General features: G+C 73.2%; 35 protein-coding genes (2 of these 35 running past the window's edge). 13 read left to right on the top strand and 22 right to left on the bottom strand.

Annotation, left to right across the window (positions count from 1 at the left end):
• The 17 genes from BLA60_RS12440 to BLA60_RS12360 form a co-directional block, all read right to left on the bottom strand.
• Positions 1-725: the 5' portion of a GNAT family N-acetyltransferase gene (locus BLA60_RS12440; RefSeq protein WP_075132954.1), read on the bottom strand. Its footprint begins 331 nt before the window's first position; 725 of the gene's 1,056 nt are visible here — the first part of the coding sequence; its start codon is at positions 723-725; its stop codon lies beyond the left edge, outside the window.
• A complete protein-coding gene (locus BLA60_RS12435) occupies positions 722-1,483 on the bottom strand; it encodes a hypothetical protein (protein ID WP_154814296.1) in 762 nt (253 codons plus the stop codon). Before BLA60_RS12435 ends, BLA60_RS12440 begins: the two co-directional genes overlap by 4 nt.
• A 320-nt stretch (positions 1,484-1,803) precedes the next feature.
• On the bottom strand, positions 1,804-2,235 hold the full coding sequence (gene panD, locus BLA60_RS12430; protein ID WP_425427051.1) for an aspartate 1-decarboxylase: 432 nt from the start codon (positions 2,233-2,235) through the stop codon (positions 1,804-1,806).
• Positions 2,232-3,470, bottom strand: a complete 1,239-nt coding sequence (locus tag BLA60_RS12425) for an ATP-grasp domain-containing protein (RefSeq protein ID WP_075132953.1) — start codon at positions 3,468-3,470, stop codon at positions 2,232-2,234. The genes panD and BLA60_RS12425 overlap by 4 nt, the downstream gene beginning before the upstream one ends.
• 16 nt (positions 3,471-3,486) lie before the next feature.
• The gene (locus tag BLA60_RS12420; protein ID WP_154814295.1) at positions 3,487-4,269 is read right to left on the bottom strand and encodes an ABC transporter permease; all 783 of its coding nucleotides are present in this window, start codon (positions 4,267-4,269) and stop codon (positions 3,487-3,489) included.
• On the bottom strand, positions 4,256-5,029 hold the full coding sequence (locus tag BLA60_RS12415) for an ABC transporter permease (RefSeq protein WP_075132952.1): 774 nt from the start codon (positions 5,027-5,029) through the stop codon (positions 4,256-4,258). The genes BLA60_RS12420 and BLA60_RS12415 overlap by 14 nt, the downstream gene beginning before the upstream one ends.
• Positions 5,026-5,976, bottom strand: a complete 951-nt coding sequence (locus BLA60_RS12410; protein ID WP_084734867.1) for an ABC transporter ATP-binding protein — start codon at positions 5,974-5,976, stop codon at positions 5,026-5,028. Before BLA60_RS12410 ends, BLA60_RS12415 begins: the two co-directional genes overlap by 4 nt.
• Positions 5,969-6,187, bottom strand: coding sequence for an MbtH family protein (locus BLA60_RS12405; protein WP_075132951.1), 219 nt, complete (start codon positions 6,185-6,187; stop codon positions 5,969-5,971). Before BLA60_RS12405 ends, BLA60_RS12410 begins: the two co-directional genes overlap by 8 nt.
• Positions 6,184-12,717: an amino acid adenylation domain-containing protein gene (locus tag BLA60_RS12400; RefSeq protein WP_075132950.1), complete on the bottom strand. Its 6,534-nt coding sequence runs from the start codon at positions 12,715-12,717 to the stop codon at positions 6,184-6,186. The genes BLA60_RS12405 and BLA60_RS12400 overlap by 4 nt, the downstream gene beginning before the upstream one ends.
• Positions 12,714-13,736, bottom strand: a complete 1,023-nt coding sequence (locus tag BLA60_RS12395; RefSeq protein WP_075132949.1) for a TauD/TfdA family dioxygenase — start codon at positions 13,734-13,736, stop codon at positions 12,714-12,716. Before BLA60_RS12395 ends, BLA60_RS12400 begins: the two co-directional genes overlap by 4 nt.
• The gene (locus BLA60_RS12390) at positions 13,733-21,214 is read right to left on the bottom strand and encodes an amino acid adenylation domain-containing protein (protein WP_154814294.1); all 7,482 of its coding nucleotides are present in this window, start codon (positions 21,212-21,214) and stop codon (positions 13,733-13,735) included. Before BLA60_RS12390 ends, BLA60_RS12395 begins: the two co-directional genes overlap by 4 nt.
• 17 nt (positions 21,215-21,231) lie before the next feature.
• Positions 21,232-31,611: a hybrid non-ribosomal peptide synthetase/type I polyketide synthase gene (locus BLA60_RS12385; protein ID WP_075132947.1), complete on the bottom strand. Its 10,380-nt coding sequence runs from the start codon at positions 31,609-31,611 to the stop codon at positions 21,232-21,234.
• A complete protein-coding gene (locus BLA60_RS12380) occupies positions 31,608-36,596 on the bottom strand; it encodes a non-ribosomal peptide synthetase (RefSeq protein WP_075132946.1) in 4,989 nt (1,662 codons plus the stop codon). Before BLA60_RS12380 ends, BLA60_RS12385 begins: the two co-directional genes overlap by 4 nt.
• Positions 36,593-37,702, bottom strand: a complete 1,110-nt coding sequence (locus BLA60_RS12375) for a threonine synthase (protein ID WP_075132945.1) — start codon at positions 37,700-37,702, stop codon at positions 36,593-36,595. The genes BLA60_RS12380 and BLA60_RS12375 overlap by 4 nt, the downstream gene beginning before the upstream one ends.
• Positions 37,699-38,742 carry an ornithine cyclodeaminase family protein gene (locus BLA60_RS12370; protein WP_075132944.1) on the bottom strand — a complete coding sequence of 348 codons (1,044 nt, stop codon included), beginning with the start codon at positions 38,740-38,742 and terminating at the stop codon, positions 37,699-37,701. The genes BLA60_RS12375 and BLA60_RS12370 overlap by 4 nt, the downstream gene beginning before the upstream one ends.
• Complete coding sequence (locus BLA60_RS12365) at positions 38,735-39,763, bottom strand: cysteine synthase family protein (protein ID WP_075133022.1); 1,029 nt, start codon at positions 39,761-39,763, stop codon at positions 38,735-38,737. The genes BLA60_RS12370 and BLA60_RS12365 overlap by 8 nt, the downstream gene beginning before the upstream one ends.
• The gene (locus tag BLA60_RS12360) at positions 39,760-40,734 is read right to left on the bottom strand and encodes an ornithine carbamoyltransferase (RefSeq protein WP_075132943.1); all 975 of its coding nucleotides are present in this window, start codon (positions 40,732-40,734) and stop codon (positions 39,760-39,762) included. Before BLA60_RS12360 ends, BLA60_RS12365 begins: the two co-directional genes overlap by 4 nt.
• Before the next feature lie 180 nt (positions 40,735-40,914).
• On the opposite strand from BLA60_RS12360, the gene BLA60_RS12355 reads away from it, so the two are divergent.
• The 6 genes from BLA60_RS12355 (at position 40,915) to BLA60_RS12330 (ending at position 46,786) form a co-directional block, all read left to right on the top strand.
• Positions 40,915-43,125 (top strand): M20/M25/M40 family metallo-hydrolase, encoded by a 2,211-nt coding sequence (locus tag BLA60_RS12355; protein ID WP_084734865.1) that lies wholly within the window; start codon positions 40,915-40,917, stop codon positions 43,123-43,125.
• A gap of 391 nt (positions 43,126-43,516) precedes the next feature.
• Positions 43,517-44,551 carry a DUF389 domain-containing protein gene (locus BLA60_RS12350; protein ID WP_084734864.1) on the top strand — a complete coding sequence of 345 codons (1,035 nt, stop codon included), beginning with the start codon at positions 43,517-43,519 and terminating at the stop codon, positions 44,549-44,551.
• A 10-nt stretch (positions 44,552-44,561) separates the two neighbouring features.
• Positions 44,562-44,798 carry a hypothetical protein gene (locus BLA60_RS12345; protein ID WP_075132941.1) on the top strand — a complete coding sequence of 79 codons (237 nt, stop codon included), beginning with the start codon at positions 44,562-44,564 and terminating at the stop codon, positions 44,796-44,798.
• Between the two features lie 206 nt (positions 44,799-45,004).
• Entirely contained in the window at positions 45,005-45,598 is a 594-nt protein-coding gene (locus tag BLA60_RS12340) for a hypothetical protein (protein WP_154814293.1), read from the top strand.
• Between the two features lie 28 nt (positions 45,599-45,626).
• Positions 45,627-46,052: a PLL family lectin gene (locus BLA60_RS12335; RefSeq protein ID WP_075132939.1), complete on the top strand. Its 426-nt coding sequence runs from the start codon at positions 45,627-45,629 to the stop codon at positions 46,050-46,052.
• A gap of 122 nt (positions 46,053-46,174) precedes the next feature.
• Positions 46,175-46,786: a hypothetical protein gene (locus tag BLA60_RS12330; RefSeq protein WP_211288697.1), complete on the top strand. Its 612-nt coding sequence runs from the start codon at positions 46,175-46,177 to the stop codon at positions 46,784-46,786.
• Between the two features lie 15 nt (positions 46,787-46,801).
• Here the strand turns inward: BLA60_RS12330 and BLA60_RS12325 are convergent, their stop codons facing one another.
• Positions 46,802-47,506, bottom strand: a complete 705-nt coding sequence (locus BLA60_RS12325) for a TetR/AcrR family transcriptional regulator C-terminal domain-containing protein (protein WP_245811948.1) — start codon at positions 47,504-47,506, stop codon at positions 46,802-46,804.
• 56 nt (positions 47,507-47,562) lie between these two features.
• On the opposite strand from BLA60_RS12325, the gene BLA60_RS12320 reads away from it, so the two are divergent.
• Together BLA60_RS12320 and BLA60_RS12315 are read left to right on the top strand one after the other, a co-directional pair.
• Entirely contained in the window at positions 47,563-49,149 is a 1,587-nt protein-coding gene (locus tag BLA60_RS12320; RefSeq protein ID WP_075132937.1) for an FAD-dependent monooxygenase, read from the top strand.
• 25 nt (positions 49,150-49,174) lie between these two features.
• Positions 49,175-49,813 carry a TVP38/TMEM64 family protein gene (locus BLA60_RS12315; protein ID WP_075132936.1) on the top strand — a complete coding sequence of 213 codons (639 nt, stop codon included), beginning with the start codon at positions 49,175-49,177 and terminating at the stop codon, positions 49,811-49,813.
• Positions 49,814-49,859: 46 nt separating this feature from the next.
• Here the strand turns inward: BLA60_RS12315 and BLA60_RS12310 are convergent, their stop codons facing one another.
• Complete coding sequence (locus BLA60_RS12310; RefSeq protein ID WP_075132935.1) at positions 49,860-50,765, bottom strand: RNA polymerase sigma-70 factor; 906 nt, start codon at positions 50,763-50,765, stop codon at positions 49,860-49,862.
• A 149-nt stretch (positions 50,766-50,914) separates the two neighbouring features.
• On the opposite strand from BLA60_RS12310, the gene BLA60_RS12305 reads away from it, so the two are divergent.
• From BLA60_RS12305 to rox, 4 genes are all read left to right on the top strand, one after another.
• Positions 50,915-51,400, top strand: a complete 486-nt coding sequence (locus BLA60_RS12305; protein WP_075133019.1) for a carboxymuconolactone decarboxylase family protein — start codon at positions 50,915-50,917, stop codon at positions 51,398-51,400.
• A gap of 65 nt (positions 51,401-51,465) precedes the next feature.
• Complete coding sequence (locus tag BLA60_RS12300) at positions 51,466-52,110, top strand: CatB-related O-acetyltransferase (RefSeq protein WP_075132934.1); 645 nt, start codon at positions 51,466-51,468, stop codon at positions 52,108-52,110.
• 5 nt (positions 52,111-52,115) lie between these two features.
• Positions 52,116-53,294 (top strand): macrolide family glycosyltransferase, encoded by a 1,179-nt coding sequence (locus BLA60_RS12295; RefSeq protein WP_245811947.1) that lies wholly within the window; start codon positions 52,116-52,118, stop codon positions 53,292-53,294.
• Between the two features lie 82 nt (positions 53,295-53,376).
• Positions 53,377-54,828: a rifampin monooxygenase gene (gene rox, locus BLA60_RS12290; protein ID WP_075132933.1), complete on the top strand. Its 1,452-nt coding sequence runs from the start codon at positions 53,377-53,379 to the stop codon at positions 54,826-54,828.
• Here rox and BLA60_RS12285 read toward each other — a convergent pair.
• Positions 54,777-56,003, bottom strand: coding sequence for an RNA polymerase sigma factor (locus BLA60_RS12285; RefSeq protein WP_075132932.1), 1,227 nt, complete (start codon positions 56,001-56,003; stop codon positions 54,777-54,779). The genes rox and BLA60_RS12285 overlap by 52 nt on opposite strands.
• Positions 56,000-56,338 carry a YciI family protein gene (locus tag BLA60_RS12280; protein ID WP_075133017.1) on the bottom strand — a complete coding sequence of 113 codons (339 nt, stop codon included), beginning with the start codon at positions 56,336-56,338 and terminating at the stop codon, positions 56,000-56,002. Before BLA60_RS12280 ends, BLA60_RS12285 begins: the two co-directional genes overlap by 4 nt.
• A gap of 102 nt (positions 56,339-56,440) precedes the next feature.
• On the opposite strand from BLA60_RS12280, the gene BLA60_RS12275 reads away from it, so the two are divergent.
• Entirely contained in the window at positions 56,441-57,250 is an 810-nt protein-coding gene (locus BLA60_RS12275) for an alpha/beta fold hydrolase (RefSeq protein ID WP_075133016.1), read from the top strand.
• On the opposite strand, the gene BLA60_RS12270 is transcribed toward BLA60_RS12275, so the two are convergent.
• Positions 57,154-57,671: the final stretch of an ABC transporter ATP-binding protein gene (locus BLA60_RS12270; protein ID WP_075132931.1), read on the bottom strand. 1,228 nt of this gene lie beyond the right edge of the window; the window shows 518 of its 1,746 coding nt (coding positions 1,229-1,746); the start codon falls outside the window, past its right edge; the stop codon is at positions 57,154-57,156. The two genes, BLA60_RS12275 and BLA60_RS12270, sit on opposite strands and share 97 nt — an antisense overlap.

Raw genomic sequence — 57,671 nt, 5'->3', positions numbered from 1 at the left:
GCCACCGCAGTCCTCGGGTCTCGGGGCAGGCCGCCGAGACGGGCGCGGTGCCGGTTGATCAGCGTGGCCAGCTCGTGCGGGTCGGTGTCGGTACGCCCCCAGCCCTCCCGCACCTCCAGGGTGGGGTCGCGGTCGATCTTGCGGGCGTACCGCCGGATGCTGGTCCGCCGCGCCTTGCTCAGCGTGGCCAGCCAGTCGTCCTCCGTCGACCACTCGTTCGGCAGGACTGTGGTCGGGTCGTTGCGCCACGTGCGGCACAGCGGACGGTTCAGCACGGACACCGTGTCGGCGTACACCGGGCTGTAGGTGATGCCCATCAGCCCCGGCCCGACGTGCCGCAGCACCGCCCGCTCGAACGCGCGCACCGCCGCCCGCCTGCCGTCGTCGGTGAGGTCGGGGTCGAACACCACGGCCGGGTAGCCGGACAGCCACGGCGTGTACACCTCAGCCCACCGCGGCCACCCGCAGGCCGTCCGCGTGGTGGGCGTCGAGGCGTACCGGGGCTTCCTCCACCACGGACGGCAGATCAACACGGTGGCCGCCGCGGCGATGCGGTCGCCGTCCCGGACCACGCCGAGCACCGCCGGGTTGCGCGACATCCACGCCTCCAGCCGCATCAGCCCGTAGTCCCAGACCGCGTGCAGCCCGCACCGGGCCCCGAACTCCGCCCAGCCGCTCGGCTCGTCGTCCGCCCGGGGGTCGTGGACGCGGGCGGTGAGCGTCATGGCTCGACCACCGGCGTCCCGTGCCTCGGGCACAGTCCCGGGCGCCCGCTCCCGGCGATGACGTCCACCAGACGCGGAGAGCGCTGGCGCAGCAGCGTGTACGCCGCGCCCGCCGAGGTGGCGCGCAGGTACACTCGGCAGTGGTCCAGGTGCCACCGCCCGCACCCGCCGAGAGCGCCGAGCACCCCGAGCAGCGGATGCGCGATCAAGGCGACCGGCCCGACCGGGGACGGCAGGTCATCGGGAGCCCGGACCGGCGCGCGGGTCAAGCGGTGTGCCAGCAGCTCGGGCAGGGCGGCGGCGAGCTGGTCGAGGTCCTTGTCCCCGCCCACGGCGACAACCCGCTCGCCGCGCCGCAGGTGGTTCGCCACCTCGTCGAACACCCCGGCGTACGCCCCGCCCAGCCCGGCCGGGTCGAGTACGCAGGACCGGACGCCCTCGGGGAGGTCGACCGGCGGCCGCGGCGTCGTCGGGTCGACCACGGCGACCAGCGCGCCCGCGGTGACTGCCAGGTGCTCAGCGAGCACCGGACCCAGCCCCCGCCACGGATCGATGTCGGCGGGACCGCCCGCGAGCGGCACCAGATCCCCCACTCGCCCGGTGAGCGCGGACGGGACCACCGCGCCGCCGTCCACCGCGGCCTTCCCGGGAAGCAGGACGGGATCGGTGTGGCCGCCGAGGGCCCACAGCTCGCGGTAGAACGGAACCGTGGCGAAGGACGAGCGCACCACCCGCAGGTAGCCGCGCCGCCACCGCATCGTCCGCACCTGGTTCCACACGCGGCGGAGCGTGCCATCCGGGGGTCCGGGGGTCGGGCCAGGATGTCCGCTCCTTGTCCGGGTCCGCCGTCCACGTGTCCACTTTTGTGTCTGTTCCGGGCACATCCCCGCTCCCTGGCATCTGCCGCTTGTCCGGCCAAAAGTTCGATGTGTTCCATCAGCTACGCCCAGCCGCGCGGAACCGTGCGGAAATGGCTGCTGAACCACTTCCACCACAAACTCGCGTTCATGGTGTGTCCGACTTGAGCGAGTATCGGTCCCCTGTCCGACCGGGTGGACGAGTCAACCCGCCCGGTGTGTCAGACGGCGCGGGTCACGGTGTCGCCGCGGTGGAGGCCGGAGCGGTCTGGGGCGTCGGCTGGGTCGTGGCCGTTGGAGGTGGCGCGGTTGTGTTCGTCCACAAAGACCACGCGGGGGGTGAAGGCTCGGGCCTGGTCGACCGGGATCTGGGCGTAGGCGATGATGATCACCAGGTCGCCAGGGCTGATCAGGCGGGCGGCGGCGCCGTTGATGCCGATGACGCCGGTGTCGGGTGGGCCTTCGATGACGTAGGTGGACAGGCGGGCGCCGTTGTCGATGTCGACGATGTCCACCTTCTCGCCCGGGTAGAGGCCCGCCGCGTCCAGGAGGGTGCCGCAGATGGTCAGCGAGCCGACGTAGTGCAGGTCCGCCTGGGTCACCCTGGCCCGGTGGATCTTCGACTTCATCAGGGTCAGGTCCACGGTGGTCACCCCTCCCGCACGCTGATCGTCACGGCGGCCACGAGGTCATCCGCCAGTTTGTTCACCGCGGGCGCGGACGACTCGCGGAGGATCACGTGGCCCACCCTGGTGAACGTCTCGTAGTAGTTGCCGACGTCGTCGCCGGGGGCCAGGTAGCGGACTGTCTCCACCACGCCGGGCGGCTCCGGGACGTCCATGACACCGTCCAAGACGCCGCGCTCGCCGGTGGACAGGAAACGGATCGCCGCGGCGCCGTCGTGGGTTTCGGACAGGTCCGGTTCCCGGCCGATGGCGACCTGGAGGTAGGCACGGACCTCATTGACGCCGCGCGCGTACCGCAGCACTCGGACGATGTGGTCGCCGGGTGGCCGCGCCCCGATCTCGATGATCTTGGCGATACCGTTGTGGAGCTTCAACTCGGTGTGCGCGACGCCGTCGCGGAAGCCGAGGGCGGTCAGGCTGCGGCCGACCGCGTCGAGGACCGTAGCGCGCTCCGAGTCCGTCAGCGTGGCGGGCACCGTGTGCCCGGCTTCCTCCCGGGTGACGCCGCTGGTGGTGAACTTCTGCACGATGCCCAGGTGGTGCTGCGCTCCGCCCCTGATCACCGTCTCGACGCTGTACTCCTGTCCGTCGACGTACTCCTGGATCAGGATGCTGACGTCCAGAGGCAGGCCGTGCGGCAGCTCGGTCATCCACCGCTGCGCGTTGAGCACCGCGTCCGGCAGCGCGTCCGGCGAGTCCACCACCGAGACGCCGATCGAGTAGGCGTTCTCGGCGGGCTTGACGACGAGCGGGAAGTCCAGTCCCAGCTCGGTGATCCGCGCCCGCACGGACTCCAGGCCCGAGGCCAGCCACGTGCGCGGAGCGGGGACACCGTTCGCGCTGAGCACCTTGGCCATCAACGCCTTGTTGCGGCACGCGTCGGCCAGGTCGGGGTCGTGGCCGGGCAGGCCGAGCCGGGCGGCGACGCGGGTCGCGACGGGCGAGAGGAACTCCCACGCGCACAGCACGCCGCCGATGTCGTTGTCCCTGCCGTAGGCGACCAGCTCGTCCATCGCGGCTTGCCCGGCGAGGAAATTCGGGAAGATCGCGCCGGCGAACCGGTCGCGGAACTCCTTGCTGTAGTTGGCGAACACGTTGCGGTGGGTCGCCACGTGGACGGCCACGCCCAGTTCGTCGGCCGCGTTGAGGATCTCCTTGGCCGACGAGCTGTGCGCGCCGACCAGGAGGACGTTCCCGATCATGGTTTCCCCTTGTCTGTCAGTAGAAGTCGGTGTCGCCGCGCCTGCGGGCGCGGCGGGTCTGGCGGGCGACGGTGACCAGCGCGAGCAGCGCCCAGCCGAGTCCCACGCCGAGTTCGGCGGCCAGGTGGGCGAGCCACGGTTCGCCCGCGAGGGCGGCGCGGATCGCCTGGAGGCCGTGCCGGATCGGGAGCACGCTGCCCAGCGCGTCCGCCCAGCCGAGGACGCCGGGTGGGATCAGCACCCCGCCGACGGCGATGATCAGGTAGGACAGCCCGTTGCCGATGAGTTCGTCGACGCCCGCGCGGACGGCGAGCGCCGCGCACGCCAGCCCGGCCGCGGCGCTGGTGAGCACCACGACCGCGTACAGCGGCAACAGCGGGGCCAGCGCGAGGGAGGTGGCCGCGTTGCCGGTCACCGGTCCCACCACCAGCAGGCACAGCACGACCGCCACCAGAGCGTCGACCAGGTACGGCACGGTCCTGGTCGCCAGCACGACGATGGGCGACAGATGTCCGGTGTGGACACGCGGCAGCGTCCCGTACAGCTTGTCCCGCATCGGCATGTCCGACAGGCCCGTCGTGGTGCGGAGCGTCACGATCAGCGCCGCGGCGCCCACGAACGCGAACCTGGCGCCCTCCGCACCGCCGACGACCCGCCCCAGCAGGGTCAGGAACAGGCATTGCAGGACCGCGCGCGGCCACACCGTGGTGGCCAGGATGCGCGGCGGGTACTCGGCCAGGTAAAGCCGCACGCCCATCCGTACGGACTCCCCCGCCCGCCACAGGTCAGCTGTGGTCAACGGTCCCCCTCTCTCTCACCAGCCTGCCGATCCGCCCGAACAGCGCGATCCCGGCGCCCAGGTACCCAACGGTGAGCAGGACGACCGCCCCCAGCGCTGGCCAGTCCGGGGCGCCCTGCGCGGAGCCGGTCAGGAACCGCTGCGCCCAGTGCAGGCTCACCACCCACGCGGCGGGCCGCAGCCAAGCGGGGATCATGTCGACCGGGATCAGCAGCCCGGCCAGCAGGAACACCGGGTACATCAGCGCGCTGGACAGCTCGGGGCCGTGCCGGGTCATCAAGAAAAGGCAGGACAGCAACGTGCCCAGCGCCGTGCCGGAGGCCAGGACCGCCAGCAGTCCCACGGCGTACCAGCCCGGCTCGGCGACCGCGACCGGGCGACCGAGCAGCGCCAGGACGAGCGCGATGGTGGTCATGATGGTCGCCACGCTGCCCAGGCTCGCGCCGAACGCCTTGCCCACCAGCACGAGCCGCGGGTCGCGCACGCCGGTGAGGAGTGCGCCGATGGTGCCCTCCGCGCGCTCCCGCCGCAAGATCGCCGCCCCTCCCCACACCGTCGCGCCCCAGAACGCGGTGAGCAGCACACCGGTCGCGGACCTGGTCGTCGCTGCCGCCGAGCCGTCGGGCCACGCCCCCAGCGTGATCAGCAGGAACACCACGGGCTGGATCGCGGCGACGATCACCGCGACGCGCCAGCCCACCCGCATGGTCTGGAGCTGATGCCGCGCCCCAGTCCACAGCACCTCGGCGACGGCGCTCATCCGACCGCGCCCGCCAACCGGGCGAAGGCGTCGTCCACCCGGGACTCCCGGACCGCGCAGTCCAGCACGTCCGCGTCCGCCATGAACCCGCCGAGGTAGTCGAACGTCTGCCGGTCCCAGCCGCGCAGGTAGAAGGTGGCCTCCCACCCGCCGTCGACGTCGGCCACCTCCGACACCGTCACGCCGTCGGGCAGCGCGCCCGGTGCGGGCGGTCGGCCACGGCCGCGCACGGTGACCGTAGCGGTGTGGCCGACCTGCCGGACGAACTCCGGCAGCGGCAGGTCGTGGGTGATCCGGCCGCCGCGCAGCATCAGCACGCGGTCGGCCAGGCGTTCGACGTCCAGCAGGTTGTGGCTGGTCAACATGATCGCCGCGCCATCGGCGCGCAGGTCGGCGACCGCTGCGCGCAGCCGCTGCGCCTCCACTGGGTCGAGGCCGACGGTCGGCTCGTCCAGCAGCAGCACCCTGGGCCTGCCGATCAGCCCGATCGCGATGTGCAGCCGCTGCCGCATGCCCTTCGAGTACGTCTCGACGGCGCGGTCGGCCGCACCCGCCAGCCCGACCTGCTCAAGGGCGCCGGGCAGCCGCTGCCGCAGATCGCGTCGGCCGACCCCGGAGAGCATGCCGAAGAACCGCAGGTTGTCGCGCCCGGAGAGCCGGGTGTAGAGGCCGCGGTCGCCGCCGAAGATCACGCCGGTCGCCGCCCGCGCCCCGCGCGGGTCGGCGGCCACGTCGTGGCCGTTCACCAGCACGGTCCCCCGGGACGGCAGCAGCAGCGTCGAGAGGATCTTCGTCAGGGTGGTCTTTCCCGCCCCGTTGGTGCCGAGCACCGTCACCACCTCCCCCGCGCGGATCTCGAACGACACCGACTCCAGGGCGGTGACGCGGGCCCGCTTCACGTCGAACCACCGCGCCACCCCCTCGGCGGCGACCACCGGCTCAGCCATCGACCCGGGACATCCGGCGCACCAGGCTGGCCGGGCGCATGTCGGTCCAGTGCTTCTCGACGTAGTCCAGGCACTCGTCGCGGCCAGCGGGGCCGTGCGCGGTCCGCCACCCGGCGGGCACCTCGGCGAACGAGGGCCACAACGCGTGCTGGTTCTCGTCGTTCACCACGACCAGGAAGACGCCGTCGGGGTTGTCGAAGGGGTTGGTCATCGTGGTTCCTTCCTCAGGTGGGCCGCGAGCACGGACCCGATGGACACCAGCGACTCCGGCCGTGCCAGGTCGGCGTGCGCGCAGTCGACGGAGTGGTTGTCGAGGACGCCCGTGACGTGGGGCAGCCACGCCTGGTGCGCCTCGGGAGAACTGCTGTGGGCCGCGGTGAAGAACAGGATGTCGCCGTCGTGGACGCCGGGCCGGTGCGCGGCGAGCGCGAAGTTGTTCACCGCGACGTCCACGATGGCGGCCACCCGGGACTCGGCCATCCCGGACAGCGGGCCCCGCTCGGCCAGGAGCCGGGCGGCGGACACGCGGTCGCTCGGGGTGTGCTCCTGGGAGACACCCAGGTCGTCGAACAGCTCCGCCAGCGGGGACTGCCCGCCGGAGGTGACCGGGTAGGCATCCAGCAGGGCGAGCAATGAGACTTTCTGGCCCGCTTGGCGGAGCAGGTCGGCCATCGCGTGCGCCACCAGCCCGCCGAACGACCATCCGAGCAGGTGGTACGGCCCTTCCGGCTGGACAGCGCGGATCTCGGCCACGTAGTCGGCGGCCATGTCCCACAGGTCCGCGGGCAGCTCGGCCGGACCGTCCACGCCTCGCGCCTGGAGCCCGTACAGCGGCCGGTCCCCCACGTGGTCGCGGAGTCCCGCGTAGACCCAGCCGAGCCCGACGCCCGGGTGCACGCAAAACAGCGAAGGGAGGGCGCCGGTGGTCTTCAGCGCTACCAGCACGCCGCCGTCGTCGGGGGACGCGGATCGGTCGAGCACGGCGGCCATCGCCGCGGGGGAGTCCGCGTCGAACAGCGTCCGCAGGGGCAGGTCGACACCGAGTTCGGCGCGGACCAGCCCGACCAGCCGGATCGCCAGCAGCGAGTCTCCCCCGGACTCGAAGAACCCGCTGTCCACCGCGACCCGGTCGACTCCGAGAACCCGTGCGAACAGGGCGCACAGCCGCTCCTCGCGGCGCGACCTCGGGTCACGGCCCGCGGCCGGGGCGGGCGCGGGCAGGGCGCGCACGTCGAGCTTTCCGTTGCCGGTCAACGGAAGTTCGTCCAGCACGACGAACGCGGAGGGCACCATGTAGCCGGGCAGCACGGCAGCAACGTGGTCGCGCAGCTCGCCTGGCTCGACGTCGCCGACGACGTACCCGACGAGTTTGCCGTCCCGCACCACGACCGCCGCCTCCCGCACGCAGCGCTGTTCAGCCAGCCGGGCGCGGACCTCGCCCGTTTCCACCCGAAAGCCGCGGAGCTGCACCTGGTCGTCGGTCCGGCCGAGGTACTCCAGCGCGCCGTCCGCCCGGTAGCGCACCAGGTCGCCGGTGCGGTACATCCGCCCGCCGTCCGCGTGCGGGTCGGGCACGAACCGGGCGGCGGTCAGCCCGGAGCGCCGGTGGTAGCCGCGCGCGCATCCCGCGCCAGCCAGGTACAGCTCGCCCGCCACGCCGACGGGGACCGGCCGCAGCCGCGAGTCGAGGACGGCGGCCGCGGTGTTACGGATCGGCGCGCCGATGGACGGGTCGTCGCCGGCCACCTCGCGGCCGTGGCTGTCCACTGTGAACTCGGTAGGGCCGTAGTAGTTGTGGCCGGTCGTGTGCGGCGCGGACGCCACCGCCCGCCACAGCGGGGCCGGGACGTCCTCGCCGCCCAGCATCAGCACCCGAGGCGGGCGCGGACCGTCCAGCAGACCGGCCTCCAACAGCAGCCGCGCGTACGACGGCGTCACGTCGAGCAGGTCGATCCGGTGTTCCCGGACGTGGGCGACCAGCGCGCCCGCGTCCCGCCGCACGTCGTCGCCGATCAGGTGCAGCTCGTGGCCCGAGACCATCGCCAGCAGGCCCTCCCAAGCCGTGTCGAACGCGAGCGACGCGGTCAGCGCGACCCGCATGCGCTCCGGACCGGGGAACAGCACGGCCGCGTGGTCGTCGAACAGGTTGGCCAGGCCGCGGTGCCGCACGACCACGGCTTTGGGTCGTCCCGTCGAGCCGGAGGTGTAGAGCAGGTAGGCGGCGTTGGCCGGGTCCGGCCGCACGTCCGGGTCGTCGTCGCGGCTGCTCGCCTGCCGGTCCAGCGCGGACAGGGTCAGCGCGGGCTGGGCGTCGTCCAGGAGGGCCGCGATCCGGGGCGCGGGTTGGTCCGGGTCGATGGGCAGCGCGGCGGCGCCCGACTTCAGGACGCCGAACAGCGCGACCACAGCGTCGGCCGAGCGCGGCAGCGTCAGCGCCACCACGTCCTCCGGACCGATCCCCTGGGCGGCCACGGCGTGCGCGACGCGGTTCGCCCGCGTGTTCAACTCGCGGTAGGACAGCGACACATCGCCGCACACCAGGGCGACCTCGTCCGGGGTGCGCAGCACCCGCGCGGCGAACCGGTCGGTGAGCAGGCCGTCGATCTCGCCATCGGCGCCCACGGCACGCGCCACCGCGGCGGGCTCGGGCAGCTCGCTGCCGGCCGCGGCGGCGGCCAGCATGGAGGCGTACCGGGCGGCGATCGCCTCGGCCCTGGTGGCGTCGACGCCGTTGCAGTTCATCGTCAGGCCGATCGCCGGGTCGGCGCTGTCGTCCAGGCCGCCAACCGAGAAGTCCGCGGCGAGGGCGACGTCCATGCGTTCGGTGAACTGGCGGTCGAGCACGTCCACGTCCCGCAGGCCCCGATAGACATGGAAGCGGGTGAAGTTGAACAGCGTGTCGAACAGCCGTCCGCCCAGGTCCTGTTCGACCCGGGCCACCGGGTACCTGCGGTGCGGCAGCAGGCGGCGCTCCGCGTCGAACGCGGCCAGCGCCAGGTCCGGCCACGACGCACGCCGGGTGTCCAGCCGCAGCGGCTGGGTGTTGAGGAACTGGCCCAGCACCCGGTCCCCGTCCGCGGTCTCCAGCCGCCCATTGGCCACCAGTCCGGTCACCACGTCCGGCGTCCCGAGCAACTCGCCCACGACGTGGAGGTGCACCGCCAGCAGCACGCTCTTGAGCGGCACCGACGCGGCCCGCGCGACCCGCCACAGCCCGGCCGAGGTCTCGGTGTCGACCGGCACGCGGATCATCCGGTGCCCGCCGTCCCCGGCCGGGAGCCGAGCCGTGGGCATCCCGCTCAGCTCCGCCTGCCAGAACTCGGCGCTGTCGGCGTCGGCCAGGCCGCGCCGCTCGGCGGCCACGTAGTCGCGGAAGGTGGCGGCCAGCGGGTCGGCGGGCGTCGCGTCTCCGGCGAGCACGGCCCGGTAGCGCTCGAACAGCTCGGTGAGCAGGGCGGCGACGCTCCACCCGTCGACGACGCTCTCGTGCAGCGTGAGGGTGAACTGGAACGTGTCGTCGGACCGGCGGTGCACGGCCATCCGCAGCAGCGGGGCCTGGGTCCGGTCGAACCGGTCGCGCAGTTCGGCGGCGGTGAACTCGGCGAGCCGTTCGCGCTGCTGGCCCTCGGTCAGCCCGCGCAGGTCCTCGACGCGCAGCGGAACCTTCGCCAGCCGGTGCACCAATTGGAGCGGCTCGCTGTAGGTGGTCAGATCGAACGACGTGCGCAGCATCGGGTGCCGCTCCGCGAGTCCCGCCAGCGCCGTCCGCAGCGCGGGCACGTCCAGCGGGGCGCGCAGGTGAGCGCCGTGGAGGTTGTGGAACATCGGCAGTTCGGGGTTCAGCTCGCTGTGGAACAGCACCCCTAGCTGCATCATCGTGGGCGGGTAGGCGTCGACCACGTCATCGGGCAGCCACTCCCGGTCGCGTGGGCTGACCAGGTCGAACGGCGCGGTGGGCGCGTCCTCGTCCGCGACCGGACCGACCGCGGCGGCCAGGGCCCTGACCGTTTGGTGGTCGAACATCTGCTGGACAGACACTCGGACGCCCCGGCGCTGCGCCTCGACCCGGACCCGGATGCTGCGGATCGAGTCGCCGCCCGCCGAGAAGAAGTTGTCCTCGACGCCGACCTCAACCCCGAGGACCTCCCGCCACACCTCGGCGAGCACGCGTTCGGTCGCCGAGGCGGGCGGCACGTACTCCGTTCCCGGGGGTCGGACGCCGGGCGCGGGCAGCGCGGCGCGGTCGAGCTTTCCGTTGGAGGTGCGGGGGAACTCGGTCATGGCCACAAACCCGCTCGGTACCAGGTACGAGGGCAGGCGCTCGGCCAGGAACTCACGCAGGCCCTCCGGCGGCCCGACGACGTAGGCCAGCAGCCGCCGGTCTGCCTGCTCGTCCTCCCGGACGACCACGGCCGCGTCGCGCACCTCCGGGTGCTCGCGGAGAACGGCTTCGACCTCCCCGGTCTCGACCCGGTGGCCCCGGATCTTCACCTGGTGGTCGGCGCGGCCCAGGAACTCGAGTGTCCCGTCGGGGTTCCACCGCGCCCGGTCGCCGGTCACGTAGAGGCGCTCACCGGACCCGAACGGGTGTGGCACGAACCGCGTCGACGTCAGCGCCGCCCGCCGCAGGTAACCGCGGGCCAGTGCCGGGCCGCCCAGGTACAGCTCGCCGGGCGCGCCGACGGGCGCGGGCCGCAGGCGCTCGTCCATCACGAAGACCTGGTAGCCGGGCAGCGGGCCGCCGATCGACGGCTTCCCCTCACCCGCCCGGACCGCGGTGGCGTTGACCGTGCACTCGGTGGGGCCGTAGATGTTGTAGGCGGCGGTCGCGGTCGTGTCGCCGAGCCGGGTCCACTGGTCGGGTGTCATCTCCTCGCCCGCGACGAGGAGCAGCGCGGGGGCCGCGTCGAGCAGTCCGCCGTCCAGCAGCGGCCTGAGCTGGGACGGCGTGCAGTTGAGCACGTCGATCCGGTGGTCGCGCACGTAGTCGACGAGCAGCAAGTCGTCCTGCCGGGTCCGGTCCGGCAGCACGTGCAGGGTGTGCCCGGTGAGCAGGAACGCGAGTTGCTGCACGGAGGCGTCGAAGAACAGCGCGCAGTTGACCGCGACATCGGCGGGCCCGGTGATGTGGTGGCGGTGGATCGCCTGCCGCATCGCGGTTTCCAAGTGCGCCACCGCGCGGTGTTCGACCTGGACGCCTTTGGGCCGTCCCGTCGAGCCCGAGGTGTAGATCACGTACGCGAGGTTCGCCGGGGTGGCCGCCGCGGTGGGGTTCGCGCGGTCGGGCAGATCGTCCACGGTGACGACGTCGTGGTCGGGGAACTTGGGCGCGAGCGCGGTGTCGGTCAGCACCTGGGTGACTCCGGCGTCGGCCAGCATGAACGCGATCCGCTCGGCGGGTAGCGCGGGGTCGAGCGGCAGGTACGCGCCGCCCGCCTTGAGCACGCCCAGCAGCCCGGCGACCAGGTCGGCCGACGGCGCCAGGCACAGCCCGACCGCCTCGTCCGGCTGGGCCCGCAGGCATCCGGCGATCCGGTCGGAGCGGGCATCGAGTTCGGCGTAGGTGAGTCGGTCCTGCCCTGCGACCAGCGCGGTCCGGTCCGGGGTGCGGCGGGCTTGGGCGGCGAACAGCCCGTGGAAGGTGTCGGTGCGCTCGTCCCCGGCCACGCCGGAGAACGACAGCAGGGTGCGGTGTTCCCGCTCGCCGACGACCTCCAGGTCGCCCAGCCCGGCCAGGCGCCCGGCCAGCACGGTCTGGAGCCGTTCCAGCCATAGCTCGGCGTACGCGGGCTCGTGGTGCACGGTCAGCACGATGTCGTCGGCACGACGGAGGCAGGAGAGCCGGACCGCGCCGTCCTCGTCCGCCGCCACACCCGTCACGGTTACCGCGCCCGCGCCGGACACGTCGGCGAAGTCGAACAGCGCGGGGAAGCAGGTGGTGTCCGGCCCGACGGCGCTGGCGAACTCGTCCCAGTCGAAGTGCTCCTGCCAGCGCGTCGCCACCTCGAGCGCCACGCTCAGGTCGGGCTGGGGGACGCACCGCACCGGCACGTGCCGGGTGAGCGGTCCGATCGCCCGCACCAGTTCGGCGTGCCGCCGCCCGTCCTGGGCGACGCCCACCACGAGATCCGGCCGTCCGGTCGAGGCGCGCAGCACTTCCTGCCAGCAGCCGAGGAGCACGGTCTCCGCGTCCGCGCCGAGCCGGGCCGAGACGGCCGCGCCGAGGACGGCCCGCGCCCGCACCGGCTCTACGAGAGGACCGGCGAACCCGGCGCGGTCGCACCGCGCGGCCACCGCGGCCCAGTGCGCCCGTCCCAGGGCGGCGTCGTCGTCGCCGGACTCCAGCGTCTCGTGCAGCCATTCGGCCAGGTCGGCGTACTGCGGCGGCTGGACGGGGGCGATCCCGGCCAGTTCGTCGCCCAGTTCCCGCGCCAGCACGCCCAGCGACGCGGCGTCGGCGGCCAGCGGCGACAGGGTGATCTCCCAGCCGGACCGGGTGCGCTCGACCCGGTACGCGGGCTCGTCGCCGATCACCTGCACAGCCATGTCCATCGCCGCGGGCACGGGGAACGTGGTGCGCAGGATCTCGTGCCGGTCGGCGATCCGGCGCAGCGCAGCGAGCACGGCCGAGTCCGGCACGTCATCCACGCGCAGGGTGAGCCGCACGTCCGGGCCGCCCAAGGTCCACAGCCGCTGCTGCACAGGGGAGAGCCGGTAGCCCTCCACTCCGGTCGTCGTCATGCCCCGCCCTCCTCCCTGGCCATCGACACGACCACCCGGCGTGTCCCGGTGAAGGGCGCGCGGGCGTGCGCGGCGAGCATGTTGTCCAGCAGCAGGACGTCGCCCTCTTCCCAGGGGAACGACACCGTCGCCGCCCGGTAGGCCGCCCGCAGCCCGGCCATCACGTCGGGTTCGACCTCCGTGCCGTCGCCGTAGAAGGTGTGCGTCGGCAGGTCTTCCGGGGCGAGTTCGGCGGTCAAGGCGTCCCGCAGCGCCGGTTCCAGCGTGTCGACGTGGAAGAACGTGGCGTGGTTGAACCACACCTGCTCGCCGGTGACGGGGTGGCGGGCGACCGGCGATGCGACCCGGCGGGTGCGCAGCCGGTCGGGGCCGAGCCACTCGGCGACCATGCCCGCGCTCGCGCAGTAGGCGTCTACCTCAGTGCTGTCGGTGGTCTGGAACGACGTCTGCCAGGGCAGCCCGAACCCGCCGCCGTAGTTGCGGACGTACTGCACCTTCCTGTGCACCAGCGTTTCCCGGATGTCGGGGTCGATCAGCCGCAGCACCTCGCGGGTGTCGGCGATCGGGGTGGCGCCCCCGGTCTCGGCGGCGGTGAGGCAGCAGAACGCGATCCGCATCGGCCACCGGTGCGAATAGGACATCTCGTTGTGCGGGAAGATCGCCTGGTCGGCCGGGTGGTCGGTAGAGGTGAACACGCTCCCCGAAACCCGGCTGCGCGGCGAGGACCGCTCGTGCTCGGCGACCAGCTCGGTGTACATCGCGGTCATGAAGCCCTGGAAAGCCTCGGCGGACGGCACCCCGAACCCGCGGAACAGCACGCCGCCGTCGCTGTGCAGGGCGGCTTCCACGGTGTCGCGGTGGGCCACTGCCCACGCGGTCAGGTTCACCCCCCGCACCGTGGGCCGCGCCACCAGAGGCAGCCGCCGGTCGGCGCGGAGCGGAGTGAACCGCACCAGTTCGTCGGGCACGGCGCGCCTGCGGACTCGCCCCGGCGCGGCTGACTTCGGTGTCGTGCTCACTGCTCCCCCTTGTCCCGTCCGGTCGCCGCGCGGCGGCGGGCCCGGCTCAGTCGGGCCGCGCCCGCCCGGTCGTCGTGGTGTCCGGCCTGTCTCAGCGCCGAGAGGCGGGTGTCCGGCGCGGACGCCCCCCGGTCGAGCACGGCGGTCAGCGCGGCCAGCAAGCCGGAGACCGTGACGGCCTCGAACAGGTCCGCGTCGTACTCGGCGGACAGGCGCAGCCCATCCGGTGCCTCCGCGGCACGCACGTTCAGGTCGACCTGGGCGGTGCCGCGGTGCTGTTCGATCGGCTCCAGGGCCAGTCCGGGCAGCCGCAGGTCCTCGTCCGGCACGTTCTGCAGGACCAGCTTCGTCTGGAATGCCGGGGCACGGTTCGGGCGCAGCGCGTCCACCATCCGGGCGTACGGCAGCTCCTGGTGCGCGTAGGCGTCCAGGGTCACCTCGCGGACCCGGTCGAGCAGCTCGCCGAAGGTAGGATCGCCGGTCAGGTCGATCCGCAGCGGGAGCTGGTTGACGAAGAAGCCGATCAGCGCCTCCCAGTCCGCCCGGTCCCGGCCTGCGACGTCGGTGCCCACCACGATGTCGTCCTCGGCGGTCCGGTCGCGGAGGACGATCGCGAACCCGGTCAGCAGTGCCATGAATAGGCTCGCCCGGTGGTTCGCCGCCAGGTTCTTCACCGCGTGGCACACCTCGGGCGGCAGGGTCGCCGCGGCCACGGCCGCCGGTCGCCTCCCGCGTTCCCTGCCGGGGGCAAGGTCGAGCACCGTGGCACTCGCCATGCGCGTGCGCCAGTGGTCGACCAGCGTCTCCAGGCGGCCACCGAGCCGAGCGGCCTGCACACGCGCGTAGTCCGCATACTGGGTGTCCAGTTCCGGCAGCGGCGACGGCTCGCCCCGGGTGAACGCGGCATACAGGGCGGTCAGCTCGCGCATGAGGACGCGGATCGACCAGGCGTCGCACGCGATGTGGTGCATCACCAGCACGGCCATCCACTCGTTGGGGCCGGTCCGCGCCACCGCGGCCCGCAGCAGCTGCCCGGCCGTGAGGTCGAACGGTCGGGCGACCGAGTCGACAGACGGTTCCAGCACGCTGTCGGGCACGGCGACGACCCGGGGCACGGGCTCGCCGTCGACCACGTCGATCGCCGTGCGCAACACCTCGTGCCGGCGCACGACCTCCCGCAGCGCGCGGTCCAGCGCGGCCACGTCCAGGTCACCCGTGAGCCGCAGCGCGTAGCGCTCGTTGTAGGCGACGCCACCGGGGGCGAGCTGGTCGAGGAACCACAGGCCGCGCTGCCCGTAGGACAACACGTTCCGGCCGTCCGTCGCCCGGTCGGCCACGGTCCGCCCCGCCTCGACCAGCGCCGCGAGCCCGGCGACCGTCGGCGCGTCGAACAGGTCGCGGACGGTCAGCTCGACGTCGAGCACCCGCCGGACGCGCGCCATGATCCGGGTCGCGGACAGCGAGTCGCCGCCCACGGCGAAGAAGTCGTCGTGCACGCCGATCCCGTTGTGCCGCAGCACCTCCGCCCAGATCTCGACGAGCGTCCGCTCGGTGTCGGACCCGGCGGGGACCACGGCCTGCCGATCGGGCACGAGCCGGGCCAGCGCGCGCCGGTCGACCTTGCCGTTGGCGGTCGACGGCAGCACGTCCAACGCGACGAACGCCGAGGGCGTCACAGCGGCCGCCAGCCTCCGCCTGGCGTGCCCACGCAGGTCGTCCGGGTCGGCGTCGCCCACGTAGAAGGCGACCAGCCCGCTGTCCCCGGCCACCACGACGGCCTCGCGCACCGCGTCGTGGCGGCGGAGCACGGCTTCGATCTCGGCGGGCTCCACCCGCACGCCGCGGACCTTGAGTTGCTGGTCGGCCCGGCCGAGCAGCTCCATGCGGCCGTCCGGCAGCAGTCGGGCCAGGTCGCCGGTGCGGTACAGGCGTCCTCCGGTGCGGAACGGGTCGGGGACGAACCGCGCCGCGGTAGTGGCGGGGTCGTTCGCGTAGCCGCGGGCCACGCCTTCGCCGCCGACGTACAGCTCGCCGGGCCAGCCCACCGGGGCCCGCCGGAGCGCGGGGCCCAGGATGTGGACGCGCGTCCCGTCCAGGGGTTGTCCGATCGGGACGATGCCTGCGCCGTGGGTGACATCGGCGGAGGTCGCGTCCCAGGCTTCTGTTGCGCCGTAGACGTTGACGAGGCGGGCGGACGGCAGGCGGGCGGCGAACGCGCGGCGCAGGTCGTCGGGCAGCGGCTCGCCGCTGGTCTGCCAGAGCACCAGGCGCGGCAGCCGTTCGGCGAGGTTCGGGTGTGCGTCGAGCATCATCCGCAGCAGGGAGGGCACCAGCAGCACCCGGCTCACCCAGTGTTCGGCGAGAAGCGCGGTCAGACGGTACGGGTCGCGGGCGTCATCCTCCGCGACGACGACCGACGGCACCCCGGCGAGCAGTGTCCCGAAGACCTCCCACAAGGAGTCGACGAACCCCGAGGGGGTCTTCAGGCAGCCCACCTCGTCCGGCTCGAACGGGTGCGCCCGCCACGACCAGGCCAGCCGGTTGACGATCTGTCGATGCGGCAGGCCGACCGCCTTGGGCCGCCCGGTCGTGCCAGAGGTGAACACCAGGCAGGCGAGTTGGTCCGGGTCGGACGGGCAGGCCGTGGCCTCGGCGCGGGCGGACAGGTCGACGCGGACCACCGGGCCGTCCATGGCCACGTCGCCGGTGGTCACCACCACGTCCGCCCGCGCCGCCGTCAGCAGCTCCGCGCGGCGGGCAGCGGGCTCCGGGTCGACCACGGCGTACACGCCGCCCGCCTTCAGCACCCCGAGCATCCCGACCACGGTCTCGACGGAGCGCCGCAGCACCAGGCCGACCACGGTCTCCGGCCGCACCCCCGCCGCGCGCAGCCTCGACGCGAGCGCGTTGGAGCACTCGTCCAGCTCGCGGTAGGTCATCCGGAGGTCGCCGGACACCAGGGCCACCGCGTCGGGGCGGCTGGCGGCGCGCGCGGCGAACAACTCGGGGATGGTACGCCCGGAGAACGTCGGCTCCACGACGGCGGGGGTTTTCGGAACGGGGAGGGGCAGCCGGTCGTGGCGGGAGGTCGGTTCGTCGACCATGACCGCCAGCACGGTCGCGTAGTGGCGGGCGATGTCGGCGATCTGCTCCGCGCCCAGCCTGCCCGGCTTGTGCTGAAGCCGCAGCCGCACCGCGCCGCTCACCGGGTGGATGCTGAACTCGGTGAACAGCGGGAAGTTCGTGCCGTCGAACCCGGCCGAGTCGACCAGGTCCACACCATCGAGCTGCCCGTAGACGTGGAAGTGCACGAAGTTGAACACCGTCTCGAACCGCGTGCCCGCGCGGACGGTCGGGTGATGGCGCGCGGCCAGACCTGTGCGCTCCGCGGCGAAGGCGTCGCGCGCCAGCGACTCCCACGAGCCGTGGGCCATCCGCGCAGCCACCGGCAGCACGGTCAGGAACTGGCCGAGCACCCGGTCCCCGTCGGTCTCCTCAAGCCTGCCGTTCGTGACCAGCCCGGTGGCGACGTCGGCCCGCCCGGTCACCAGGCTCAGCACCCGCAGGTGCGCGGCCAGCAGGACGCTCTTGAGCGGCACCCCGGCCTGCTCGGCGAGCCGCCGCAGCTCAGCGGAGATACCCTCCCGCAGGGGCACGTCCACCAGCCCGGGGCCGGGCTCGCCCCACGGCGGCGGCAGCGGGGTCGAGGTCACCTCGGCCGGTTCCCCGGCGGCGTCGGCGAGTTCGCACGCCACGAAGTCCCGGTAGGTGCTCGCCGGGGCGGGCGCGTCCGGCCACGGTTCGCCGTCCCGCCTGCTCGCGTAGGCCTCGAACAGCTCGGTCAGCAGTGACGCCACGCTCCAGCCGTCCAGCACCAGCGCCAGGCTGCTCAGGGTGAACTGGAAGGCGTCCGGGCCGCGCAGGTGGACGTGCGCCCGCACGAGCGGCGGCTCGGCGAGGTCGAACGGCCGTCCGCGCTCCCGCTCGACCCACTCGGCGATCCGCCCGTCCTGGTCCGCCGCGCCGGTCAAGTCGTCGACGGTGAACGGCACGGTGGCCGTCCGGTGCACGAGCTGCACCGGACGCGAGTAGTCCGCCAGGCTGAACGACGTCCGCAGCGCGGGGTGCCTGCCCGCCGCCCAGACGAGCGCGTCGACCAGCGCGTCGCGGTCGAAGCGGCCGCGCAGGTGGAAGCTCAGCACCAGGTGGTGGGTGGCGGGGTCGCCCTCCAGCTCGCGGTCGAACACCATGCCCGCCTGGGTGGCCGACAGCGGGTAGGCGTCCTCGATCCCGGGGGGCGTCTCCTCGTGGACCAGGTCGAAGGGGGCGGTCCGGGTGCTCGGGGCCGCTGCGGTGTCGCCCGCCGCGGCGAGCCCGCGCACCGTCTGGTGCTCGAACAGGTCGCGCACCGACAGGCCGATGCCCTCGTCCCTGGCCATCGACACCACCCGGATCGTCCGGATCGAGTCGCCGCCCAGGGCGAAGAAGTTGTCCTCCGCACCGACCCGCTCCAGGCCGAGCACGTCCCGCCAGATCGCGGCGAGCGCCGTCTCCCTCGGCCCGGTGGGTGGCACGAAGTCGCCGACCTCGGGCCGGGTGTCGTCCGGGACGGGCAGAGCGCGCCGGTCGAGCTTGCCGTTCGGAGTGAGCGGCAGGGCGGGCACGAACACAAAGACCGCGGGCACCAGGTGGTCGGGCACCCGGTCCCGCAGCTCGGCGCGGACGCGGGTGATGGTGGTTCCGCCGACCAGGTAGGCGACCAGCCTGGGCATCCCGTCGCGGTCGGGGACAGTCGCCACCGCCGCGTCGTCGACGCCCGCACACCGGGTCAGCGCCGCCTCCACCTCGCCGGGCTCGACGCGGTGGCCGCGCACCTGGACCTGGCGGTCCACCCGGTCCAGGTACTCGATCCGGCCGTCGGGCAGGTGGCGGGCGCGGTCGCCGGTCCGGTAGAGGCGCCGCCCCTCGGCGAACGGGTCCGGCACGAACCGCTCGGCCGTCAGACCTGGCTTGCCCAAGTAGCCACGCCCCACGCAGACACCGCCGATGTACAGCTCGCCGGGCACGCCGACCGGCACCGGGCGGAGGTGGCCGTCGAGCAGGTGGACGCGGGCGTTGGCCATCGGCGTCCCGATCGGCACCATCGCCAGGTCGTCGTCGGCACGGCACTGCCACGCGGTGACGTCGATCGACGCCTCGGTCGGCCCGTACACGTTGTGCAGGATCGGGCCGAGCACGTCGAGCGCGCGGCGTTCCAGTACCCGGGGCAGGCGCTCGCCGCCGGAGAACACCTGCCGCAGGCTCCCGCACTCCCGCACCCCCGGCTCGGCCAGGAACGGTCCGAGCAGCGACGGCACGAACCGCAGCCGGGTCGCGCCGTGCCGGATCACCGCGTCCACCAGGTACGCCGGGTCGCGGTGGGCGTCCGGCCTGGCCACCACCACGCAGCCGCCGACCAGCAGCGGCGCGAAGATCTCCTCGATGGAGGTGTCGACGCTGAACGGGGTCTTGAACAACGGCCGGTCGGCGGCGTCGAACCCGTAGGTGTCGCACAGCCAGGTCAGCCGGTTCAGCATCCCCTCGTGCGTGCCGACCACACCCTTCGGGGCGCCCGTCGACCCGGACGTGTAGATCACGTACGCGAGGCTCGGGCCGGTAACGTCCGCGGCGGGCGCGGTGTCCGCCGGGTCGGCCTTCGGGTCCACCCGGACCACGGAGGCGACGTGCCGTTCGGACACCAGCACCCGTGCGCCCGTGTCTCGCAGCAGGTACGCCACCCGTTCCGCTGGGTACTCCGGTTCCAGAGGCAGGTATCCGCCGCCTGCCTTGAGCACCGCCAGCAGGGCGACGATCTGATCGGCGGAGCGGTCCAGCAGCACGCCGACCGGTGATTCCGGGCCGACTCCGGCCGCGCGCAGCCGGTGCGCCAGCCCGTTCGCCCGTCGCACCAGGTCGCCGTACGTCACGGAGCCGTCGTCGGTCTCGACCGCCACCGCGTCCGGGGTCCGCGCTGCCTGCGCGTCGATCCTGTGGTGCACGAGGAGCGAGGTGTCCAGCGGGGCGTCGGTGTCGTTCCAGGAGGCGATGAGCGCCCGCTCGTCCGCGCCGGTCTGCTCGAAGGTCCACACGGGACGGTCGAGGTCGGCGGTGAGCGCGGTCATGGTGTTGCGGAGGTGGCCGAAGAACCGGGTGATGGTGGTGTCGTCGAACAGGTCGGTGGCGTACTCGACGGTCACGGTCAGCTCGCCGTCCTGGTCGTAGACCATCAGGGTGAGGTCGAACTTGGCCGTGCCGTTGTGCATCTCCACGTCCGAGACGACCACGTCGGGGGTGGCCGGGGTGGGCATCGGCGCGTTCTGGAGCACCAGCAGCACCTGGAACAGCGGGGTTCGGCTCGGGTCGCGGTCCGGGGCGAGGTCGTCCACCAGCCGCTCGAACGGGACGTCCTGGTGGTCGTATGCGCCCACCGTGGCCTCGCGGACGCGCCCGAGCAGGTCGCGGAAGGTCGGGTCGCCGGACAGGTCCGTGCGCAGCACCAGGGTGTTGGCGAAGTACCCGATCAGGTTCTCGAGTTCGGGCCTGGTCCGGTTGGCGATCGGCGTGCCGACACACACGTCCGCCTGCCCGGAATAGCGGGCCAACACCACGTTCAGGGCCGCGAGCAGCGTCATGAACAGGGTCACCCGTTCCGAGCGCGCCACCGACTCCAGCGCGGCCACCAGGTCGCGGCCGACGATGAACCGCTGCCTGCGCCCGATGCCCGAGCGCCGCACCGGGCGCGGCCGGTCGGTGGGAAGGACGAGCAGGGCGGGGGCGCCCACCAGGCGTTCCCGCCAGTAGGCGAGCTGTCGGTCGGCCGTGGGGCCGTCCGCCTGGGCCCGGTGCCAGTGCGCGTAGTCGGCGTACTGGACCCGCAGGGGCGGCAGCGGATTCGGCTGATCGGAGGTGAACGCCCGATACAGGGCGGTGATCTCGGTGACGAGGACGCCGAGCGACCAGCCGTCCGCGGCGATGTGGTGCAAGGTCAGGACGAGCACGTGGTCGTGCTCGGCCTTGCGCAGCAGCAAGGTCCGCAGCAGCGGCCCTGTCGCCAGGTCGAACGGGAGCCGCGCCTGCTCTCCCGCCGCCGCCACCTCATCGACCACGTCCACGACCGGCAGCGGCCGGGGGCTCGGGGGCTGGACGACCGGCGTCACCGCCCCGTCGGAGAGGGCGTAGGTGGTGCGCAGGATCTCGTGCCGCTCCACCACCGTGTCGATCGCGCGACTCAGGGCGTCGACGTCGAGTGCGCCGACCAGCCGCACCGCGACATACACGTTGTAGACGGGTTGGGCAGGCTCGTACTGGTCCAGGAACCACATCCGCTGCTGCGCGGCCGACAGCGGGTCCGCCCCGGCGGGACGCCGCGGGATCGCCCCCGACCGTTCCCGCACCAACTCCGCCATCAGCGCACGTCGGGCGAGGGACAGAGTGGCCATGCGCGCGTTCCGTTCGGTCACGACAGACCCCGCTCTCGCAGTAAGCGGTCGACGTCCTCGTCGCTGAGGAGTTCGACCTCGGTGATCAGGTCGGTGAGGTCGGCGGCGCGCCGCTCCACCTCGGCGGCCAGTTCCGCGACCGAGTCGGCGGCGAAGACGAACCGCATCGGGACCTCGACGTCGAAGGACTGCCGCAGGCGCGCCAGCACCCTGGTCGCCAGCAGCGAGTGCCCGCCGAGGTCGAAGAACCGGTCGTGCGCCCCGACCCGGTCCACGCCCAGCACCTCGCCGAAGATCTCCGCGACGGCGGTCTCCACCCGAGTGCGCGGCGCCACGTGCTCCGCCGTGCGGGCCGTCATTTCGGGAACGGGCAGCCGCGCGCGGTCGACCTTTCCGTTGCCGTTCAGCGGGAAGGCGTCCAGCGCGGTGATCGACGCGGGCACCATGTACTCCGGAAGCCGCTGCCGCAGGAACGCGCGCAGGTCGTCGTGCGGCGGGTCGGCCACCACATAGGCGGCCAGCCGCTTCTGTCCGTCGCCGTCGGCGCGGGCCACCACCGCCGCATCCCGCACGGTCGGGTGGTCGAGCAACGCGGACTCGATCTCGCCCAGCTCGATCCGGAAACCGCGCACCTTCACCAGGCTGTCGGTGCGGCCGAGGAACTCCAGGGTGCCGTCGGCCAGCAGGCGCACTTGGTCCCTGGTCCGGTAGAGGCGTGCCCCCGGCGTGGCGGAGAACGGGTCGGGCAGGAACACCTGGGCGGTGCGGCGCGGGTCGCCGAGGTAGCCGCGGCCGACCCCGACGCCGCCGATGAACAGCTCGCCCGGCAGGCCCACCGGCAGCGGACGCAGCCTGCCGTCCAGCACGTGCGCCGACGTGCCCGGGATCGGCCTGCCGATCGACACCACCGGCGGCGATCCAACCAGCGCGTCCTGGCCATCGAACGCGATGTGGCACTGGTCGTCGGAGCACTCCGTCGAGCCGTAGGTGTTGAGCAGCGGCACGTGCGGGTGATGAGCGAACCACGCGCGGGCCAGGGTCACCATGAGGGCGTCGCCGGTGGGCACCAGCCAGCGCAGGCGCGGCAGGTCCGGCCGGTCGGGCACGTCCACGAGGCCGCGGAGCACCGCGGGCACCACCTGCAGGACGGTCACCCCGCGCTCGGCCACCTCGGCGATCAGCCGGGACGGGTCGGTAGCCACCTCGTCGGTGAAGATCTCCACCCGGCCGCCGACGACCAGCGGGGCGAGGAACTGCCACACGGACACGTCGAACGACTGCGGCCCGTTCTGCGCCACCACATCCGCCTCGGTGATGCCGAGGTCGCCGAGCTTGGCCAGGACGTGGTTGGTCATGCCGCGGTGTTCGACCATCACTCCCTTCGGCATGCCGGTCGACCCGGAGGTGTAGAGCACGTACGCGAGATCGCCCAGGCCGGGTCCGTCGGCGAGGTCCGTGTCATCGCCCGCCACGGCGACCAGCTCGCCCAGGTCGGTGAGGGTGAGCGCGCATCCGCTGTCCCGCACGACGCGCTCGGCGCGGGCCGCGGGCAGACCCGGGTCGACCGGCAGGTACACCGCGCCCGCCTTGAGGATGGCCAGCAGCACGGTCAGGTAGTCGATGCCGCGCTCGGCGCGCACGCCCACCAGGTCCCCCAGCTCGGCGCCCCGCTCCCGCAGGTGGCGGGCGACGCGGTTGGCACGGCTGTTCAGCTCGCCGTAGGTCAGCTCCCGGTCGTCGTGCCTGGCCGCCACCCGGGTGGGGTGGCGCGCCGCGCGTTCCTCGACCAGCCGGTGCACGAGGGCTTCCGGCGACACGGTGTCATTGCGGCGCCAGGCTTCGAGCTGGTCCCGCTCGCCGGGGGTGAGCACGTCCACGTCCGTGACAGGCCGGTCCGGGTCGGCCAGCACCCCGTCCAGCAGCACGGCCAGGTGGCCGGTGAGCCTGTCGACGCGGTCGGCGTCGAACAGGTCGCTGGAGTACTCGACGCGGCCCGCGCACCCGCCCTCGGGCGTCGGGGTCAGCTCGACGGTGAGGTCGTGCTTGGCGGTGCCGTTGTGCAGCGGTACGTCGGTGACGGTGAGGCCCGACGCCGCCAGCTCGGCGGCGGGCGCGTTCTGGAGGATGAACATCACCTGGAACAGCGGGGTGCGGCCGGTGTCGCGTTCCGGCCGCAGGTGCTCGACCACCTGCTCGAACGGCAGCGCCTGGTGCTCGTAGGCGCGCAGGGTGGTCGCGCGGACCCGGCCAAGCAGGTCGCGGAACGTGGGGTCGCCCGCCAGGTCGGCCCGCAGCACCACCGTGTTGGCGACGTAGCCGATCAGCCCTTCCAGCTCGGGGCGGGTGCGGTTGGCGATGGGACTGCCGATGCCGAAGTCCGCCTGGCCCGAGTACCGGGACAGCAGAGTCTGGAGCGCGGCGAGGAGCACCATGTACGGGGTGCAGCCGGTCTGCCTGGTCAGCGCGGACACCGCAGCCATCGTCTCCGGCGGCAGCGAGAACTCCCGGACCCCGCCGGACACCGAGCGCTCCGCCGGGCGCGGGCGGTCGGCTGGCAGGTTCAGCGCACCGGGCATCCCGGTGAGGTGGTCCGCCCAGTACTCCAGGTCACGGGCCACAGCCTGGCCGCCCGCGCGCTGCCACGCGGCGAAGTCGAGGTACCGCACAGCGGGTTGGGGTGGTGTCCTACCGCGGTAGCGCTCGACCACCTCGCGGGCCAGCACCCCCAGCGACCACCCGTCGACCACGATGTGGTGGGCGACCAGGACGAACAGGTGCTCGCGCTCCCCCGTCCGGTACAGAGTGGACCGCAGCAGCGGGCCGGTCTCCAGAGTGAACGGCCTGCCCACCTCCTGCCGGGCCAGCAGCAGCGCCGCCGCCTCGTCGGCCTTCACCAGCGGGATCGCCGCCGGGGCCTGCGCGTCGACCACCTGCCACGGCTGCCCGTCCTCGGTGACGAACCGGGTCCGCAGGACGTCGTGCGCGGCGCGGGCCGCGTCCAGGGCGGCGGACAGGGCGTCGCGGTCCAGCGCGCCCGTCAGCCGCAGCAGGACGTGCTCGTTCAGCACGGGGGTGTCCGGCGCGTACTGGTGCGTGAACCAGATCCGCTGCTGGCCGAAGGACAGCGGTCCGCTGTTGTCGGGGTGCCGCGGGATCGCCGCACCCGCCGCCGACGCCGGTCCTGCCTCGATCGCCACGGCCATCCCGGCGATGGTCGGATCGGCGAACAGCTCCGCCACGCCCAGCTCGGCGGCGAACTCGCGGTGGATGCGCGGGACCAGCCGCATCATCGACAGGGAGTCGCCGCCGAGGTCGAAGAAGCTCGTGTGGACGTCGGGCGCCCGCCGGTCGAGGACCTCGCTCCAGACCGTCCGCAGCACCCGTTCTGTCACGGTGCGCGGTTGGGCTCTGTCCGTCGCGACCTGGTGGGATTCGAGGGTCCGCCGGTCGATCTTGCCGCTCGACGTGAGCGGGAGCCGCTCGTGCTCGACCACCTCGGACGGCACCAAGTGCGCGGGGAGCTGGCCGGTCAGCGCTGCCCGCACGTCCACGTCGTCGGACACGACGTGGGCGACCAGCCGTGTGTATCCGCCGGGACCGGGCTTCGCGACGACCGCGGCGGCGTGCACTCCGGCGAGTCCGCGCAGCGCTGTCTCGACCTCGCCGGGCTCGACCCGGATTCCGCGCACCTTCACCTGCCGGTCGGTGCGTCCGAGGTGTTCCAGTGTGCCGTCCTGGCGGCGGCGGGCCAGGTCCCCCGTGCGGTACATGCGGGTCCCGGGCTCGCCGGACGGGTCCGGCACGAACCGTTCCGCGGTTCGTCCTGGCGCGCCGAGGTAGCCGCGCGCCAGGCCGTCCCCGGCGATGTAGACCTCGGCGGGCACCCCGACGGGCGTCGGCGTGAGGTGGCGGCCCAGGACGTGCGCGCGGGTGTTGGTGAGCGGCAGACCGATGGGCACAGTGGTGCCGCCGTCCGCGCGGTCGTGCCAAGTGGCGTCGGCCATGACCTCGGTGCAGCCGTAGATGTTGACCAGCGTCGCCGCTGGCAGCAGCGTCTGGAACCGGCGGGCGAGGTCGGCGGGCAGCGGTTCGCCGCTCACCGTCCACAACCGCAGGGCGGGCAGGCGGCGGCCGGTGCTCTCCATGGTGTCCAGCAGGACGCTCAACAGCGACGGCACCACCACGATGCGGGTCACCCCGTGGTCGGCGAGCGTCCTCAGGAACAGCACCGGGTCATGGACGTCGTCGGTGGCGATGACGACCGGAACGCCGCGCAGGAGCGGGCCGAACAGCTCGGCGACCGAGTCCACGAACGTGGCGGCGGTCTTCAGACAGCCCACCTCGCCGGGGGCGAACGGCTGGGCGTCCCACCCCCAGCGCAGCCGGTTCACCACCGCGCCGTGGGTTCCGCCGACGGCCTTGGGCTCGCCGGTCGAGCCGGACGTCCGCAGCACATGGGCCAGCGCGTCCGGGTCGGTGCGCGCGGGCGTGACCGGCTCGCCGTCGCGCTCGGGCCACTCGTCGATGCGGAACCGGGCGTCGGTGGCGCCGGGGGCATAGGCCGCGCCGACCTTGAGGACGCCGAGGATCGCGGCGATCTGCCGGATCGAGCGGTCCGCCGGGACCGCGACCACGTCCTCCTGGCCGATCCGGTGGGCGCGCAGGTGCCGGGCGGCCTGGTCGGCGCGCTCGGCCAGTTCGGCGTAGGTGACCGACTCCGCGCCCTGCCACAGGCACGTCGCGCCGGGCGTCCGCTCGACCTGCTCGGCGAAGAGGTCGAAGAGCCCGGGGAGGGGGTGGACCGCGGCGGTGTCGTTCCACCGGGAGAGGTCGTGCCGTTCGCGTTCGGAGAGCACCGGCAGCGCGGCGACGGTCGACTCGGGACGGTCGGCCATTCCGGAGAGCAGGGTCGCGTAGTGGCCCGCCCACCGGGAGATCGTGGCCGCGTCGAACAGGTCGGTGCGGTAGTCGATGTCCAGCCGCAGGCCGCCGTCGGCGTCCACGGCGTTGAGCACCAGGTCGAACTGGACGTGGTCGACCGGAGTCGCGACCAGTTCGACGGCCAGGTCGCTCAGCGCGGGCGGCGACACCGCCCGGTCGAGGTTGAACGTGGTGGCGACCAGCGGCGTGCGGCCGGGGTCGGTGCGGATGCCCAGGTGGTCCACCAGCACGCCGAAGGGCAGGTCCTGGTGCTCGAACGCGCCGAGCAGGTCGGCCTGGACGCGGCGGACGAGGTCCGCGGCGCGCTCGGCGCCGTCGATCAGGGTCCGCGCGGCCAGCAGGTTGGTGCAGTGCCCGACGATGCGCTCGCTGCCCCGCCAGAGCCGCCCCGCGGTCGGCACGCCCACAATCACGTCGTCGTCGCCGGTGAGGTGGTGCAGCAGCAGCGAATAGGCCGACAGCAGCACCGTGAACAGCGTGCTCCCGGTGCCGGTTCCGAGCGTCCGCAGCCGGTCCACCAGGTCGCGGTCGAGTTCCACGGTGTGCCGCGCTCCCTGGTAGCGGGCCACCGCGGGCCTGGGGCGGTCGGCGGGCAGGTCCAGCGTCGGCAGCGGGCCGGACATGCGGTCGGTCCAGTAGGCCAGCGCCTCGTCGCGGTGGGTCCGGCGCGCGAAGTCCCGAAACGGCGTTGGCTCCGGCAGCACGGGGGCCTGGCCGCCGGACTCCGCCGAGTAGCACGTGCCGATCTCCGCCATGAGCACGCCCATCGACCAGCCGTCGGCCGCGATGTGGTGGGCGGTGAAGCCGAACAGTGCGTTCTCCGGACCTGTCCGGGCGACGGCGCAGCGCAGCAGCGGCCCGGTGGCGAGGTCGAACGGCTCCCGCGACAGCCCGGTGATCCCGTCCTCGCCGTCGACCTCGGGGACGTCGACCACCACTTCGGGCAGCACGCGCTGCCACCCGTCCTCGAGGTCGAACACGGTCCGCAGTGCCTCGTGCCTGGCCACGACGCGGTTCACCGCGCGCCGCAGCGCGGCCACGTCCAGTTTGCCGGTGAGCCGGAGGACGGCGCTCTGGTGGTAGGCCGCCGACGCCTCCGGGGTGAGCCGGGCCAGCGTCCAGAGCTGCCGCTGGGCGACGGTCGGCGCGAATCGCGGCGGTCCGCCGGGCAGCGCGCCCAGCTCGCGCAACGCGTCGACGCTGTCCCGCACCGCGCGCACGATGGTGTCCACGTCGTCGTCTGTGTGCGCGGCGGACAGGAAGGCGTTGTGGCCTTCCCGAATGTGGATTCCCCGGTGCACCAGTTGGTAGAAGAGCAGGTGGATGTCCTGGGTGGACGCGAAGCGGAACAGTGAGCCGAAGTGCGCAACGGTGATCGGCACGCCTTCGGCGGCGAAGAGCACGTTGAGCCGCTCGGCCAGCGTGTCGACCCGGCGGTTCACCGACTCCTGGAACCCGGCTCCCGCCCGCTTCAGCTCGGTCAGCACGGCCAGTGCCGCGGACATCGCCAGCGGGTGCTTGCAGAACGTGCCCGCGAAGAACGTCGTCTCGGTGGTTGGGGCCGAGTCGTCGCCATAGGCCCACACGCCGCCGTCGATGGTGTCCAGGAAACCGGCCCGCCCCGCGACCGCGCCGATGGGGAGCCCGCCGCCCAGCACCTTCCCGTAGGTGGCCAGGTCGGCCCGCACGCCGAACCACTCCTGCGCGCCGCCGGGCGCGGTGCGCAGTCCGGTCACGATCTCGTCGAACACCAGGGCCGCGCCGGTGTCGTCGGCGATGGCCCGCAGTTCCCGCAGGAACGCGGCGGGCCGCACGTCCGGCCGCCTGCTCTGCACCGGCTCCACCAGGATCGCGGCCAGCTCGGGCCCGTGGGCGCGCAGCGCGGCCAGGGACGCCGGGTCGTCGTAGTCGAGCACGAGCAGGTCGTCCACCATGTGCTGCGGGATTCCGGGCGCGACGGGGGTCGGTGCGCTGTCCGCCCTGAGCCTGCGGCGAGCGCCCAAGGTGCCGTCGTAGATGCCGTGGTACGACCCGGCGAACATGGCGACCTTGGTCCGCATGGTCGCGGTCCTGGCCAGGCGCAGCGCCATCATCACGGCCTCGCTGCCGGAGTTGCAGAACGCGACCCTCGGCAGTCCGGTCAGCTCGGCCAGCAGCGCGGCGACCCGTCCGGCCAGGTCCGACTGCACACCGATGTGCACGCCCCGGTCCAACTGGGCGCGGACCGCGTCGGTGACGAAGTCCGGCGAGTGCCCGAACAGGTTGCTGCCGTAGCCCATCATCACGTCGACGTACTCGTTGCCGTCCACGTCGACCACACGGGCGCCCTTCGAGCTGGTCGCCGCGATCGGGTAGACCATCTCCTTGATCGCCATCCGGAAGTCCGACACCACCCGGTTGTCGTTGTCCGCCAACACCGGGCGGTGCAGTCCGGCCAGCCGCTTCGACTCGGCGGTGCGCCGGGTGTAGGCGGCCACGAACTCCCGCAGCGCGGGTCCGGCCGCCTCGGCGACGACGGTGATCGGCCGGTGCGGGACGAACGCCTTCGACGCGGCGGTGTCCTCCTCCGCCCTCGGCGCCGCGGCGGGAGCGGGGGGAGCGGGGCGGGCGGCCGGGGCCGAGCGGCGCCGGTCGACGTAGGCGGCCACGTCGGCGAGAGTGGTCAGGTCGGTCAGGAGCTGCCGGACCGTCAGCCGAACGCCCAACTCCTCCTCGATGACCTGGGCGGCCTCGATCAGCGCGAGCGAGTCCAGTCCCACCTGGAGCAGCGGGGCGTCGAGGTCCACCGAGTCCGGGGAGATGCGCAGCAGGCCGGCGGTGATCTCCCGCAGCCGGACCGCGGAGGTGGCAGGCTCGGCGGAGGTCGGGGCGGCTTCCGGCGCGGCGGGTGGCGTCGGGGTGTGGGGGGTGTCGAGCCAGTGGCGTTCGCCCGCGAACGGGTACGCGGGCAGATCGGCCACCCGGCGCGGCGGGCCGTGGACGGCCGCCCAGTCCACCGACACCCCGACGACGTGCAGCCGCGCGGCGGCGGTGAGCAGGGCTTCCTGGTCGTCCACGCCCTCGGCCAAGGTCGGCACCCACAGCACGGCGGGATCGGCGACGGCCCGCGTCCCGAGCTGGCTCAGCACCGGGTGCGCCCCCAGTTCGACAACCACGTCCACCCCGCGCCCGACCAGCGTCGCGACGCTGTCGGCGTACCGCACCGGCTCGCGGAGCTGGGCCGCCCAGTAGTCGCACCCGAGATCGGTGGCGACCTCCCCGGTCCGGCCGGAGACGAACGGCAGCCGCGGCCGATCGAACGCGACGGTGTCCACGGTGGACTGGAACTCCCGCGCGACCGAGTCGACCAGCGGCGAGTGGAACGGGAACCCGCCCGCCAGCTCGCGGACCCGAACACCCCGGTCGTCGAACCGGCGGATCAGGTCGGTGACGGCGGCGCGGTCGCCGGAGATGACGGTGTGCGCGGGTCCGTTGACGGCCGCGATCGACACCCGGTCCCGGTAGGGCTCCAGCGCCCGGTCGACCTCGCCCTCGGCGGCGAACACGGCCGCCATCAGCCCGTCGGTCCGCTGCATCAGCCTGCCGCGTTCGGTGACCAGCCGCATCCCGTCCGCGAGGCTGAACACGCCCGCCAGGCAGGCAGCAGCGTACTCGCCGAAGCTGTGCCCCACCACCGCGTCCGGGCGCACGCCCCAGGACCGCACCAGCCGGGCCAGCGCGTACTGGACGGCGAACAGCACGGGCTGGGCGACATCGGTCCGGGAGAGGTCGGCCGACGGGTCGAGCACGGAGCGGCCGAGCAGGGCCGAGCACTCGTCGATCACCTCGGCGAACCGGGCCGCCCGCTCGTACAGCGCTTCCGCCAGGCCGGGGTACCAGACCCCCTGGCCGGCGAACTGGAACGCCACCGACCTGGTGCCCGTCGCCTCGCCGGTGATCGCCTGCCCGGCCAGCGCCTCCCGGAGGTCGGCCGCGGTCCGGCCGACGACGGCGAGCCGGTGCGGCAGCCGGGCTCGACCGGTGTTCGCGGTAGCGCAGTAGTCGGCCAGCGGGACGGCGTCCGTCAGGCGTTCGGCGTGCCGGGCCGCCAGCCGCCGCAGCCCGCCATCGTCCTTGGCGGACAACGTCAGCACGACCACCTCGGGTCGGGCCGCGGTGTGCTCGGCAAGCGCGGGAGCCTCGCCCAGGACCATATGGGCGTTGGTGCCGCCGATGCCGAACGAGCTGACGCCCGCGAACCGGGTCCGGCCGTCCGGGGCGGTCCAGTCCCGAAGCTCGGTGTTGACGAAGAACGGGCCGAAGTCGATGGCCGGATTGGGTTCGCCACAGTGCAGGCTCGCCGGGATCTTCCGATGCCACAGCGACAGCGCGGTCTTGATCAGTCCGGTCACGCCCGCCGCGGCGTCGAGGTGGCCGACGTTGGTCTTCACCGAGCCGATCGGGCAGTAGCCGGTCCGGTCGGTGGTGAGCCGGAACGCCTGCGCCAGCGCGGCGATCTCGACCGGGTCGCCCAGCCGCGTGCCGGTGCCGTGCGCCTCGACGTAGCCGATGTCGTCGGCCCGCACGCCGCTGAACTCCAGCGCTCCGGCGACGACGGCGGCCTGGGCGTCCACGCTCGGCGCGGTGTAGCCGACCTTCGCCCCGGCGTCGTTGTTGATCATCGAGCCCTTGATCACCGCGTACACCCGGTCGCCGTCGGCCAGCGCGTCGGCCAGGGGGCGGAGCACCACGGCGCCCAGGCCGCTGCCGAACACGGTCCCCTCGGCCCGCGCGTCGAACGCCCGGCAGTGCCCGTCCGGGGAAAAGATGGCGTCCTCCCGGTACACGTAGCCGGTGCGCTGCGCGGCCCGCACGGACACGCCGCCCGCGATCGCGATGTCGGACTGGCCCGACAGCAGGCTCTGGCACGCCAGGTGCACGGCGACCAGCGAGGTGGAGCACGCGGTCTGCACGCTGATCGCCTCGCCGGACAGGTTCAGTTTGTAGGCGACCCGGGTGGCCAGGTGGTCCTTCTCGTTGCCGATGAGCCCCTGGTAAGCGCGCATCGGGGAGGTCGCGCCGGACAGCACGGACAGGGCGTAGGTGTTGCTGCCGCAACCCGCGTAGACGGCCACGGCGCCGTCGTGGCTGGTCAGGTCGCGGCCGGAGTCCTCCATCGCGGTCCACGCGCATTCCAGGAAAAGCCGGTGCTGTGGGTCGGTCAGCTCGGCCTCCGCCGGTGACATGCCGAAGAAGGCGGCGTCGAACCGGTCGGCGTCGGGCAGCTCACCCCCGGCGGGCACGAACCGCGGGTGGGTGCGGTCGACCGACAGGAACGCGGCGTCCTCCAGCTCGTCCGGCGCGAACCGGGAGACCGACTCGACGCCCGCGGCCAAGTTGGCCCAGAACTCGTCCAGGCCGGTCACTCCCGGGCAGCGGATCGCCATGCCGGTGATCGCGATGTCAGTGGAGTTCACTGCTTTCCTCCGCTTCGCTTGACGCGGCCTGCCACCGCGTCCCGCCTGCGCCGCGCGGCCAGGCTGGCGCGCCGCAGGTGGTCCGACGGCCCGGCCCGGCCGTCGACGTGCGCGGCTACCGAGCCGACGGTGGGCGCCTGGAACAAGGTGACGACGGGCAGCTCGACACCGACCTCGGCGCCGATCCGCTGGTGGACCTCGATCAGCGTGGCCGACGTGCCGCCGAGGTCGAAGAAGTTGTCGTGCACGCCGACCCGCTCGACCCCGAGCACGTCGGCCCACAGCGCGGCGAGCCGCCGCTCCAGCCCCGAGGCCGGCGCGACGAACTCCGCGTCCGGCGTGCCCCGGTCCGCGGGCGGCTCGGGCAGCGCGGCCCGGTCGAGCTTGCCGCCGGTCGTGCGCGGGAGACCGGGCAGCGTCACGAACTCGGCGGGCGTCATCGCGCCGGGCAGTGTCCGGCGGGCGTGTCCGCGCACGTCGGACGCGGTGGCGTCCACCTCAAGCACCAGGTAGGCGACGAGCCGCTCGGTGCCGCGCGCGTCGGGCCGCACGACGACCGCGCACTCGACCACGCCTTCGTGTCCGGCCAGCGCCGCCTCCACCTCCGCGGTCTCGACGCGCACGCCGCCGACCTTCACCTGCCGGTCGACGCGGCCCAGGTGCTCCAGCACGCCGTCCGCCCCTTGCCGCACGAGGTCGCCGGTCCGGTACAGCCGCCCACCCGGCTCGGCGGCGAACGGGTCGGGGACGAACCTGACCGAGGTCATGGCGGGATCGCCGACATAGCCGCGCGCCACGGCGCGTCCGCCGACGTACAGCTCGCCGGGCACCCCCTGCGGCACCGGGCGGACCGCCGTGTCCAGAACGTGGACAGCGGTGTCGGGGAGCGGGAGTCCAATCGGGACGGTAGCGGGCGGCGTGGCGTCCGGCTCGAACGAGGTCACGTCCCACGCCTCGGACATGCCGTAGACGTTGATGATCCGCGCGTGGGGGAAACGTGTGCGGAACCGGCCGAGCAGGTCGGCGTCCAGCGGCTCGCCACTGCTCAGCCACAGGCCGAGGGCGGGCAGGTCGCCTGGCTCGCGCAGGATCGCCCTGAGCAGGGTGGGCACCAGCAGCAGGCGGGTCACCCGGTGCTCGGCGAGGGCGGCCACCAGCGCGCCGACGTCGCGGGTCTCGGGCACGACAACCGTGGGCACACCACACAGCACCGAGCCGAGCAGCTCCCAGATCGAGTCGACGAACGCCACACTCGACTTCAGGCAGGCCACGTCGTCCGGGCCGAACGGGTGCTCGCGCCACATCCAGCCGAGCCGGTGCAGGATCTGCCGGTGCTCCAGCGCGACCGCCTTCGGCTCCCCGGTGGAGCCCGAGGTGAACACCAGCCACGCCTGCTCGTCCGGCAGCATGACCAGCCCGAGGTTCGCGGAATCCTCGTTCGCGCCGAGTGTTTCCGGTGTCACCACGGTCTCGGCACCCGCGATCCGCAGCATAGCCGCGATCCGGCCGTCCGGCAGCGCCGGATCGATCGGCAGGCACACGGCCCCCAGCTTCAGTACCGCCAGCACCGCCACCGGCAGGTCCACGCCGTGCGGGAGGCGCACACCGACCACGTCACCCCGCCGGACTCCACGCCCGCGCAGCGCCCTGGCGAGCCGGTTCGCCCGCGCGTTCACCTCCGCGTAGTCGAGCCGGTCGCGGCCGCACACCAGCGCCGTCACGGCTGGGGTTAGCGCCGCCTGCTCCTCGAACAGGGCGGACAGCGAGCGCTGTTCCGGCGCGGTCATGGCACCGCGCGGCCCTGGGCGGGCATCGGCGAGCGGAATCCGGCCCAGCGGCACGGACGGGTCGGCGACCACGGCCCGCAGCAGGGACCGGAAGTGCACGCCGAACCGCTCGATCGTCGCGGCGTCGAACAGGTCGGTGTTGTAGGTCCAGACTGTCGCGATCCCCCCGGCGGTCTCGGCCGCCTCCAGCGCGAGGTCGAACTGCGCCGCCAGCCGATCGAGCGCGACGGACTCCACCTCGACACCGCCCAGCCGTCCGCGCGCGCCGGGCAGCCCCAACGCGAGGGCGGGCAGCAGCCCGGCCGGGTCGAGGCCAGCTGGGTGCAGGGTGATCGTCGTCTGGAAGACCGGCGGCACGGCGGTGTCCCTGCCCACCCCGTCCAGCATCAGCGGGAATGGGAAGTGCTGGTGCGCCAGCGCGCCGTGCACCGTTTCCCGGTCCCGCGCCAGCAGCGCCGTGAACGCCAGGTCGGCCGCGCACAGGGTCCGCAGCGGCACCATCGTCGACACGTTGCCGACGACGTCCGCCAGCGACACCGGCCCGCGGGCTGCGACGGGCGCGCCGACGATCACGTCCTCGTCGCCGGTGTGCCGGAACAGCAGTGCCCGGTACGCGGCCAACAGGACGGTGAACACCGTGGTGCGCTCCCGCTGTGCCAGCCTCCGCAGCCCGGCCGCGAGTTCCCCGTCCAGCTCCAGGCGCGTCGACGCCCCGGCGAACCGGCGCGCTGCGGGACGCGGCCGGTCGGCGGGCAGTCGCAGGACCGGCAGTGGACCGGACAGCCGATCGGCCCAGTACTTCTTCGACCGGGCGCCATCCGGCCCCGCGAGCAGCCGCGCCTGCCAGTCGACGAAGTCCGGATACCGGCCGACCACCTCGGCGGGGCTCACCAGCACCGCGGCCGACCAGAAGTCGGCGATGATGTGGTGCAGCACAATGACGAGCACGTGGTCGTCCGGTCCCAGCGTGAACAGGTGGGCCCGCAACAGCGGGCCGCGTTCGAGGTCGAACGGCCTGCGCACGGCCGACGCGATGTCCGTCCCGTCCTCGCGGTGGAACCACGCCCCCGGTTCGGCGTCCACGACCCGGGTTGGACGTCCGTCGACGGCGGGGAACCGGGTGCGCAGGGCCTCGTGCCGGTCCACCAGCGCGGCCAGGAACCCGTGCGCCGCGGCCACATTCGCGGTGAGGCGCACCGCCGCCGCGAGGTGGTGAACCGGGCTGTCGGGGGCCAGCCGGTGCTGAATCCACAGGGCGTGTTCCCCGGGCGAGAGGTCGGTGGTTCCCGACGCGGCCCGGGGCGTGGTTTCCGCGACGCCGTCGGCGATCTCCCGGGCGAGCGCGGCGGGGTCGAGCCCGCCGATGAGCCGCTCCAGCGGCAGCGGCACACCCGTGGCCGCTTCGATCTCGTGCCCCAGCTGGACCGCGGCGAGGGAGTCGAGCCCGGCGGCGGCCCGGTCGCGCAGGTACGCCTCGATCAGCCCGGCCCTGTCCTCGGCGGCCAGCAGGTCGTCCCTGGCCAGACCGGGCGAGGGTGCCGCGTCCACGTCGGCGGTGACGACCTTCAGGTTGCCTGCCAGGTAGTCCGCGCGGCAGCGGTGCCGTTGGACCTTGCCGCTGGTGGTGCGCGGCACGCTCGCCGGGCGCACCAGGACCACGGCGTGTGCGCGGATCTCGTGCCGGGCCGCGATCTCCGTGCGGACCGCGGCCACGATCTCCGCGAGGTCCCGGTCGGTCCGGCCGACCTCGTTGACGACAACGAGCCGCTCGACGCCGTCGACCGGCACGCTGAACGCCGCGCCCGCGTCCGGCCGAAGGGCGGGATCGGCGGACTGGGCGGCGCCCTCGATGTCCCTCGGGTAGTGGTTGCGGCCGTTCAGGATGATCAGGTCCTTGCGCCGCCCGGTAACGAACAGCTCGCCGCCGTCGAGGAAGCCGAGGTCGCCGGTCCGCAGGTACGGTCCCGCCCCGGTGTCGGCGCGGTGCGCGCCGAACACGGCGGCGGTCTCCTCCGGCTGGTTCCAGTACCCGGCGCCGACGCTGGCGCCGCGCAGCCAGATCTCGCCGACCGCGCCGTCCGGCACGCCCACCCGCCGGTCCGGGTCGACGATGTGGATGTCCTGGTCGGGCATCGCCGTGCCGCAGGAGACGAGGGTCTGGCCGGTGGCCGAGGGCACCGCGTGGCCACCGCCCAGCGCCGCGCGGTCGAACCGGCGGGTGACCGCGGGCGCTCCCGCGGCGCCGCCGCTGACCAGCAGGGTCGCCTCCGCGAGCCCATAGCACGGGTAGAAGGCGTCGCGGCGGAACCCGCAGGGCGCGAAGTGCTCGGCGAACCGGCGCAGTGTGTCCGGGTCGACCGGCTCGGCACCGGTGAACGCCAGCCGCCACCGGCTGAGGTCCAGTTCGGCGCGCTGCTCGGGGCTGATCCGCCGAACCGCCAGCTCGTAGCCGAAGTTCGGGCCGCCGCTGCTGGTGGCGCCGAGGTCGGAAACCGCCCGCAGCCACGTCATCGGCGAGCGCGCCAGGGACATCGGCGACATCAGGGTGACCGGGAAGCCGCCGTAGAGGGGTTGCAGCAGGCCGCCCACGAGCCCCATGTCGTGGTACGGCGGCAGCCACAGCACCGCGCGGCTGTCCGCGTCCTGCCGGAACGACCGGGCGATGTGGCCGAGGTTGTGCGTCAGGTTGCCGTGAGTGATGACGACGCCCTTCGGCGCGGCCGTCGACCCGGACGTGTACTGGAGCAGCGCCACCGTGTCCGAGGACGCGGCGCGCTCGACTTCCCGGCCGGACGGGGTCAGTGCGTCGCTCGCCACCACCCGGATCGGCAGGTCGGCCAGCGCATCGGCCACCCCGGGCACGGCCGATGCGACGGTGAGCGCGAGCGCGGGGCAGGCGTCGGCGATGATCCCGGCCAGCCGGACCGCCGACTTGTTGGCCCGCGGCGGGTAGGCGGGCACCGCGATCATCCCGGCGTCCCAGCAGCCGAACAGCGCGGCCAGGTAGTCCAGGCCGGGCGGGTGCAGCAGGAGCACGCGGTCCCCCGGCGCGCACCGCCCGCGCAGGTCGTCGCCGATCGCCGTCGCCCGGTCGGCGAGCCCGCGGTAATCCAGCGAGGCGTCGTCGTCGAGGTAGGTGAAGCCGACACGGTCGGGTTGCTCGGCAGACCTCCGGCGCAGGATGTCCAGCAACGTCATGTCAGGTCTCCGACGTGCCGCTCGACATCCTCGATCCGGGCGTGGATCAGGGCTTCCTTCCCTCGGCACGGCACGTCGGCGTTGACCGCCAGCTCGCGCCCGGTCACCAGCAGCACGGTCGTCTCGTCGGCACCGACCAGGTCCAGCCTCCTGGCCTTGTGCAGGCCCGCCAGGGACGCCGCGCCCGCGGGCTCGCTGCTGATCCCGGCAGTGGTCGCCAGCGTCTCGACCGCGTCGAGCATCGCCTGGTCGGTCACCGCCACGAACGCCCCGCCGCTGTCGGCGACCTCGGTGAGCGCCTCCGCTCCGCTGATCGGCTCGGGCACGTCGATGCCGTCGGCGACGGTGCCGGAGTGCCGCAGCGACGATTCCGGCCGGGACTGCCACATCCGCACCAGCGGCTGGCAGCCCGCCGCCTGCACGCCGACCAGCCTCGGCACCCGGCTGGACACCCCCTGGGCGCGCAGCTCGCGGAAGCCGCGGCCCATCGCGACCAGGGTCGGCCCGTCGCCGACCGGGACCACGACGATGTCCGGCACAGCCCGCCCGAGCTGTTCCCAGATCTCGAAGGCCACGGTCTTCTTTGCCTCCAGGGTCAACGGGTTCGCCCCGGTGTTGCGGTCGAGCCAGCCGAACCTCGCCGCGGCCTCACGGGACAGCTCGAACGCCGCGCGGTACCCCTCGACAACCCGCAGCACGAGCGCCCCCGCGATCCGCATCCGCGCGACCTTCGCGGCCGGACAGCCTGCCGGGACGAAGATCACCGCGTTCATCCCCACCGCCGACGCGCCCAGCGCGGTGGCGATGGCCGCGTTGCCGGTGGACGCGGTGGTGATCGTGGTCGCGCCCGCCCGCAGCCCGTTCTCCAGGACGAGCGCGGTCGCGCGGTCCTTGCTGGAGCCGCTGGTGCCCCAGGTCTCGTCCTTGACCCACAGGTTCGGCATCCCGACCACGCGGCGCAGCCGGTCCGGCCCGATCATCGGCGTGCCGCCCACCGGCAGCGGGTACCGGATCACCCCGTCCGCCAGTGGGAGCAGCGCCCGGTAGCGCCACATCCCCCACGGCCGCACCTCGTCGGCCGAGCCCAGCTCCAGCCCGGCGCTCACCCGGCGTCCACCGGCAGCGCCGTGCCCAATCCGAGGCCGCGGGCGGCGCGCAGCACCTCACCCGCGACCGCAACGTCCAGAATCCCCATGCCGAACGGGTTGCTGAGCACGATCTCGTTCTCCGACGCGCGGCCGGGTCGGCGGCCCGCCGCGATCTCGGCGAGCGTCGCGTCCACCCGCCGGGCATCCGCTTTCGCGGTGCCGAACGCCTCGCCGTCCGGTCCGAGCAAGTCACCACCGCGGTACATCCGGCCGAGGACGCGCCGGGCGTCGGCGCTGACCAGCGGCCAGTCGTCGATCACCAGGAGATCGGCCGCGCGCACGACCTCGGGCAGCACGTCGTCCAGCGACACGTGCGCCACAAGGGTTCCGGCGGCGAGCCAGTCGAGCGGGATGTAGCCGGTGGTGGTCGTGGTGGCGGTGATGACGATCTGCTGGTCGCGCACCGCCTTCTCCGCGCTGCCCGCCGCCGCGCAGTCGACGCCCTCGGCGCACAGGGCCTCGACAACGGCGTCCGTGCGTGTGGGGTCGGCGTCGAAGAGGGTGAACCTGGCTCCGGGGAGATCCTCGGCGAGCAACCGCACGTGCGTCTGGCCCAGCGCCCCGCAGCCCACGACGCCGATCCGGCGGCTGTCGGGCACGGCGAGCAACCGCACGGACAGCACCGTGTACGCGGCGGTCCGCAGCGCACTCAGGTGGGCGGCGTCCATGATCACTTCGGGCCGGGCGGTCTCCCGGTCGAACAGCAGGGTCACGCCGTTCGCGCGCGGCAGGCCGTAGCCGTGGTTGTCCAGACTGCTGTTGATCAGCTTGACGCCCAGCACCGGCCGCTCGCCCCACAGCGCGCCCGGCAGCGCGAGGCTCCGCGCGAAGGCTCCTTTGCTGGTGTGCCATGGCAAGTACGCCTCGTCCGGCAGAGTCGTGCGGCCTTCGGCGTGCAGCGCCAAGGCATCGCCGACGATCGTCACCGGGTCGAGGCCGCGCGCCGCGCGCACCACGTCCCGGCCGGTCAGGTACAGCAGAGTCGCCGGTTCAGGCATCCCAGGTCTCCAGTTCGTAGCGCACGCCGCGTGACCTGGCGGCCACGATCCCGGCGCGGACCTCGTCCAGGACCCCGCGCTCGGCGAGCCAGCGGTCGTCGTAGCAGGTGAAGCGGTAGTTGTCGGCGCCGTCGGCCAGCACGGCCACGGGGTTCCGGAACCGATCGATGCCGTGCGCGAGGGCCGCCGACAGCACGGCGCCGCCGGAGCCGCCCACGGCGAGACCGGTGTCGTCGGCGGCCATCCGGCAATGCACGAACGCCTCGACGTCGGTCACCGACAGCGCGCGGTCGTAGTGGCCGGGCCGCAGGAACGACGAGCGCCGGGACGCGCCGATACCGGTCAGTAGGTGCGATCCGGCCACGTCGCCGGTCACCAGGGAGCCGCGCACGTCCACCGCGAACACGGCGGCGCCGGACACGTGCCCGCGGACGCCGTCGCTGATCCCGGCGAGCGTGCCCCCGGTGCTGACCGCGACGAATACGGCGTCCACCTGCCCGTCGGTCTGCTCGACCAGCTCGCGGGCGGTGGTGCGGCGATGCACGTCCGGGTTGGCCGGGTTGCGGTACTGGTCGGGCCAGCGCAGGCCGGGGTCCTCGACCCGCAGCCGGGCGACCTCGGCCAGCCGGGACAGCAGGTACCCGCCGGAGGCGTCCGGCTCGCGCACCGTCACCAGCGTCGCGCCCGCCGCGGTCAGCCGGTCGCGCAGGGCGAGCGGCAGTTTCGGGTCGACCACGGCGACGAACCGGCACCTCAGGTCGGCCAGCACGGAGGCGAGGGCCAGGCCGAGGTTGCCCGACGTGGACTCGACCACAGTGGAGCCGGGGGTGAGCGCGCGTTCGCCGTCCATCGCGTCGAGCAGGCCGAGCGCGGTCCGGTACTTGATCGACCCGGTCGGGTTGTGCCCCTCCAGCTTCAGCCACAGCCGGGTGCGCTTGCGCCCCGCCACCACGGTCAGCGGCCACAGCGGGGAGCGCGTTTCGGCGTCAGAGAGCAGCCTGCCGAGCGTGCGCCCGGTCATCGGGCACCGCCCGCGCACCACTCCAGAATGGACATCGCCCCGTAGAGCTTGTGCTCGGCCTGCTGGAACGCCACGCTGCGCGGCCCGTCGAGCACGTCGGCGTCGACCTCTTCGCCGCGGTGCGCGGGCAGGTCGTGCATGAAGACCGCGGCCGGGTAGCGGGCCATCAGGGCCTGGTCGACCCGGAACGGCACGAACTCCCGCCGCCAGTCGCGGTCGGCCTTGTGCGTGCCGGTGGTCTGCCAGCGGGACGTGTAGATGACGTCGACATCGTCGGGCAGGTCGTCCAGGTGGTGGTGCTGCTCGATGTCCGCGCTTGGCGCCGCGCGCCGATGCGCGGTGGCGAGCGCGTCGGGCGGCAGGCCGTAGCCCGACGGTGTGCGCAGCGACAGGCGAGTGCCCGGGTAGCGGGGCAGCGTGTAGGCGAGCGCGGCGGCGGTGTTGTTGCCCTCGCCCAGGTACAGGACGCGCAGTCCGTCCAGCCTGCCGAAGACCGCGAGCATCGTGGACAGGTCGGTGACGCCCTGCGTCGGGTGCTCGTCCCTGGTCATCGCGTTGACCACGGCCATCCGCCCGTTCGCCGCGATCGCCCGCAGCTCGTCGGGGTCGCCCGCGGTCCGCGCCACGAAGCCGTCCAGCATCGACGACAGGACCCGGCCGGTGTCCGCCGGACTCTCGCCGGTGCGTTCCTGGAGGTCGTCCGGGCCGAAGGTGATGATCTCGGCACCCAGTTTCAGCGCGCCGACCGAGAACGCGGTCCTGGTCCGGGTTGACGTTTTCCGGAAGTAGATTCCAATGACCTTTCCGCGCAGTGGCTGAGGATGGGGAACACCATTGGAATGGTCCACGGAACGGCGGACCAGCGAATCCAGATCGTGGACGCCCAGGTCCGTGGCCGACAACAGGTGACGCGGGCCGCTCAAGTCAGATTCACTGGTCAAACCCTGTGCCGATCCACTCGGCGAGTGCATTCACGTCCCCCATCGCATTGCCGTCCCGAGGCAAGTTATGACCACTGTGCATCGAATCATCATCGAGCAGCCATCGAGCAGCCATCGAGCCGTCATCGGCATCGGAATTTCCTTTCCGACTGAGAATGCCGTTAACATCGGTGACCCATTGACCTCAATTCCCGAGAAGGGGAGGACGCCGTGCGCGTGCGATGGCAGGCGGTCGCCGCCCCGGTGATGGTGCTACTGGTGGCAGCCGGGTCGGCGCTGATCTCAGCCGTGCCAGCCGACGGCGGCGGGTTCGAAGTCGACCGTGCCCGCGCGCACGTCGACCGGATCGCCGCCGCACCCCGGCCGCCCGGCTCTGCACAGCACGAACGAGTCCGCGCCTACCTGGTGGACCAGCTCAGCGCACTCGGCCTCGACCCGCGCGTCGACTCGCGGACCGTCGTCACCCCGTTCTCGACCAGCTCGCACGTGGCCGGCCTGGTACACAACGTCTCCGGCACGCTGCCCGGCTCCGGCGACGGTCGGGTGATCCTGGCCGCGCACTACGACTCCGTGCCCATCGGTCCGGGCGCCACCGACAACGGGATGGGCGTGTCGACCGCGCTGGAGGTCGTGCGGGTGCTCGCCCAGCAGCCGAACCGCCGCAACGACGTGCAGGTGCTGTTCACTGACGGCGAGGAACTGGGACTGCTCGGCTCGCGGGCGTTCACCGAGGCCACCTCCCCGGACCGGTCCGTGGTGCTCAACCTCGACGCGCGCGGGACGTCCGGCAGGGTGGTGATGTACGAGACCGGGCCGCGTTCGGCGGAGGTGGTCTCCGCGCTGCGGCACGAGCCCCCAGTGACGACGTCGCTGGCGGACGAGGTGTACCGGCTGCTGCCCAACGAGACCGACTTCGTCGAGTTCACGGCGGCGGGGTTCGCCGGGCTGAACTTCGCGATGGTCGGCGGCAGTGCCCGCTACGACTCCCCCGAGGACGACCTCGCGAACACCGACCCGGAAGCGCACGCGGATATGGGCGCCGTCGTACTGGCCGCCGCCTCGCACCTCGTCGACGCCGATCTGGGCGCGCTCGCCGACAGCGCCGAGCCGACCTTCTTCACGGTCGTGGGGCTGCTGGCCCGCTACCCGGCCGGGGTTGCGCTGCCGCTCGCGCTGGTCGCGGCGGTCGGCCTGCTCGCCGCGTGCCTGTACGCGCGCCGCCGTGGCCTGCTGCGGGTATCGGCGGCGGCCGTCCGCGCGGCGGCGGTGCCGGTGGCGCCCGTCGCCGCCGCGGGTCTCGGGTGGCTCGGGTGGCAGGCGCTGGTGCTGGTGGAGCCCGAGTACGGGGATTTCAGCTCCGGTGATCCGTACGCCGTCACGTTGCCGAGGATCGGGTTCGCGGCCCTGGCCGTCGGGGTGGTGTGGCTGTGGCTCGCGTGGGCGCGTCGACGTTCCACCGGTGTGGAGACCGCGGCCGCGGTGGCCGGGTGGCTCGCCCTGCTGGGGCTGGTCTCGGCCGTGACGCTGCCGGGCGCTGCCTACCTGGTCACCTGGCCCGCGGTCGCCGGGGCCGCCGCGGTGGCGCTCGCCGCGCGAGTGCCCGAGGCGTGGCGGCCGCTCGTGCTGTGCGCGCCCGCGGTCGTCGGCGCGGCGCTGGTCGCCCCGCTGGTGGTGCCGCTCGCGGACACGTTCGGGCTGGCCGGGATCGCGGTGCCGCTGGCCATCGGCTGCCTGCTCGCGACGGCGATCCCGTTCCGGCCACGGCGCACCGCGCCGGTCGCCGTCGTGGCCGCCGTCCTGGCTGTCGGACTGTTCACCACCGCGATCGCCACCGACCGCGACACCGCGGGCGCGCCGGACCAGGTCAGCCTGATGTACGGCCTGGACGTCGACCGGAACGCGGCCTACTGGGTCAGCGAGGACCCGACAGGCGACAACGAGTGGCTGGACGGCCTCGTCGGCACGAACCGCGTGCCCTTGGAGGAGCGGTTCCCGTACTTCGTTGGCGCGGACGGAATGCGGGCCGCCCCGGCGCCGGTCGCCGACATCCCCCAGCCCTACCTGCGACGCGAGAAGTCCTCGACCGAGGGCGACCTGCGCCGGACGACGGTGCGGATCGGCGGCGACGGCCGTCCGGCGATGGTTGGGCTCTACGTCGACGGCACGGTTGTCAATGCCACGATCGCGTCAACGCACCTGCCCGGCGGGGTGAACCGGCCCTACGCCACACCGTGGCGGTGGGGCCTGGTGGTCTCCGGTCCACCAGCCGATGGAGTCGAAGTCGTCCTGACCACCCGAGGCCCCGCCCGAGCCATGGTCGCGGCCCATTCCGGCGAGGTGCCCACCGAGCGACCGGACACCGTGACCTGGCGGCCGGAGGGGTCCGGACTGAGCGTCGCCGTCCGCTCGTACGACCTGTGAGCACAGAAGACCTGTCCGGCAATGACTTTCTGACCTCATGCCGAAAGGTTGAGGGGACCAGAGTATGCCAGGAAATCAACGGTCGTACCCAGGCGTACGGAACGAGGTGTTGAGGGACCCGCGATTCCCCCTGAGGGAATGAAGGAGATGAACGGGGCGCCTAAGTCAGACCAGGACGTACGACAAGACGAACATGGGATCACTCATGGTCGGATAAACTCGTCGGCGAAGTAATCCGTCTCCTGCTGGCGGCCAGCGTCAGCGGCGCGGCGTCGTCCGTGGTGACGTCGGACAGGAACTCGGTGCACGGCGTTCGCACCGACGTGACTCCGCCGGGTAATCACCCGTACCGGATGAGGGCAGCCGTGACGGTTGACGGCACGGTAGCGCCATGGCGTCGTCGGGTCGTTCAGCCGCCGGGCAGCCGGAGCCGGCCTTCGAACGCACGGCAGGCTGGGCACTGTCCGTTTCGGACCTCGACACGACGGCACGGAAACTGTTCCTGCGGGAGAGCGTGCACCGCTCGGCGTTCTGGGTGCTGCTGGTCCTGTCCTCGGTGATCTCGGCCGCCGGCGTGGTGGGCGACTCGGTCGCGACCGTGATCGGCGCGATGATCGTCGCACCGCTGATGACCCCGATCCTGGGCACCGCGCTCGCCGCGGTCCTCGCACTGCGACGCCAGGTCGTGGTCAACCTGCTGGTCGTGGTCGGCGGGGCGGTCGCGGTCGTCGCCATCGCCTACCTGCTCGGACTCGTCGTCCCCGAACCCGTCGTCGCCGACACCAACTCACAGGTCGCCGCCAGGGTCAGCCCGAAACTGATCGACCTGCTGGCCGCCCTGGCCACCGGCGTGGTCGGCGCGTTCGCCCTCATGCGCGCCGACCTCTCGGACGCACTCCCCGGCGTGGCCATCGCCATCTCCCTCGTACCGCCCCTGTCAGTCGTCGGGCTCACCCTCGAATCCGGCGCGGTCGACGAAGCCCTGGGCGCGGCACTGCTGTTCGCCACCAACGTCGCGGCGATCATCGCCACCGGAGTCGCGGTACTCCTCGGATTCCACGTCCGCGAACTCGCCGGGGAAGCCGGCTGGCGACTCGGAAGGTTCGGGGCGCGCACCATCGCCATGGTCACCGGTGTCGTGCTGCTGGTGAGCGTGCCACTCGGCGTCGGCACCTACCACGTGTTCCAACAGGTCCGGACGGTCTCCCGGGCACAGACCCCGCTCGACCACTGGGCCGAGCAACGGTCCTGGCGCATCGCCGACCTCCGCTTCGACAACGGTGTCCTCCAGGTCACCGCCACCGGCCCACCACCAGCACCCGACACCACCTCACTACGCCAGGCACTGCGCGACGCCGGACTCGACGACCTCACCGTGCGCCTCACCCTGATCCACAGCGACCTCCACGAGGTCTCCACGAGGTGAGCTGGCCACCGTGCTGGTGTCGGCACGGCCCGCCACGCCGGTCATCGCGCGGCAGCGGCGTGAGCTGACCGGCCGGCCGCCGTTCGCCGACACCGGGGGCGTCGACGAGGCCGCCCGCGAGCTGCTCGCCGACGCCGACGAACAACTCGGCCACGGCGCCGAGAACGGTCTGCCTCTGCGGTGCCACCGAACTACGCCAGGGAAGTCTCGCCCCGGCGACCCGAACTTCGCCATCATCACCCCCTGAGCGAGCACAGGACACGCAGCGATACCCCAATTCCTTATCACTCTCCAGAGCAAAATGAATCACACCGTGGGTAGCCTGCGCCATCGCCGGACTCACTCCGACGGCGGTATTCGACGTCCGCCTCCGCTGACATGATCAAATGTCGACGACGTTCCCGTGTTTCACATCAACGAGTAGATGCGGAGAAATTCAGGAGAATCATTCCCATGTCGTCCGTTGAAATGATTCCGCCGTCGTTGATCCGCCGCCGCTCCCCACCTCCAGGGAATTTTATGATCCGGTCCGCACTCGCCACGATCGCGCTCCTGGCCGCCACGCTCGTCGTCACCACCCCACCGGCCCAGGCGCAGCCCGGTGATCTGGTGTGCCTGCCGCCCACCAGCTCCACCGTCACCTTCAGCCCGCCCCTGACCACCACCTCCCAGACCGCGACGGTGACGACCACGAACCTGTTCGGCCCCTGCACGTCGACCAGCGTTCCCGACATCACCTCCGGCACCTTCACCGGCAGCTACACCGTCCCCAACCGCAGCTGCCTCACCCTCACCGGCTCGGGAACGTCCACCTCCACCATCACCTGGAACACCGGCCAGACCAGCAGCCTCACCCTGAACTTCACCACCACCATCGTCGGCGCCGTCTACACCTCGGTCGTCACCGGCGTCGTCACCGGCGGACTGTTCGCCGGCGACACCGTCATCAGCAACCAAACCGGCCCCGCCACCGACATCCTGCTGTGCACCGCCGGACCCGGAACCGTCTCCAGCCTCCACACCATCGGCACCATCACCTTCACCTGATCCACACGGCCCGACAAGGAGATCGACCATGGCCTGGACACAGATCACCGGCATGACCACCACCCTGCCCGTCGCCATGATCTACGGTCGCGACCAAGAGCTGTTCGTGTTCGCCGTGAGCACCGACCAACGCCTCCACCTCAACCGCAAACCCGCCGACACCTGGCTGGGATGGACACCGTTCCCCCAACCCGGACAAACCAAGTACGCCGTCGCCGCCGCGCAGGGACCCGGCGGCAACGTCATCGTCTTCCACACCGGACTGAACGGAAAGCTCTACCAATCCGGCCAGTCCGGTGACGACTGGACGCCCTGGGAACTCCTCGACGGAGGCGCCGGCTCCACCCCACAGGCCATGGCCGTAGCCCAAACGGGAAAGAACATGGCCTGGTGCCACATCGGCGCCGACAATCGCGTCTACACCGACGCCATCGAATTCCTCACAGCTGAATAGTCAGCATTCATCGCGTTCCGACGGCGAGCCGCGCCCGCACCGCCGATTACGGTGGATGTACACCGAAGCCCAGGAAGGAAATCCTGGTCGAGGTTACGACGTCCGCGATCTGGCAGCTCATGATGACGATTCCGGAGCATGTCAAGGGATACCGCACCGACCATCTGACCTGGGGAGGTCCCGACCCCAGCGGTCGCGCGGCCGGCCTGACCTTCGCCGGCACCACCACCGAGGCGCCGCTGGACGGCCACGAGTTCACAGTGGGAACCGTCTGGAACCGGCCGGTGCCCTGCGCGCGCGACTGCCTCTACACCTGGGGCTCGAACTTCGGCCGGCGGGGCGTGGGCACCACCACCTCCTCGGTCAGCACGCCGACGCCGGTGGCCGGGCTGACCGGCGTCACCCGGCTCTCGACGGGCCAGTCGATCTACGCGCTGCGCTCCGACGGCACGGTCTGGGCGTGGGGTGACTCCTTCGAAGGTGCGCTCGGCAACGGCTCGACCGGACCGGCCCTCAGGCCGGTTCGGGTACCGATCCCAGACACCAGCCAGATCGTCGAGGTGGACGGGCGTCGCGCCCTGGACACCGGGGGCACCGTCTGGACGTGGGGCCACAACGGGAGCGGCGACCTGGGCATCGGCCACACCTGGTACGTGGGGTTCACTCCCCAGCGGGCGCACGTGTCCGGTGTGACCGCGCTGGTCGGCGGTGCCGCGGTCGTCCCGAGTCCCTGAGATCCCGCGACCGGGTCAGCGGCCGGTTCGGGCGGCGAGGCCGTCGAGGACGCAGTCGAGGCCGAAGGCGAATTCGGCGTCGGGGTCGGGTTCGTCGGCTTCGAGGACCCGGCGGGCGAGCATGGGGTGTTCGCCGGCGGCGATGACCTCGCTGATGTAGGGGCCGACGCTGCGCTGCCACTGTTCCTCGGTCAGGCCGGTGCGTTGTTCGGCGCTGCGGGCGGCCTGTTGGGAGGCGACCGAGCCCAGCACGTACGCGTGCACGACCCCCAGCGCCTGGGCGGCCAGGGTGATGTCGGGGGTGAGGCCGTCGGCGGCGCGCAGCGCGGCCTCGGACCGGCGCAGCGAGTGGGGGCCGAGGGAGGGCCGGCCGGCCAGTTCGCCCGCCAGCCACGGGTGGCGCAGCAGGGTGGCGCGCAGGGTGTGCGCGACCGTGGCCAGGTCGACCCGCCAGTCACGGGTCGGTTCGGGGAGGGGGTCCTCGCCCTGGGCGGCGTCGACCATCAGGTCCACGAGTTCGTCGCGGTTGGTGATGTAGCGGTAGAGGCTGGCCGTGCCGGAACCGAGGGAGCTCGCGACCCGGCGCATCGACACCGCGGCCAGGCCCTCCGCGTCGGCGACGGCCAGTGCGGCGGCCACGTACTGGTCCACCCCCGGCGCGCGGCGGCGCGGCTCGGGGCGGGGGCGCGTCCACACCGACCACGGCGCGGGTTCGGTCATCGGGCGGGTCCTTTCCCTCGTTGACCAGGATCCTACCTTCTGGCTACGGTGTAGCCATGACGAGAACATCGTATCCAGAAGTGCCGGTGGTCGTGGTCGGCGGCGGGAGCGTCGGGCTGCTCACCTCGGCGTTGCTCGCCCACCACGGCGTCGTCTCGGTACTCGTCGAACGCCGGGCCGGGCCCTCCGAGCACCCGCGCGCCACCGGGATCGGGCCGCGCTCGGTCGAGATCCTCCGCGAACTGGGGCTCGACGCCGCCGTCGACGCCGCCGCCGTGGACCTGCGGGGAGCCACCGGCAAGGCGCGGGCCCGGACCGTGGTCGAGATGGGCGCGGGTGACGTCGTGGCCGTTCCCATGCCGTCCCCGTCGCCCGGCGAACTGGACGTCACGCCGTTCCGGTTGCGCGGGGTCTGCGCCCAGGACCGCCTCGACGCCGTGGTGGCCGCCGACCTGGCGCGCCGGGGAGCGCGGCCGCGCTGGTCGACCCGGCTGGTCGGCATCACCCAGGACGCCGGCGGGGTCGAGGTCCACCTGGCGGGGCCGGACGGGGACCACACGCTGCGCTGCGCGCATCTGGTGGCCGCCGACGGGGCGCACAGCACCGTGCGGACCGCGCTGGGCATCGGCACCTCCGGGGCGGGCGACCTGGGCCGATCCATGATCAATATCCTGTTTCGCGCCGACCTGCGGCCCCACCTGCGCGGGATGTCCTTCGCCACCTGCACGATCACCACCCTGGACGCGCCCGGCCTGCTGGTGACCGTCGACGGCGACACGACCTGGGTCTTCCATGTCGCCTGTGACCTCGACGCGAGTGAGCGGCCCGAGGACTTCACGCCCGAGCGCTGCGCCGGAATCGTCCGGGCCGCCGTCGGCGATCCCGGTCTCGACGTCGAGGTGCGCGGCGTGCTCCCCTGGCGGCCCCGCAGCGCCCTCGCCGACCGCTTCGCCCTCGGCCGCGTGTACCTCGTCGGCGACGCCGCGCACACCGTCTCCCCGCTGGGCGCCTTCGGCCTCAACACCGGGATCGCCGACGCGCACAACCTGGCCTGGAAACTCGCCGCCGTGCACCACGGCGAGGCCGGGCCCGCGCTGCTGGACACCTACGCGTCCGAGCGCGAGCCGGTCGCGGCGGCGACGCTGGACCAGGCGATGCGCCGCCAGGCCGACGCGTCGCTGCACTGGGGCCGTGGGCCCGAGGCCGACGCGGCCAGGGCGGCCGCCGGGGTGTGGGCGGCGCCGGTCGTGCACCTCGGGCAGCGCTACGACTCGGCCGCCGTGGTCGACCCGCGCCCCGACCTCCCGTCCACGGTGGACCTGGCGGTGGCGCTGGACGGCTCCCCGGGCTCCCGGGTGCCGCACGCCTGGGTCGACGGGGTCTCCACGCTCGACCTGGTCGCCTCCCGCTGGACGCTGCTCGTGGGCGCAGGGGGTGACCGGTGGCTGGCCGCCTCGGCCGACCTCGGCCTGACGGCCCACCAGGTCCGAGCCCCGTGGCTGCCCGACGGCGCCGCCCTGCTCGTGCGACCGGACGCGATCGTCGCGCTGCGGGCCACCGACCCGGGCCCCGACCCGACACGGATCCTCACCGCCGCCCTGGACCAGGTGCTGGCTCGGCCGGTCGCGGTGCCGCACGGCTGACCGGCGGGCCGCCTAGACTCGCCGGGTGCCGGGAGGACGAACTCTGTTGGCCGTCGGCCTGCTGGTGGCGGTGATCGTGGTGGCCGTGGTGGTGCCGGTGCCCGACCCCTCGCGGCTGCGCGAGTGGGCCGCCGGCGCCGGGGCGGCCGCACCGGTGCTGATGTTCCTGCTCTACGTCCTCGGCTCGATGGTGCCGATCCCCCGCACGGTGTTCTCGCTCGCCTCCGGGCTGCTGCTCGGGCCGGTCCTCGGCGCGCTGGTCGCGTTGGCGGCCACCGGGATCAGCGCGGTGCTCAGTTTCGGGATCGCCCGGTCGGTCGGGCGGCGGCTGCTGGAACGCCACCTGACCCGCGCGCCGGTGCGGGCGGTCGACGAGCGGCTGACCGGCGGCGGCTGGCTCGCGGTCGCCTCGCTGCGGCTGATCCCCGTCATCCCGTTCCTGCCGACGAACTACGCCTGTGGGCTGTCGTCGGTCGCGCTGGCGCCCTACCTGGTGGGCACCATGGCCGGCAGTGTCGCCGGGACGGTCGCGGCCGTCGCGCTCGGCGACGCCATCACCGGGCACACCTCGCCGGCGGCGGTGGCGGTGTCGGTGACCTGCGCGGCGGTCGGCGCCGTTGGGCTGTGGTTCGCGATCCGCCGGCGGGTTCCCGAACCGGCCTGAGCCGACGTCGGCGCGAGGACGTCGAGTTGGCACCGACCGAGCGGGGTCAGCCCAGTCGGGCCAGTGGTGTCTCGCGGCCGAGCCGGGAGAGCTTGTCGGGGTTGCGCACCGAGTACAGGCCGGTGATCAGCCCGTCGTCCAGGCGCAGCGCCAGGACCGTGTCGACCTCGCCGCCGCCCTCGCCGCCGTGGCTGAGCAGCAGCGCGGGATGGCCGTTGACCTCGGCCGCGCGGACCGTCCGCTCCGCCAGGTTGGGCAGCGCGACGGCCAGCAGCGCGGCGACCGCCGCCGCGCCGACGACGGGGGCCGCCGCGGCCGTGGCGAGCCCGCCGCCGTCGCCGAGGAAGACCACGTCGGGGGCGAGGTGGTCGAGCAGGTCGCGCAGGTCACCGGTGTCGACGGCCCGCTGGAACGCGGCCAGCACGGCACGGGTCCGCGCGGTGGAGACCTCACCCCGGGGCCGCCGCGCGGCGACGTGGGAGCGCGCCCGGTAGGCGAGCTGGCGGACGGCGGCGGGCGTGCGGCCGACCGCCTCGGCGATCTCGTCGTAGCCGAGGTCGAACACCTCACGCAGCACGAACACCGCGCGCTCGATCGGCACGAGGGTCTCCAGCACGAGCAGCATCGCCAGCGAGACGCTCTCCGCCAGCTCGACGTCCTCGGCGACGTCGGGGGTGGTGAGCAGGGGCTCCGGCAGCCACGGGCCGACGTAGGACTCGCGGCGCCGGCCCAGCGCGCGCAGCCGGTCGAGGGCCTGGCGGGCGGCGATGCGCACCAGGTAGGCGCGACGGTCCCGGACGGTGTCCAGGTCGACCTTCACCCAGCGCAGCCAGGTTTCCTGCAGGACGTCCTCCGCGTCAGCGGCCGAGCCGAGCAGCTCGTAGGCCACGGTGAACAGCAGGTTGCGATGGGTGACGAAGGTGGCGGTCGCGTCGTCCGGTTGGGCGCCCACGGGGTCTCCTTCCGCTGGGGTCGCCTCACCAGACGTCGCCGGCGGCCGGCGCGTAACACGTGGCGATGGTCACGTGGGTGACGTGTGACGCCGGCCGGGGTGGCGTCGTCCTGTGGGCACTCGACACACCCGACAGTGAGGACCTTGTCATGGAACCCCGTTTCTCCCTGAACGACAACGCGCTCGGCGCGCGGATCGGCCAGCTGTTCGGCAGGACCAGCGCGGCGATCGTCGGCTCGGCGCTGTCCAAGACCATCGTGGAGCTGGTGAGCCTGCGGGCGAGCCAGATCAACGGCTGCGGGTTCTGCGCGGACGCGCATTCCAAGGACCTGGCCGCGACCGGGGAGCCGCCGGTGCGGGTCAACCTGGTCGCCACCTGGCGCGAGTCCACTGTGTTCACCGACGCCGAGCGTGCTGCGCTGGCGCTGGCCGAGGAGGGCACCCGGATGGCCGACGCGTCCCCCGGGGTGTCCGACGAGACCTGGGCGCAGGTGCGCGCGCACTTCGACGACGACCAGATCACCGCGCTGGTCTACGTGGTCGCGATGATCAACGCCGCCAACCGGCTGCTGGTCATCACCCGTACGCCCGGCGGCTCCTACGTGCCGGGTACGTTCGACGCCGTGCGGAGCTAAATCGGTTTCCCTCACGGGTTCGCGCCGGTGATGATGGGCCGCGCACCGATCAGTAGGGAGAAACCATGCCGGTACCCGCCGACCCGACGGTCCTGCACCCGATGCCGGACCAGCCCCGGGTGGTGCTGCTGCGGCCTCTGGTGACCTCGCCGCTGATCGAGGTCGGGGAGTTCAGCTACTACGACGACCCGGACGACCCGACCGCGTTCCAGACGCGCAACGTGCTGTACCACTACGGCCCGGAACGGCTGGTGATCGGCAGGTTCTGCGCGCTGGGCACGGGTGTGCGGTTCATCATGAACGGCGCCAACCACCGCATGGACGGCCCGTCGACGTTTCCCTTCCCCACCATGGGTGGTTCGTGGTCGGAGCACTTCGACCTGATCACCGGTCTGCCCGGCCGGGGCGACACGGTGGTCGGCCACGACGTCTGGTTCGGCCATGGCGCCACGGTGATGCCGGGTGTCCGCATCGGACACGGGGCGATCGTCGCGGCCGGGTCGGTGGTCACCGCCGACGTGCCGGACTACGGCATCGTCGGCGGCAACCCGGCACGGCTGATCCGCACCCGCTTCGACGAGCGGGAGGTCGCACGGTTGCTGGACATCGCCTGGTGGGACTGGCCGTTGGAGCATCTCACCGAGCATGTTCGCACGGTCATGTCGGGCAGCGTCGACGAGCTGGCCGCGGTCGCGCCCGAGGTAGCGTGACGGCCATGTCCCACATCGCGATGGTCGGCATTCCCGCCGTCAGCCACGTCCGGCCGAGCCTGGAGATCCTCCGGGAGCTGGTGGCCAGGGGTCATCGGGTGACCTACGCCAACGACCCGTCGGTGACCGAACTCGTCGTGGCCACCGGCGCGGAACTCGTGCCGTACACGTCCACGCTTCCGGTGGCCGACAACGACTGGCCGGAGGACCCGATCGGCGCGATGGGCGTGTTCCTCCACGACGCGATCCAGGCGCTCCCCCAGCTGCGCGCGGTCTACGACGACGCGCCGGCCGACCTGTACCTGTACGACATCGCCGGCTACCCGGGGCGGGTGCTCGCCGAGTCGCAGCGCCGGCCGCTGATGTTGCTCTCGCCGGCGATGGTGGCCTGGGAGGGCTACGCCGAGCAGGTCGCGGCGCCGTTGTGGCAGCTGCCGGGCGCCGAGGAGTACCGGTCGACGTTCACCGGGTGGCTGGCCGGCAACGGGGCGACGACGACCGACATGGACGCGTTCACCAACCGGCCGGCCAAGACCATTGCCATGATCACCCGGGCGATGCAACCGTTCGCGGACACGGTCGACCCGGACGAGGTGACCTTTGTCGGGCCGTGCTTCGACCCGCACGCTGACCGGGACGAGTGGACCCGCCCGGCTGGGGCCGGCAAGGTGCTGCTGATCTCGCTCGGTTCGGCCTACACGCGTCAGGCGGAGTTCTACCGGCAGTGCCTGGCCGCCTTCGGTGACCTTCCCGGCTGGCACGTTGTGTTGCAGATCGGCAAGTACACGGATCCGGCTGAACTGGGCACGGTGCCCGGCAACGTCGAGGTGCACTCGTGGGTGCCGCAGCGGGCGATCCTGGCGCAGGCCGACGCGTTCGTCACCCACGCCGGCATGGGCGGCTGCGGCGAAGGTCTGCTGGCCGGGGTGCCGATGATCGCCGTGCCGCAGGCGGTCGACCAGTTCATGAACGCCGACCGGCTGGTGGAGCTGGGGGTGGCGCGGCGGCTGGACACCGAGGACGCGACGGCGCAGGCCCTGCGGACCGCGTTGCTGGAACTGGTGGGCGACGAGCGGGTGGCGACGCGGTCGGCGGCGCTGCGGGCCGACGCGGTGGCCGAGGGCGGCACGACCCGGGCGGCGGATCTCATCGAGGCGACGCTCTCCGCCACTTCCACCGTATAGCGCACCCCTGGGCTTGCGGCAAGACCCCCGTCGTGGCGCACACTCCGCCGGAACGTGACGTCGTCGACGGGGGAAGTGTCCAGTGTTTGACGTGATCATCGCCGGTGGCGGGCCGTCCGGCTCGATGCTGGCCGCCGAGCTGCGGCTGCACGGGCCGCGGGTGCTCGTGGTGGAGAAGGAGCGGCGGCCGACGCCGGTCGTCCGGTCGCTCGGGCTGCACGTGCGCAGTATCGAGATCCTGGACCAGCGGGGGCTGCTCGACCGGTTCCTCGCCGAGGGAAAGCGCTATCCCCTGGGAGGTTTCTTCGCCGGGATCAGCAAGCCGATCCCGGAACCGTTGGACACCCGGCATCCCTACGTCCTGGGGATCCCCCAGACGATCACCGACCGGCTGCTGGCCGAGCACGCCGTCGAGTCCGGCGCCGAGGTCCGGCTCGATGTCGCGCTGACCGGCCTGACGCAGGACGAGGACGGCGTGGACGTCACGCTGTCCGACGGCACCACCGAACGCGCGCGGTTCCTGGTCGGCTGCGACGGCGGGCGCAGCACGGTCCGCGGGCTGCTCGGCGTCGACTTCCCCGGCGAACCGTCCACAACGGACCTGCTGTTGGGTGAGATGGCGGTGACCGCCCCCGCCGAGGAGATCGCCGAGGCGAGCGCCCGGATCCGGGAGACCGACCGCCGGTTCGGCATCGGCCCGTTCGGCGACGACGTGTACCGGGTCATCGTCCCGGCCGGGGAGGTCGCCACCGACCGCTCCACCCCACCGTCCCTTGAGGACTTCCGACAGCGGCTGCTGGTGATCGCCGGCACCGACTTCGGCGTGCACTCCCCCCGCTGGCTGTCCCGCTTCGGCGACGGCACCAGGCTGGTCGAGCGCTACCGCACCGGCCGCGTCCTGCTGGCCGGCGACGCGGCACACGTGCACCCGCCGATCGGTGGGCAGGGCCTCAACCTCGGCCTGCAGGACAGCGTCAACCTCGGTTGGAAGCTGGCCGCCGAGGTCCTCGGCTGGGCGCCGCCGGGCCTGCTCGACAGTTACCACGCCGAGCGGCACCCAGTGGCCGCCGCCGTCCTGGACAACACCCGCGCGCAGATGCACCTGCTCTCCCCCGACCCCGGCCCCCAGGCCGTGCGCCGCCTGCTGTCGGACCTGATGGACGTCGACGAGGTCAACCGCCACCTGCTGGAACGCAACACGGCGATCGGCATCCGCTACGACCTCGGCCCCGGTGACCTGGTCGGCCGCCGCCTGCGCGACCTCGACCTGACCGGCGGGCGGCTCTACGAACGGATGCGCACCGGCCGGGGCCTGCTGCTCGACCGGACCGCGGGCCTGTCGGTCACCGGCTGGACCGACCGGATCGACCACGTCGTCGACACCGGCGCGGACCTCGGCGCGGACCTCGACGTCCCCGCCGCCCTCCTGCGCCCCGACGGCCACGTCACCTGGACCGGCGACGACCAGCGGGACCTGCTCGCTCACCTCCCGACCTGGTTCGGCGCCACCTCCGCGAGCCGGCGACGCAGGTAGCGGCGTTCACCCTCGTTGGCGGTGGCGGTGAGGGCCTGGCGGTACTGGCCGGCCGCCTCGGCGGCCCGCCCGAGACGGCGCAGGAGATCGGCGCGGACGGCCGGGTGGTGGGGCGTCGGGGGGAGGTCGTCGAGCAGCGCGAGGCCGGCGCCGGGAGTGGTGGCCATGGCCACGGCGACGGCGCGGTTGAGGGCCACCGCCGGCGACGGGACCTGGGCGTACAGGGCGTCGTAGAGGGTGACGACACGCGCCCAGTCGGTGTCCCGCGCCCGCGCCGCGACACAGTGGCAGGCGGCGATCATGGCCTGGAGGCGGTAGGGCCCCAGCGGCCCGTCCCTGCCCGGCGACACGACGGTCCTCGGGGAGGTGGTGTGGCGCAGGGCGGTCAGCGCGGTGGCGATCAGGCGGTGGTCCCAGGCGGTGCGGTCCTGGTCCTCCAGCGGGACGAGGGTGCCGTCGGGGTCCGTGCGGGTGGCGGCGCGGGACTGGTGCAACAGCAGCAGGGCGTGCAGGCCGACCACCTCGGGATCGGCCGGCAGCAGATCGGCCAGCAGCCCCGCCAGGTAGGTGGCCTCGGCGCGCAGGTCGGGGCGGTCGAGGGTGTCGGCGGCCGTCGCGGTGTAGCCCTCGTTGTAGAGCAGGTAGAGCACGGCCAGGACGGCGTCGGTCCGGTCGGGGAGGTCCTCGGGTGAGGGCACGCGGTACGGGATGGCGGCCTCGCGGATCCGGTGCTTCGCGCGGACCAGACGTTTGGCCATCGTCGGTTCCGGGACGTCGAACGCGCGGGCGATCTCGGCGGTGGTCAGCCCGGTCAGGGTCCTCAGGGCCAGCACCACCCGCGCCGGGAAGGGCAGCGCGGGATGGCAGCAGGTGAAGATCAGCCGGAGCCGGTCGTCGGCGAACGGGCCGGGGGTGGCGGGCGGCGGGGGGACGTGCGGGATCGGCAGGCGGTCCCGGCGGAGGCGGTCGATGGCGCGGCGGCGGGCGGTCGTGGTCAGCCACGCGCCGGGGCGGTCCGGGACGCCGTCGCGCGGCCAGGTGCGCAGGGCCTGGGCGAACGCCTCCTGCGCTGCCTCCTCCGCCAGGTCCCAGTCACCGCTCCAGGCGATCAGGGTGGCGACGATCCGCGACCACTCGGTGCGGAACGCGGCCGACACCGCCGCCGCGGCGGTCACGGCTCGCGCAGGGGCCGGATCTCGACCTGGCCCACGCCGCACGCGGGATGGGCCGCCGCGATCCGGACCGCCTCCTCCAGGGTGGGCACGTCGACGATGGCGAAGCCGCCGATCTGGTCCCTGACCTCCAGGTACGGGCCGTCGGTGAGCAGGACCTCGTTGTCGCGCACCCGGACGGTGGTCGCGGTGCGGCTGGGGCGCAGGCCCTCGTGCGCCAGGATCACCCCGCGCTCGACCAGGTCGTCCATCCACGCGGTGAACGCGCGCACCCCGTCCTCGCCGACGACCTCGTCGACCTGGCTCTCGTCCGCGCTGATCATCAACAGGTACCGCACCCGCGACACTCCCTTCTGCCGAGGGTGTCCATTCTCGTCCGGCTCGTTCGTCGTCGGGATGTGGACCCGACTACCCAGGTCCCCGACGAAAGGACAGTGGACATGCCCTCCGTGACCTCGACCGACGGTACGTCGATCGCCTACGAGCTGGCCGGCGACGGCCCGGTGATCGTCTTCGTCCCCGGGGCGTTCAACGACCGCAGGACCTGCGCGCCGCTGGCCGAGGCCCTTCGGGACGACTACACCGTCGTCAGCGTCGACCGGCGGGGGCGGGGCGGGAGCACCGACGCCATCGCCCCGGCCGACGCCGGCTCCTACACCGTCGCGCACGAGATCGACGACCTCGACGCCGTGCTCGCCGAGGTCGGGCCGGCGGCGGTGTTCGGGTTCTCCTCCGGCGCGAACCTGGCGCTGATGGCCGCCGCCGCCGGGTCGGCGATCACCCGGCTGGTGATGTACGAGGCGCCGTTCGCGCTCGGCGACCCCGCCCGGGCGGGGCGCGACGGGCTGGTCGACAGGCTCGCCGCGCTCGTGGCCGACGGGCGCGCCGGGGACGCGGTGGCGACCATGCAGACCGAGGGCATCGGGCTGCCGGCCGAGATGGTCGACGGACTGCGCCGGTCCCCGCTGTGGGCGGGTCTGGAGGCCATCGCGCAGACCGTCGTCTACGACGCCGTCATCACCCGCGCGCCCAACGTGCCCACCGCCGCGATGGCGTCGGTGGCGGTGCCGACGCTGGTCCTGGCCGGCGCCCGGACCTGGCCGGGGCTGCGGGACGCGGCGCGGGCGCTGCCCGGCGTGCTCGCCGACGCGCGCTACGTCGAGCTGCCCGGCGGCGAGGACCACGCGTTCCCGGTGGCCGCGACGGCCGAGGCGGTCGCCGAGTTCCTGGCGTCCCAGAAACCGGCGTAGCGCCCGCCCAGGCGCAGCAGGTCGTCGTGGCCGCCCTGCTCGACGATCCGGCCGCCGTCGAGGAACACCACCTGGTCGGCGTCGCGCACGGTGCGCAGCCGGTGCGCGACCAGCACCACCGTGCGGCCGGCCATCAGCCGTTCGATGCCGTCGTGGACGGCGGCCTCGTTGACTGGGTCGAGCGCGGAGGTGACCTCGTCGAGCAGCACGACCGGCGCGTCCTTGAGCAGCGCCCGCGCGATCGCCACCCGCTGCCGCTCGCCGCCGGACAGCAGCGCGCCGCCCTCGCCGACGACGGTGGCCCAGCCGTCGGGGAGCCGGTCGACGACCTCGTCGAGGCGGGCGGCGGCCGCCGCCGCGCGCACCTGGGTGTCGTCGGCGTCGGGCCGGCCAAGGCGCACGTTGTCCTCGATGGTGCCGT

The organism is Actinophytocola xinjiangensis, assembly GCF_001921215.1.
Taxonomy (GTDB): Bacteria; Actinomycetota; Actinomycetes; order Mycobacteriales; family Pseudonocardiaceae; genus Actinophytocola; species Actinophytocola xinjiangensis.
The sequence above is the reverse complement of the archived record's forward strand: the minus strand, read 5'-3'. Positions and strand labels throughout refer to the sequence as shown.

Excerpts from the sequence above, each read along its gene's own strand:
- BLA60_RS12275 (WP_075133016.1), top strand. The coding sequence starts at position 56,441 with ATGCCCTCCGTGACCTCGACCGACGGTACGTCGATCGCCTACGAGCTG.
- BLA60_RS12300 (WP_075132934.1), top strand. The coding sequence starts at position 51,466 with ATGCCGGTACCCGCCGACCCGACGGTCCTGCACCCGATGCCGGACCAG.
- BLA60_RS12350 (WP_084734864.1), top strand. The coding sequence starts at position 43,517 with ATGGCGTCGTCGGGTCGTTCAGCCGCCGGGCAGCCGGAGCCGGCCTTC.
- BLA60_RS12415 (WP_075132952.1), bottom strand. The coding sequence starts at position 5,029 with ATGAGCGCCGTCGCCGAGGTGCTGTGGACTGGGGCGCGGCATCAGCTC.
- BLA60_RS12370 (WP_075132944.1), bottom strand. The coding sequence starts at position 38,742 with ATGCCTGAACCGGCGACTCTGCTGTACCTGACCGGCCGGGACGTGGTG.
- BLA60_RS12325 (WP_245811948.1), bottom strand. The coding sequence starts at position 47,506 with ATGACCGAACCCGCGCCGTGGTCGGTGTGGACGCGCCCCCGCCCCGAG.
- BLA60_RS12410 (WP_084734867.1), bottom strand. The coding sequence starts at position 5,976 with ATGGCTGAGCCGGTGGTCGCCGCCGAGGGGGTGGCGCGGTGGTTCGAC.
- BLA60_RS12360 (WP_075132943.1), bottom strand. The coding sequence starts at position 40,734 with ATGCACTCGCCGAGTGGATCGGCACAGGGTTTGACCAGTGAATCTGAC.
- BLA60_RS12330 (WP_211288697.1), top strand. The coding sequence starts at position 46,175 with ATGACGATTCCGGAGCATGTCAAGGGATACCGCACCGACCATCTGACC.
- BLA60_RS12295 (WP_245811947.1), top strand. The coding sequence starts at position 52,116 with ATGTCCCACATCGCGATGGTCGGCATTCCCGCCGTCAGCCACGTCCGG.
- BLA60_RS12435 (WP_154814296.1), bottom strand. The coding sequence starts at position 1,483 with ATGCGGTGGCGGCGCGGCTACCTGCGGGTGGTGCGCTCGTCCTTCGCC.
- BLA60_RS12400 (WP_075132950.1), bottom strand. The coding sequence starts at position 12,717 with ATGACGACGACCGGAGTGGAGGGCTACCGGCTCTCCCCTGTGCAGCAG.
- BLA60_RS12380 (WP_075132946.1), bottom strand. The coding sequence starts at position 36,596 with ATGACGTTGCTGGACATCCTGCGCCGGAGGTCTGCCGAGCAACCCGAC.
- BLA60_RS12365 (WP_075133022.1), bottom strand. The coding sequence starts at position 39,763 with ATGACCGGGCGCACGCTCGGCAGGCTGCTCTCTGACGCCGAAACGCGC.
- BLA60_RS12305 (WP_075133019.1), top strand. The coding sequence starts at position 50,915 with ATGGAACCCCGTTTCTCCCTGAACGACAACGCGCTCGGCGCGCGGATC.
- BLA60_RS12405 (WP_075132951.1), bottom strand. The coding sequence starts at position 6,187 with ATGACCAACCCCTTCGACAACCCCGACGGCGTCTTCCTGGTCGTGGTG.
- BLA60_RS12340 (WP_154814293.1), top strand. The coding sequence starts at position 45,005 with ATGTCGTCCGTTGAAATGATTCCGCCGTCGTTGATCCGCCGCCGCTCC.
- BLA60_RS12335 (WP_075132939.1), top strand. The coding sequence starts at position 45,627 with ATGGCCTGGACACAGATCACCGGCATGACCACCACCCTGCCCGTCGCC.
- BLA60_RS12425 (WP_075132953.1), bottom strand. The coding sequence starts at position 3,470 with ATGATCGGGAACGTCCTCCTGGTCGGCGCGCACAGCTCGTCGGCCAAG.
- BLA60_RS12390 (WP_154814294.1), bottom strand. The coding sequence starts at position 21,214 with ATGGCCACTCTGTCCCTCGCCCGACGTGCGCTGATGGCGGAGTTGGTG.
- BLA60_RS12320 (WP_075132937.1), top strand. The coding sequence starts at position 47,563 with ATGACGAGAACATCGTATCCAGAAGTGCCGGTGGTCGTGGTCGGCGGC.